Raw genomic sequence first — 57,671 nt, 5'->3', positions numbered from 1 at the left:
GTCGACCTGTTCGCCGGCTGCGGCACCTTTGCCCTGCCGCTGTCGACCCGCGCCCGCGTGCACGCGGTCGAAGGTGATGCGGCAATGGTCCGGGCGCTGGATCAGGCCTGGCGCATGGGCGACGGGCTGCGCCATGTGACCCATGCCGCGCGCGACCTGTATCGCAACCCGCTGTTGCCGGACGAACTGAATCGATTCGACGCTGCTGTGATCGATCCACCCCGCGCCGGGGCCGACTCGCAGATCGCCGCGTTGGCCGACAGCAAGGTGCCGGTGATTGCCTATGTTTCGTGCAACCCGGTCACCTTTGCCCGCGATGCGGCCTGTTTGATCCGAGCGGGCTTTGACATCGGGACGGTTACCGTGGTCGATCAATTCAGGTGGTCCACCCATGTCGAGCTGATTGCAGGGTTCAGCCGATCCTTTTGATCTGTTTTCCTATGCCGATTTCGGGTATGTTCCCGGATTGAGGCAAAACAAAAAAACAGGCTCACAGGTTCATGTGGATCATCAGGTTATCTCTGATGCTGATCCTTTCGCTTGGCGTGGCAGGATGCAGCACAAAGTTCATATCTTACGACGGGCCAGAAGTCACCCGCATCATCGTTCACAAGGGCGAACGGCGGATGTATCTGATGCATCACGACCGGGTGTTGCGCGGGTTTGACATCGGGCTGGGTTTCACCCCCGAAGGCGACAAGAAACATCAGGGCGACGGCAAGACGCCCGAAGGCGAATATTTCATCGACCGGCGCAACCCGAACAGCGAATACCACCTGTCGCTGGGCATTTCCTATCCCAGCCCGCAGGACCGGTACGAAGCGCGGTTGCTGGGCAAGGATCCGGGCGGTGACATCTTTATCCATGGCCGCCCGCCGGAATACCAGACCGGCGGACGCGACTGGACCTGGGGCTGCATCGCCGTCACCGACCGAGAGATCGAGCGCATCTATGCCATGGTGAAGGACGGCACGCCGATCACGATCAACCCGTAACCGGCGTCGACACCTCGATCAGGTTGCCATCTGGATCGCGCAGGTAGACCGACAGGATCGGCCCGGTTGCCCCCGTCCGGGGCACCGGGCCTTGTTCTATCTCGACACCCAACACCGCAAGCCGCGCCAGCCAATCGTCCAGCGCTGTTTCGGTCAGGAAACACAGGTCCGCCGATCCCGGTTTCGGCACCTGTGCCTTGGGGTCGAATTCATGCCCCGCCCGGTGCAGGTTGATCTTTTGCTGCCCGAATATCAGCGCCCAGCGCGTGCTGCCATCAGCCACACGGAACGGTTCAGGCACCATCCCCAGAACGTCGCGATAAAATGCCAGCGTCGCGTCGATGTCGGCAACGGTCAGCACAAGATGATCAAGCGACTGGACGGCAGGGGGCATGCTGGCAATAGTCCTGATAAAGAAAGGCCAAGCCCATGTCTGACGAAAACCCCGCCTGCCGTCAAACCGACCCGATGGATCCCGCCCGTGCCGAAGCGCTGCTGCGCACGCTGGGGCGCGATGGCGATATCCGCGCCGGTGACGCGCTGCCACCATTTTTCCATCAGGTCTATTTCTGGGATGCGCTGACATCGGCGCTCCTGGGGCGCGACGGGCATCCGCGCGTCGGACAGGGACTGATCCCTGATATGGGCCTGCCGCGACGCATGTGGGCCGGTGGTGCGCTTGCGTTCCATGCCCCCCTGCGCGCGGGAATCGCCGCTGAAAAACTGTCATCGGTCCTCAAGGCCGAACGCAAGACGGGGCGCACCGGCCCGCTGGGCTTTGTTACGCTGGAACATCAGATCTGGCAGGAAGACACGTTGTGCGTCACCGACAGGCAGGATCTGGTCTATCGCGAAGACCCGGACCCGACCGCTCCGACACCGGAACCGCCGCTGGCCAATACCGACGAAGACAGCGCGATCGATGTGCAGTTCGACAGCACCACGCTGTTTCGCTATTCCGCGCTGACCTTCAACGGCCATCGCATCCACTATGACCTCGACTATGCCAAACAGGTCGAAGGCTATGGCGGGTTGGTGGTGCACGGCCCCCTTCTGGCGCAATTGCTGATGCTGATGGCCGACACGCCGGCCGCTCCGTTGCGCAGCTTTGCCTTCCGGGCCACCGCGCCGCTGATGCATTTCGAAACCGCCACGCTGTGCCGCAAGGGCGATCAGGGCTGGGTGCGCGCGCCAGACGGGCGGCAATGCATGATCGCGCGGATCAATGGCGGATAAACAATACCCCGCCTCTTTCGAGGCGGGGCACTACCGCTTACCGTACTTAGCACTGGTCACGCCGGGGGGCCGTTAGTGGCCCGTCCCGTTCACAACAACGCCGACGGTACGGAAAATAACTTTCAGATCGGTAACCAGGGACACTTTGCGCAGATAGTCGGTGTCGAAATGCGCGCGCTCCCCAAAGCTCGAGTCATTGCGGACCGAAGTCTGCCAGAACCCGGTGATGCCCGGACGCAGGGCATAGTACGCGGTGCCCGGGTAAATATCCTGCTGCTCGACCATCATCGGACGCGGACCAACCAGCGACATGTCCCCGATCAGCACATTCCAAAGCTGCGGAAGTTCATCCAGCGAGGTCTTGCGGATGATGCGGCCCACCTTGGTGATGCGCGGATCGTTCTTCAGCTTCTGGTCCCGGTCCCATTCCGCCCGCGCCTCGGGGTTCTGGGCCAGATAGTTTTGCAGCATCTTGTCGGCATTCGGGACCATCGAGCGCAGCTTGACCATGCGGAAGATGCGGCCGTTCAGGCCCACGCGCTTCTGGAAGTAGATCGGCGATTTGCCGTCCATTGCAACCATCACCGCCAGGACCGACAGGATCAACAAGACTGGAAGTGCCGCCGCAAGAACGATGGCCACATCGAACACGCGCTTTGCGCCATCGCGGTACCAGGTCGACACCGGGGCGTTGAACAGGCCGGTTTCAACCATCTTGTCGAACTCGGCTGACGGCATCGAGTGGCGCATGTGCATCGTCATAACGGAACCTCTCCTTGAGGCGGGTTGTTTGACGGAAGCGTGGGGTGACCCGACGAACTGCTTGCTGGTTCAAGGCATAAGGAAGCCGTCGCCCGAAGGCGCAATTCGGTTCGAATGTTGTTGAAGCAGCAGACCTTAGTTACAAGATGCGAGCAGACCGCAGTGTTACCTTTTAACTCCCAAGTGACTAGCACCAACCCCCTAGTGCCGTTTGACAGCTTCGGTTATGCGGTTACGCCACATTTTAGTCAACATCTCGAAAGCCGATACACCAAACGCTAGAATTTCGCGTGGGTGTTGCAACCCCGCGATTCTCAGGTGTTTTTTCTCAGTTTCCGCTGTCCGGGCGCCGCGCGTCCCACCATCTGCGACCAGGCGCGCCCCGGAAAACCGACAGTTCATTTCAGAGTCGTTATCGCCGAGTTTGAAACGATTGTTAACCCTAAAGGAACGCCGCATTGCAAAATTGGAAACAACCAAAAGACGTTCGCGCCTGTTTTGAATGTGAGCGAGACAAAGCTTGAAATTTTCGAACTTTGTTCACGGATACGCGGAAACAATCGCGGCCGCAGGCAACCGTCGCGCATCGGATCGATAACGAAATTTCACTCGCTTTTCAGATACTTGACCTTACGTCAGATTCTGCCCTGAATCTGCGCATCTCAGCGACGCGATTGTCATTTTCTGCGCTCTCGAAAAATTTCAAATGTTACAGAAATTCACGCAATCAATCCGGGAATCGTTCTGGAATCATCCCCTGAGAGTCCCGCTCTGACACAGAATCGGTCAGCATTTGATTCTCTTTCGCGCCGCTTGGGGACAGTCACGGTCACCTTGAACCCGGCTTTGGTTTGCGTCTATGTCGAAAGCGTCGGAAATGTGGCGGGGATAAGGCGTGGCAAACCATCTGTACAAAGGCGATCTGCCGGACGATCTGGACCTTGGGCCGGTCGTGGCGATCGATTGCGAAACCATGGGGCTTCAACCCTACCGTGACAGGCTGTGCGTCATCCAGATGTCGGGCGGCGATGGAAACGCGCATCTGATCCAGATCGAAAAGGGCCAGACGCAGGCCCCGAACCTGTGCCGGATGCTTGCCGACCCCACCGTGCTCAAGCTGTTCCATTTCGGCCGGTTCGACATTGCCGCGATGTATCATGCCTTTGGCACCCTGACCGCGCCGGTCTATTGCACCAAGATCGCGTCAAAGCTGGTGCGCACCTACACGGATCGTCACGGGCTCAAGAACCTGCTTCAGGAATTGCTGAATGTCGACATTTCGAAACAGCAGCAAAGCAGCGACTGGGGCGCGGCCGATCTGACCGATGCGCAGATCGCCTATGCCGCGTCCGACGTGCTGTACCTGCATCAGCTGCGCGATGCGCTGAACGTCATGCTGGAACGCGAAGGCCGGATGGACCTGGCGCAACGCTGTTTCGATTTCCTGCCCACGCGGGCGCAGCTCGATCTGGCCGGCTGGCCGGAAATCGACATCTTCTCGCATTGATTCCATGGCGCGGGACTCCATGCACTCCCGCGTCATCGCGTGGCTGAAGATCCTTCTGCCACTGGCCGCGCTATCGTTGCTGTCGACGGTGTTCCTGTTGTCGAAACCCGCCGACCGCGGGACAGACATTCCGTTTTCCGATCCCGGGATCCACACCCGCGCCGAACAGCAGCAGATCACCGCGCCGTCCTTTTCCGGCACCACGGCCAAGGGCGACGTGCTGTCGTTTACCGCCGACACAGCGCGCCCCGACCCGGACACCGACGGCATCGCCTATGCGCGGAACCTGTCGGCCAGGATCAACCTGATCGACGGCACAACCGTGTTCATCACCGCCGATAGCGCGGAAATCAATGAACCGGACAACTCTGCCTTGCTGATCGGCGGTGTCGAACTGCTCAGTTCCAATGGCTACGAGGTGCATACCGAGAAATTGCGCAGTTCGCTGGATGCGGTGCACGCGGAATCGCTTGGTCCGATCAGCGGCTCTGGCCCCGCGGGCACATTTACTGCGGGGAAAATGGTGCTAACTGACCCGGAAGGCGACGGAAACGTTCAAATGCTGTTCACCGACGGCGTAAAACTGGTATACGTCCCGGAAGATTAGGAATGCTGCCCATGTTCTTTCGTTTGTTTCTGGCAAGTGTCGCCCTTGTTGCTATCCCCGGCCTTGCCCTTGCGCAGGGGACGCAGGTCACCTTTGGCGGCACCAAGCAGGACACCAGCCAGCCGGTCGAAGTGTCGGCCGATGCCCTGTCGGTCAACCAAGACGACGGCAGCGCGCTTTACACCGGCAATGTGGTGATCGGGCAGGGCGACATGCGCCTGGCCGCGCCGCGCGTTCTGGTGATCTACAGCGAAGACAACCGCCGCATCGAACGGATGGAGGCAACCGGCGGCGTGACCCTGGTCAATGGCGAAGAGGCGGCAGAGGCGCAACGCGCCGATTACCACGTCAACGACGGCAATATCGTCATGTCGGGCAATGTTCTGATGACCCAGGGTGTCAACGCGCTGGCCGCCGACCGCATGACCGTCAACCTTGACAATGGTACCGCGCAAATGTCAGGCCGGGTGCGCACGATCTTCCAGCCGAAGGAAGAGTGATGGCCCGCCCGCAGCTTTCCGTGACCGAAGGATCCAGCGGCCTGCGCCTGATCCACCTGCGCAAAAGCTACAAGAAGCGCGTCGTGATCCGCGACGTGAGCCTTGAGTTGCACCGCGGAGAGGTGGTGGGCCTTCTGGGCCCGAACGGCTGCGGCAAGACCACGACCTTCTATTCCATCGCCGGGCTGGTGAACCCCGAAGGCGGACAGGTGATGATCGACGGCAAGGATGCGACCGTACTGCCGATGTATCGCCGCGCCCGCCTTGGCGTTGGCTACCTGCCGCAGGAAATGTCGATCTTTCGCGGGCTGAGCGTCGAGGACAATATCCTCGCCATTCTCGAAATCTCGCAACGCGATCGCCACAAGCGCCGCGAACGTCTGGAAGAGCTGCTGAGCGAGTTTTCCATCGAACACCTGCGTCGCGCACCCGCGCTGGCGTTGTCGGGCGGCGAACGCCGCCGCGTGGAAATCGCCCGCTGCCTGGCCGCCGATCCGAAATACCTGTTGCTCGACGAACCCTTTGCCGGGGTCGATCCGATCAGCGTGGGCGACATCCGCCACCTTGTGGCCGATCTGAAGAAACGCGGCATCGGCGTACTGATCACCGATCACAACGTCCGCGAAACGCTGGAAATCGTCGACCGGGCCTACATCCTTCATGACGGCACCGTTCTGATGTCCGGCTCGCCGTCCGAGGTGGTGGAAAACGAAAACGTCCGCCGGGTCTATCTGGGTGACAATTTCAAGATTTCCTGAACCGCCCGGTTCTGGTCCAATCACCTAAAACTGATAAACGAAATATTTTTTTCCCGGTTTGATATCACCACATTGACAGCAGGCACTCTCAACGCCTCAAATGGGGTCATGACGCTGCTGTGGCTTTCTTGTCTGTTCGGCCTGACCCATTTCTTCGGGGCGGCCTTTCGCAAGCCCGGCCTTGCGTCGGTTCCCCTCGGCGCAGAATGGCAACACGGGTGCAGGTCCCGTGCCTGTCTGCGCTGACACGAAAAGAAAAAAGGATAAGCCAATGCGCTACCAGATCACGGGAAAACAAATCGACATCGGCGAGGCACTGCAAACGCATGTGAAAACCGAACTGAACGAAGCGGTGTCGAAATATGCCGGGCGCCCCACCGACGCCACTGTCATTTTCTCGAAAAGCGCGCATGAATATGTGTGCGAAGCGACGGTCCACCTGTCCACCGGTCTGACCGCAACCGCCAAGGCGCATGCGACGGAAATCTATGCCTCTTTCGACGATTGCTGCGCGAAGATGGAAAAGCAGCTGCGCCGCTACAAGCGCCGCCTGAAAGACCACCACAAGGACCGAACGGAACCCGTTGAACTTTTCGGGGCCTCCTCGTATATCCTCGCCGGCGATCACGGGTCCGAAGAAGACGAGCCCGAATCGTTGCAACCGATGATCGTGGCCGAGATGGAAATGCAGATTCCGTCGCTCACCGTGGGTGAGGCTGTGATGCAGATGGAGCTGGCAGGGTCGCCCGTGCTGGTGTTCCGGAACGAGAAGAAAAACGGGATCAACGTCGTCTATCGGCGAGAGGACGGCAATATCGGCTGGATTGATCCGTAAGATCCGGCCCTGATGAAGCAGCGGGTGCACCGCCGCGGACAGAGAGCAGGCTAGGTATGAATTTTGCAGATCTTGTGAAACCAACGGCAATCAAGGTGTTGGCGGGGGTTTCAAGCAAGAAGCGGTTGATGCATGACGTCGCCGACCTGGCCAGCTCTGCTTATGGCATCGATGCCAGTCTTGCGGTCGAAGCGCTGATGGAACGCGAAAGCCTTGGCCCCACCGGTGTGGGCCATGGCGTCGCCCTGCCCCACGCCCGCATTTCCGACATTCCCGAAGTTGCCGGCACGTTCATCCTGCTGGAAAAGCCCGTCGATTTCGAAGCGGTCGATCGTCAGCCGGTTGATCTGATCTTTGGCCTGTTTGCCCCGACCGATGCCGGTGTCGAACATCTCAAGGCGCTGGCGCTGGTGTCGCGCACCCTGCGCGAGGCGCAGGTTTGCAAGAAACTGCGCGCCAATCCCGATCCGGCGACGCTCTATACCATTCTGACCGAACCCCATTCGGTGCAGGCGGCCTAAGCGGCGCGCGCCTCTACCCCCAGTCCTGAAATCCGAACATGACGTAGTCACGCTCATAGGCGTCGCGGACCAGCATCTCCAGTTCGGCGCTATAGACCTCGGCCAGTGAAAACGGCGCACGGATCGGAACCGCCACAGGATCCGGCGGCGCGGGATGACCGGCCTGCATCGCCAGTGGTGGCAGGTAGGTCTGCATTTCATCCTCGCGCACGATCATGTCCGGCAGCGTGAACTCTGCCATGCCCTGAAGGCATTGCGCCTGACTGGCCCAGTTCCCGTCGACCCGCATCGTCGTCTGACCGGACAGGTTGGCCCGAATGAACCGCAAGAAACCCGCAAATGCCGCGTAATGCGCATCGCGGTCATAGCTGGCATCCGGCCAGTCTTCGGGCAACGCCACCCCGTGTGCGCGTTGCAGGTTCCGCCGAATCCGCCCCATCGTTCCTTCGCCCGTTGGCAGGATGCGGGTACAGAACACCGCATGGGCCCGCGCCAGGGGATGCCGGATCACGGTAAAACTGCGATGCGCGGGCCGTTCCGCCATCCAGTCGCGCAAACTGCCCTGCGTGAAGCGGGTCTTCAGCGCGTCGCGCCCGACACCGTCGAGCGCGCACAACCAGTTCGCCACCGCTGCCTCTGGCCCCGACTGGATCGGCAGGTACAAAAGCGGCGTCTTCGCCCCGGCAAGATAGGTCGGCACCACAGGCCCGCGGCGCGGTTCGAAATTCGGTGTACGGGTCAGGTTGAACCGGTCCAGCCGCGCAAGGCTGTCCTGCATCTGGGCAAAGTTGGCGACCTTTGCCGAGAGCGGCTCCGGGTTTTGCCGTTTCAGCGTCTTGCTCAACGCTTCCAGCCGCGCGTCAACGCCCAGCCACCCGGCCAAGCCGTTCATCACGTCAAGATCGTTCAGATCCTCGTACCCGATATAGAACGCCGTCTGCCCGGTGGTCTGCAACGCATGCTGCACCAGGATCTGGAATTCCTGCACCTGCGCCAGGTGTGCCTCGAACTCTGCCGCATCGAATTCGGCCAGGCTGTCCTTGCGCTTGGCCACGTTGGTCAATTTCCACTGCCCGGTATCCTGCGCGATCTTCCAGCTGACATAGCTTTCCGCCGGATTGCGCGTCAGCACGATCTTGGCGCAGCGCGGGTCTTCCAGCAAGTCGGGCAGGATCCGCGGATCGTGGTCGTGGAAAAACCGGAACCCGTTCAGCCCTTCGGCTTCTTTGCGGATTGCGCGCAGCAACCGCCGGGGCCGGTCGTCGCGCTGTTCGCGGGTCACGCCCAGCAGGTCGTCGCGGTTCGGATACCCGATGAAATGCGGGTTGAACGCCTCGCCATGACAGGTGACGCCGTCCAGCGCGTTCAGATTGCTTTCCAGGAAATTCGACCCGGTGCGCATTTCCGCAAAGATCACGAAATAGTCGAAGGAACCACGCATCAGGACCTATTTCTTCACCAGGTAGGGTTTCGGCGCATCTGCGTCGCTGTGGCTGGGCGCCGGATCAACCGGGAAATCGCCGGTCAGATAGGGGTGCATCCCCTGGTTCTTCAGGTTCTGCAGGAACCGGCCGAAACCCTGCAAATCCACCATCCGCGGCGCGGCGGTCATTCGGCGAACGCGGCCTATGTCCTCGACAATCGCCTGCAAGGGTTCCATCGGTGCCTCGACGAATTCCGCCATGGTCCAGATCCGCACCCGCGCCTTGCACTGCGGTGTGCGCAACAGAGTCAGCAGCTTGGTCTCCACCTTCTGCAGCCGCGCCGCCTCGGCCCGGATTTCCGCGAAATTGCCGTTGGCCCGGAACAGTGGCACCGCCCACGCCCCGGAAATCACCGCAACCTCGGCCTGCGGATCGCGGGCGATGCGCGGGGCAATCGCCTGCCGGTCCTTCGGCGACAGCTGGAAACACTGCCGTTCACCGCGCGTGTTCCACACCAGGTTCGCCAAGAACGCCGCCGGGTTGGCATCGCGCAACGTGGCCGCATCGCTGAGCGCGCCTTTCATGAACGGCGCATCCTCGGCGAATTGCACCCGGTCGGGGGCAAACAGGTGGCCATGCACCCGCGCGCCGCTGACCTGTTCCAGCCACGGCCGGAAATCGTGGAACAATTCGTCAAAACCCTGGAACACCGAATAGCGTGCGGCGGTCAGACCGCGATCCGCGATCTTGGGGAACCGGCTTTGCGAATACAGTCCGGGCCGCCCCTGCGTGCGCCGCTCTACCGCCTTGGCAAACAACCGGTCGATCTTGCCGGGGTTGGGTTCGGTCCGCTTCATCGCCCCCGCCGCATCGGTCAGGAACGCCCGGTACAGCCCCTCGGCATGGGGCCAGATCTTGCGCGCTACAAAACAGTCAGACCGCCGCAGCAACTGCATGTGGTCATCATAGAAGATGTGCGGCTTGCCCTGGAAATCGAACTTCGACAGGGTCAGCGACCGGCTTTCGATATGGGTCGACCACTGCCGCGCCAGCGTCTGGAAATAGCTTTCGTCGGGGATCCAGACCTTGCGGAAATACCGGTCGATCCCGACACGATCGGGGTTTTCCAGAATCGCCGTCAGGGTCTGCCGCGTCAGGCACCACCACTGGCTGCCCATGTGCGGCACCAGCCCCTTGGGCACCCGCCGCTTCACCCCCAACCGCCGTTGCAGCCTGACATAGCCGTCAAACAGGGCGCGGTGCTTGCGCCACGAAAACGGGAACCGCAGGGTGAACCGTTCGGCATCCAGTCCGCCAACCGTCCACGGCACATCCGCCGTTGTCGCGCTTTCGATGAAATCGGTGCGCGGGCGCGCGGCAAGATAGTCGATCAGGTCCTGCACCGGGCGCAGCGGCAGGCAAGACCCCGAGGTCAGGTAGACATGCCGCACCTCGGGATAGCGCCGCAGCACCTGTTCCGCCGCGTCCTGCGTTGCCGCCACGATCCCCCAGGTGCCCCATTCGCAGCGATGCCGCCGGGAAAATTCGATATGCGGGGTGTCAGACAGCGACCGGACGAAATTCTGATAGGCGGCGCGCGGCACGTTGCGATCAACGTGGATCACCACCGGGCAACCCGCGCGGGCCCAGTGCCGCGCCACCTGCCCCGCGCGGTTCAGCGCGGTGTGCACCAGCATCACGATCCCCAGCGGCGCGGTCATGCCCAGTTCCCCTTGGACATCAGCCCCAGGATCTCAAGCTGGCGCCAGTTGATGTATTGCTCGGACCACTTGCACCACAGGTCGGGGTTTTCCTTCAGCCCGCCGGCATAGGCGATGTATTCCTTGGACGCGCCATAATGCTGCTTGCGCTCCAGCTCTTCCTCGGCCTTGTCGGAAAAGCTGTGCAGGAACTTGGTATGCAGCAACATGCCAGAGGCCTTTTCTCCCCCGTATTCGTCATAGGTCAGGTTCAACCCACGCGGCAGCAGCGTGTGGGTCGAACTGACATAGGTGTATTTCCGGTCCCACCGCACCAGCGGGATCTTGTTCAGCGCCGGCGCGCGTTCGGGCTGATCGGTGAAAAACGCCCGTTCGCGCGGACCGCCCTGGATCCACAGGTTCCCATACAGCGCGTTGCGGCTGATCCGGTAATTCCCGGCGTCGAACCAGTTCGCCACTTCCAACGGGTTCTGGCCGGGGTCATAGGGCTGCCGGTCGATCCGCCCCTTGGGGTACATGTCCAGCAGCATCGCCGAAAACGACCGCAGCGAAGACGCGTCCAGCCAATCCGTCAGGGCCCGGATCGGGCGGGTATCGCAGAACGGAAACACCAGCAATTCATCCGGGTCGACGGTCAGGCACCAATGATCATGGCCGTATTTCCGCAACAGCCAGTTCATCCAGTCCATGCCGAACCGCGCCCGCTTATAGCTCGCCCGCGTGTGCCAGACCGAAACGTCCTCTTGCCGCTTCAGATACGCCAGCCCGTGATCGGTGCTGTCGTTGTCGACGATCAGGAAATGGTTCACCCCAAGGTCACGATAGTATTTCAGGAACCATGGCAGGCGCATCGCCTCATTCCGCAGGGTGGCGAACAGCAGGATATCGGATTTGCGGATCTGCCCGGTACGGTCGACAGCGGGACGCAATTCGCGCCTTTTGCGAAAGGCCCGGATCCGCCAACGCTTGCGTTGCAACCGCAATCGGTAGGAGTCCCAAACCCCCATCAGCTGCCTCTTTCCCCAAGGGCGAAAACGCCCCACACTCTGGCGGCTATCAGATCAGGTTTAAGACGGTGTTGAAATGATCGCCCCACGAAGGGGGATCAAATCGTGGAACAGCCCTGCCCGTGCCGTCCTGTCTTGCCCGATCTGCTTCCGCCAACTCTTTGATTTTTGTTGCCCAAAGATAGCGGTCCGCCGCGTCTGCGTAAACGACCAATTCCCCCAGAACCTCTTGGTAGATGGGCAAGGTGTTGCACAGCACCGGCACCCCCAGCGCGGCGGCCTCCAGCGGTGGCAGGCCATAGCCTTCGGCAAGGCTGGGAAACAGCAACCCGGCAGCGCCCTGCAGCAGCGCGAAAACCTGATCATCTGGCAACCCGCCCAATTCGTGCACCCCCGGCGGCGCCGTGTCCAGCCGGTCCAGAACCGCCTCGTTGCGCCAGCCGCGATTGCCAAGGATCAGCAGGTCGGGGGCGTCCGGATCACCCGCGAACCCATCCCAGACATCCAGCAAAAGCGCGTGGTTCTTGCGCGGCTCGATCGTGCCCAAAGCCACGAAATAGGATCTGTTCCACGGTCCGTTCGGTGCGGTGCCAACCTCTGGCACCGTCACCCCCAGGTGCGCGACAACGCACTCTGGCTGGCGCTCCTCCTCTGCCAGATGGCGCAGAACATCGTCCCGCGTCTGCACCGAATTGCAGATCACCAGATCGGCGGCCCGCCCGACCCTGCGCAGGAACCCGCCAAAGCGTGCAGGCACCTTGGGGCGCTGGAATTCTGGATAATCCAGCGGGATCGTGTCATGCACCAGCACCGCGATCCGCACCCCCCTGATCCCGCGCAAACCGGCGATCACCCGGTCGGAAAAGTTGCTGTGCCCGACGTTCAGGTAATGCACGCCATCCGGCAGGTGCCGCGCCAGCATCCGGCCCAGCCTGCCCGGGTGGCACCGATCCAGGCACATCCGACGCAAATCCGCCTCGGCCCGAAGGCGGGTCTGGTCCATCCCCGGCTTGAACCGGGCGAACCAGTCGCGCTTGCCCCAATGGCCGCGCTCCAGCCTGTTGCGAAAATCGGCCATCGCCACGCGATCCAGCAGGATGAAGCCAAAGGCACTGCGCACCAGTCCGAACACCGGGTCCGCTCGTGCCAGCAATTCGTCCAAATAGGCGTATTCGACCCGGTCCACACCGGTCAGCACGCGCCCGGCCCTGCGGGTCAGGCGGGTCAAGTCCAGCAAGCGGGTCACGGGGTCGGTCATGGCATCACGCTACCCCCGCCGCACGCTCCGCGCCAGCGCCGAAGCGGTCACACCCCGCTGTCCGCGCCACGCACCGGCGCGACCCGCGCCGCCTCTTGCCGAACGCGGGTTTTCAGCCGAACCGCACGGAACAGCCGCCCGGTCCGTACCGAACGGCCAAACAGCCCGCCCGCCTGTTCCCAGTATCCCGCCGACCGGAACCGGACGTGATGGAACAGCGCCGAGGGCGAAAACCGGTAGACCGACACGATCGCTCCGCTGCCTACAAGGCTGGCGGCCCGCGCTGCCAGCGCCCGACGGTGCCACGCCCAGCCCGACAGGATGAACCGGGGCGCATCGGGCGCGGCCTGAAACGGGCGGAACCCGTGGGCAGCGCGGGGAATGGGCGGCAGGCGGTCAAGCCTGCGCCCCTGCCCTTCGACATACCCCGCGCGCAGCCGCCGCATCAGGCGCACCACGTCATCCGGAGTCAGCGCCCCCGTCTGCATGTGACGCAGGCACCGCAAGCGCTGCTCTTTCTCGAACCGTTTCCACGCAGCCGGTTGCAGCGATTTCGGGCAATGCTTGCGCAGGAACACCGCCTTCGACGCCCCGATCTCGAACAGGTCGCGCGGCGCGCGGTCCGGCAGGCGCAGCGCGCTTGCGGCAAAGCCGTGGTGGACAACCGCCAGCGGCACATGCGCCACTTCGTGTCCCTGCGCCGCGATCCGCATGTTCAGATCGGTTTCATCCAGGAAATAGTGAAACGCCGGGTCGAACCCGCCGATATCGGCCAGCACTTCGCGGCGAAACGCCATGTTGGTGCCTTCGGTCCGGATCGCGCGCCCCTGAACCGGCGACAGCGCCACCGGCGCATCGCTGTCCAGCGACAGCGGGTGGCTTTCTCCGCTGGCGTCCACGCTGGACGACCCCCATTGCAGGCTGATCCCGTTGCGCCCCAAGACCGTGCCACCGGCGGCCACCACGTCAGGCTGCGCAAAGGGCTGCACAAGGTGGCGCAGCCACAGCGGTTCCGGCACCGCGTCATCATCCAGAAACGCCACGATTTCCCCCGCCGCATGAGCAACCCCAAGGTTGCGCGCGGCCGAGATGTTGGCGGTGTCATAGGGAACCACCTTGATCTGCCCGGCGTCCGGCCGTGTTGCCACGGTCCGCTCCGCTTGCGGGCAGCCGACCACGACCACCTCAAGCGGGGCATAGTCAAGCTGCGCCACCCCGGTCAGGCAGCGCAGCAAGGCCTGCGGCCGGTGTCGGCTGACGATGACGACACTGACCGCGGGCAGGCTCATGGCTCAGGCGTCTTTCAGCGCGACACCCGGGGCGTAGGCGATGAAGAACGGGTTGGCGAAACCGTCCTTGCCATAGACCAGCGGCGAATGATCGTCGAACCGCACCACGTCGCCGCCTGCGCCGGTCAACACGGCATGGCCTGCAGCGGTGTCCCACTCCATCGTGCGTCCGACGCGGGGATAGATATCAGCCTCGCCCGTCGCAACCAGGCAGAACTTCAGCGACGACCCGGCGCTGCGCATGTCCTTGACGGCATACTTGCCGATATAGTCGTCGGTGGCCTGATCGCGGTGCGACTTCGACGCGACCACCATCAGCGCGCCGTTGTCGGGGCTCGACACGCGGATCGGCTTGGTCGTGCCAGCGGCGACCTTGCTGAACGGGCCTTCCTCTTCCACCGTGCTGCCATCGGCAAGGGTATAGAACATGCGTTCCTTGGCCGGGGCATAGACCACTCCGCGCGTCGGAACGCCGTCTTCGACCAGCGCGATGTTCACGGTGAAATCGCCGCGGCGCTTGATGAATTCCTTGGTCCCGTCCAGCGGATCGACGATCAGGAACGTCTTTGCTGTGATGTCGTGGCTGGCCGACTGTTCCTCTGTCACCAGCGCAACATCGGGAAACGCTGCCCGCAATCCGGCCGAGATCAGCGCATCTGCCGCTTCGTCTGCTTCGGTCACCGGGCTGCTGTCGGATTTGACCTTCACGTCAAAATCGTCGGCGTTGTAGATCTCCATGATCTTGTCACCCGCCTCCAGTGCCAGCGTGCGGATCACCTCGATCAGTTTTTCGTAATTCAAAATTTCGTTCCTTCGCCTATGAATTGCCAGATTCATTGATTAGCAAGATACCGCACCTTATGCTGTGAACCGATCGGAACGGCAAGAAATCCGGCACCTTTTCGCAGCCTCGTCCGAGCAGTGAGACCATGTTTCAACAAACACAACGCAGATCGCACCTTGGTTCAGCGCTTTATATCTCTGAGCTGATCTATCACAACGCTGTTCGTTCTGTTCGCAAGACCCATGGCAACGCCTTCATGGCGATCCTGATGAACATGTTGCAGACGGCGATTTTCGTGCTCGCCTTCTATTTCATGTTCGCCATCCTTGGTATGCGCGGCAGTGCACTGCGCGGGGATTTCATGGTCTACATCATGACCGGTGTTTTCCTGTACATGACCTATGCCAAGACCATGAGCGCGGTCATCGGGTCCGAAGGGCCGGCCAGCCCGATGATGCAGCACGCGCCGATGAACACGGTGATCGCCATCGCCGCGGCCATGCTTTCGGCACTTTACATCCAGTTGCTGTCGCTGCTGGTGGTGCTGTTCGTCTATGACGTGGGCTTCAACCCCGGCGTGATGAGCGAAATTCACGACCCCGTCGGCTGTTTGCTGATGGTCCTTCTGGCGTGGTTTTCCGGCGCCTCGATCGGCATGATCTTCCTTGCCGCGAAGCCTTGGTTCCCGACCCCGGTGCAGATCGTGTCGACGGTCTATTCCCGGGCCAACATGATTGCCTCGGGCAAGATGTTCGTCGCCAACAAGTTGTCGGGCTTTACGCTGGTGATCTTTGACTGGAACCCGCTGTTCCACATCATCGACCAGTCGCGCGGCTATGCCTTCCTGAACTACGCACCGCGCAATTCGTCGCTGGAATACCCGATCTACGTCAGCATCGCCTTCCTGATGATCGGGCTGATGGGCGAATTTTATACCCGCAAGCACGCCTCGGCGTCGTGGAATGCCCGCCGCTAGGGCAGGTCACCCGGATTTCAGCGCCTTCAGATCGTACAGCGCCTGCAACGCCTCGCGCGGGGTCATCTCGTCGGGGTGCAGGTCGTCCAGCCGTGCCTCGACCTCCGAAGGTTTGGCCCTGGCCGGGCTGGCGACGGGTGGCGGCGCGGCGGCAAACAGCGGCAGATCGTCGATCAGCGCCTTGGGGCTGGTGCGGTCGCGGTCGCCCTTTTCCAGCGCGTCCAGAACCGTGCGCGCCCGTGCGATCACCGCCTGCGGCAGCCCCGCCAGCTGCGCCACCTGCACACCATAGGACCGGTCCGCCGCGCCCGGCCGCACCTCGTGCAGGAAGATCACGTCGCCTTCCCATTCGCGCACCGCGACGGTGGAATTGCCAACCCCCGGCAGCTTGCCCGCCAGCTGCGTCAGCTCGTGGTAATGCGTTGCGAACAGCCCGCGCACCCGGTTCACATCGTGCAGGTGTTCCAGCGTCGCCCAGGCAATCGACAGCCCGTCCCACGTTGCCGTGCCGCGCCCGATCTCATCAAGGATCACCAGCGCATGACTGTCGGCCTGGTTCAGGATGGCGGCGGTTTCCACCATTTCCACCATGAAGGTCGACCGCCCGCGCGCAAGGTCGTCGGACGCGCCGACACGGCTGAAAATCTGGCTGACCACGCCGATATGCGCTGCCTTGGCGGGCACGAAACTGCCCATCTGCGCCAGCACGGCGATCAGCGCGTTCTGCCGCAGGAAGGTCGATTTCCCCGCCATGTTCGGCCCGGTCAGCAACTGGATCGCCGCCGCGTCGCCGTCACCGTTCAACGCACAGTCATTGGCGATGAACGGCACGCCCTGCTTGGCCAGCGCAGCCTCGACCACCGGGTGCCGCCCGCCCTGGATGTCAAAGGCGCGGCTGTCGTCGACCCTGGGCCGGCACCAGTCCTGCCCGCGCGCCAGGTCGGCCAGGGCCAGGGCCAGGTCAAATTCCGCCAGCGCCAGCGCGGTCTGCGACAGCGCCGGGGCAACCGCCAGCACCGCTTGCCGCAGTTCTTCGAAAATCCGCTTCTCGATCTCGATCGCCCGGCCCCCGGCGTTCAGGATCCTGGTTTCCATCTCGGACAGCTCGACCGTGGTGAACCGGACCTGGTTGGCGGTGGTCTGGCGGTGGATGAACACCTCTGACAGCGGCGGCGACATCATCTTTTCGGCGTGGGTCGCGGTGGTTTCGATGAAATAACCCAGCACGTTGTTGTGCTTGATCTTCAGGCTTTGCACCCCGGTCTGCGCAACATAGTCGGCCTGCATCCGGGCAATCACCCCGCGCCCCTCGTCGCGCAGCTGGCGCATCTCGTCCAGTTCCGCGTCAAAGCCCGGGGCGACAAACCCCCCGTCCCGCACCAGCAGCGGCGGCTCTGCCACCAGCGCCTGATCCAGCAAGGCCAGCAGGTTTTCGTGACCGCGCAACGCCTGCCCCGCCTGACCCAACAGGTCGGGCAAGTCCGGCCCCAGCGATCCTGCCAGAACCTCGGCCTGGTCCAGCCCGTTGCGCAGCGCCGTCAGGTCGCGCGGCCCGCCGCGATCCAGCCCCAGCCGCGACAGCGCGCGATCCAGGTCGGGCACCTTGCGCAGCGCTTCGCGCAGAACCGCCGGCGCCTGCAACGCCCAGTCCACCGCGTCGTGCCGCGCCCGGATCAGCCCCAGGTCCCGCGATGGCGACGACAACCGCCGTTCCAGCAGCCGCGCGCCCGCCGCCGTCACCGTCCGGTCGATGACCGACAACAGCGATCCCGCGCGCCCGCCCTGCAAGCTGTGGGTCAGTTCCAGGTTCCGCCGGGTCGCCGCGTCGATCTGCAACAGCCGCGAGGCATGGTCCTGCCGTGGCGGCTGCAACAGCGGCAGCTTGCCCTTTTGCGTGATGTCCAGGTAATCGACCAGCGCGCCCATGGCCGACACCTCGGCCCGTGAAAACTGCGCGAAGGCTTCCAGCGTCTGCACCCCGAACAGCGCGCAAATCCGCCCCTCGGCCGCGGTGCTGTCGAAACTGGCCCGGCCCAGAACCGTCGGCGTCACGCCCATATCCTCGCAGACCGCGCCGACCTGTTCATCGACCGTTTCGGTCACCAGAACCTCGGCCGGGGCCAGCCGCGCCAGCTCCGCGCCGATCCGTGCCTGCGCCAGCGACATCACCTGGAACGCCCCGGTCGAGATATCGGCCCAGGCCAGTGCCCAGGCGTCCCGAACCTGCGCGACGGCGACAAGGTAATTGTGCCGCCGCGCTTCCAGCAGGCTGTCCTCGGTCAGCGTGCCGGGGGTGACCAGCCGCACCACGTCGCGCCGCACCACCGATTTCGACCCGCGTTTCTTCGCCTCGGCCGGGCTTTCCAGCTGTTCGCAAACCGCGACGCGAAACCCCTTGCGGATCAGCGTCAGCAGGTACCCCTCGGCAGCATGAACCGGCACGCCGCACATCGGGATATCGTCGCCCTCGTGCTTGCCCCGCTTGGTCAGCGCAATGTCCAGCGCCTCTGCCGCCGCCGCCGCGTCGTCGAAAAACATCTCATAGAAATCGCCCATCCGATAGAACAGCAGCGCATTGGGATGATGCGCCTTGATTTCCAGGTACTGTTCCATCATCGGCGTCATGGGACATGGGTCCTTGGGGTCAGCCCCCACCAGATGCGGGGGGTATTCAGCAATATTTCCACAAAATATCGCGGTGCCCCCCTGACCGAAAGCGAGTCGGCCAAGTTATCCCCAGCTTTTTACCCGGCCCCACGCGGCACACGTAGCGGCAGAAAACACCGAAAATCGGCAGTCAGGAGAAATTTTATTTCTACTTCGCGAAATAAAATTGCGCGCAGATCGTGCGATTTGGCCTGTTTCTTTCCCGGCGCTTTGAGGTATGCAGCGGCAAAGACGCAAGAAGACGAACGGACGACCGATGGCCAAGCTCAAGTTCACCCGCGAAGAAGCCCTGCAATTCCACCTTGAACCGACCCCGGGCAAGTGGGAGGTACAGGCAACCGTGCCGATGACCACCCAGCGCGACCTGTCGCTGGCCTATTCCCCCGGCGTCGCCGTCCCGTGCGAGGAAATCGCGGCCAACCCCGAGCTGGCCTATGATTACACCAACAAGGGCAACCTTGTGGCGGTGATCTCGAACGGCACCGCCGTTCTGGGCCTTGGCAACCTTGGCGCGCTTGGCGGCAAGCCGGTGATGGAAGGCAAGTCGGTGCTGTTCAAGCGTTTCGCCGACGTGAACTCGATCGACATCGAACTCGATACCGAGGATCCCGACGAATTCATCAAGGCGGTCAAGCTGATGGGCCCGACCTTCGGCGGCATCAACCTCGAAGACATCAAGGCGCCCGAGTGCTTCATCATCGAACAGGCTCTGAAAGAGCAGATGGACATCCCGGTCTTTCACGACGATCAGCACGGCACCGCCGTGATCTGCGCGGCGGGCCTGATCAACGCGCTGCACCTGTCGGGCAAGAAGATCGAGGACTGCAAGATCGTCCTGAACGGCGCGGGCGCCGCCGGGATCGCCTGCCTGGAACTGATCAAGGCCATGGGCGCGCGCCATGACAACTGCATCATGTGCGACACCAAGGGCGTGATCTATCAGGGCCGGACCGAAGGCATGAACCAGTGGAAATCGGCCCACGCGGTGAAAACCGACCTGCGCACGCTGGACGAAGCGATGGAAGGCGCCGACGTGTTCCTGGGCGTGTCGGCCAAGGGCGCCGTCACGCAAGACATGGTGGCCAGCATGGCCGAAAACCCGGTCATCTTCGCCATGGCCAACCCCGACCCGGAAATCACCCCGGAAGAGGCGCACGAGGTACGCCCTGACGCCATCGTCGCCACCGGCCGGTCGGACTATCCCAACCAGGTCAACAACGTGCTGGGTTTCCCCTACCTGTTCCGCGGCGCGCTGGACATCCACGCCCGCGCCATCAACGACCAGATGAAGATCGCCTGCGCCGAAGCGCTTGCCGCCATCGCGCGCGAAGACGTGCCAGATGAGGTCGGCCTTGCCTATGGCAAGCAGCTGTCCTTTGGCCGCGATTACATCATCCCCACGCCATTCGATCCGCGCCTGATCCACCGTATCCCGCCCGCAGTCGCCAAGGCAGGCATGGACACCGGCGCCGCGCGGCGTCCGATCATCGACATGGAAGCGTATGAGGAAACGCTCAGGGGCCGGATGGATTCCACCGCCCCGATGCTGCGGTCGATCAACAACCGCGCGCGTCAGGCGCAGGCCCGGATGATCTTTGCCGAAGGCGACGATCCGCGCGTGTTGCGCGCCGCCGTCATGTACCAGCGCAACGGGCTGGGCAAGGCGCTGGTCGTGGGCCGCGAATCCGACGTGCGTGAAAAACTGACCGCCGCCGGCATGGAAGACGCCGTGCGCGAGTTGGAGGTGGTGAACGCCGCCAACACCCGGCATCTGCAAACCTACAAGGATTTCCTGTACCAGCGCCTGCAACGCAAGGGCCTTGACCGCCAGGACGTGCACCGCCTTGCCGCCCGCGACCGGCATGTCTTTGCCTCGCTCATGCTGGCGCATGGTCATGGCGACGGGCTGGTCACCGGGGCCACCCGCAAATCCGCCCATGTGATGGAACTGATCAACCACGTCTTCGACGCCGATGCCCATCACGGTGCGGCCGGCGTGACCGCGATCCTGCACAAGGGCAAGATCGTCCTGATCGCCGACACGCTGGTACACGAATGGCCCGATGAAAACGACCTGGCCGACATCGCCGAACGCGCCGCCAAGGTGGCCCGTCACCTTGGGCTGGAACCGCGCGTCGCCTTCGTGTCGTTCTCGACCTTCGGCTACCCGGTGTCGGAACGCGCCGAAAAGATGCACATCGCGCCGCTGGTTCTGGACAAGCGCGGCGTCGATTTCGAATACGAAGGCGAAATGACCGTCGACGTGGCGTTGAACGCCAAGGTGCAGGAAACCTATCCGTTCCAGCGCCTGTCCGGCCCGGCCAACATCCTTGTGGTTCCGGCGCGGCATTCGGCCTCGATCTCGGTCAAGCTGATGCAGGAAATGGCGGGCGCCACGGTGATCGGCCCGATCCTGGCCGGGGTCGACAAGTCGATCCAGATCTGTTCGGCGAACATGACGGCGAACGACATCCTGAACATGGCGGTGCTGGCGGCCTGCAAGGTCGGCTAGGCCGCGCGTCGGCCCCTTGCGGTGGACGGGGTTTGGCCCCACCATCCGCCGGCAAGGAGGCCCGCCATGACCATCTACAACCTCGGTTCGATCAACGCCGACCTGTTCTATCGCCTGCCGCATTTCCCGGGGCCGGGCGAAACGCTGGCCGCAACGGACCACTGGCGCGGCCTGGGCGGCAAGGGCACCAACATGTCCGTCGCCGCGGCCCGGGCGGCAGCCCATGTCGTGCATATCGGCGCGGTCGGGTCCGACGGCAAATGGGCGGTTGAGCGGCTGACGGAATACGGCGTCGACACCACCCGGATCGCCACCGTGCCCGACCCCACCGGCCATGCGATCGTCATGCTGGATGCGGCGGGCGAAAACAGCATCGTGCTGGCCCCCGGCGCCAACCACGCCATCCCCGCCGACCTGTTGAGCCAGGCCATGGCCGCCGCGACCGAATCTGACACGTTCCTGTTCCAGAACGAAACCAACGCCCAGCGCGACGGGGCCCGGATCGCCTCGGCCAAGGGGATGCGCGTGGCCTATGCCGCCGCTCCTTTCGACTCTGATGCCGTGTCCGCCGTCCTGCCCCTGCTGGACCTGCTCATCCTGAACGAAGTCGAGGCCGCGCAACTGGCCAAGGCCACCGGGCAAAACGTCGAAACCCTGCCGGTCCGCGATATCGTGGTGACGCTGGGCGCGAAAGGCGCGCGCTGGATCAACACCGACACCGGTCAGGCGCTGGACGTGCCCGCGCTGCCCGTCACGCCGGTCGACACCACCGGCGCGGGCGACACGTTCACCGGCTATCTTGTCGCCGGGCTGGACCGGGGCATGCCGATGGAACAGGCGCTGTCACTGGCCACGACGGCGGCGGCGCTGATGGTCACCCGGCAAGGCACCGCCGACGTGATCCCCGACCTGAAAGAGGTGCACGAAATGCGCGGCGGCTGACACGCCCCCGATCAGTGCGCGAACGCCGCCGCCGATCCCCACAGCTGCCTGACCCGCTGGTCGCGCCCGCAGCCTTCACGATAGCGCTTGTAGGCGTCGTTCTGCCGGATCACGCCGAACCGCGTGATCACCCGGCTGGTGCCCTTGTAGTAATCCTGGTGATAGTCCTCGGCCGGCCAGAACGTCCCGGCCGTCAGAACCGGCGTTACGATCTGGCGCCCCAGCGCCGCCTGCGCGCGGGCCTTGGCCGCCTCTGCCGCCTGCCGTTCCGCATCGCCATCGGCAAAGATCGCGGTGCGGTAACTGTCGCCCCGGTCGCAGAACTGCCCGCCCGCATCCGTCGGATCGACCGAGCGGAAGAACATGTCATACAGCTGGTCGCGCGTCACCACGCCACTGTCATAGATGATCCGCACCGCCTCGTAATGCCCGGTGCCGCCGCGCGACACCTGCTTGTAGGTCGGGTTCTGACCGCGCCCGCCGGTATAGCCCGAGATCACCTCTTTCACCCCGCGCACGGATTCGAAATCGGATTCGACGCACCAGAAACATCCGCCGGCCACAACGATATCACGGGTTTCCCCTGCCTCCGCCTCGTGGCTGCGGGCAAACAGGCCGATCACGATCAGCAGGCTCAGGATCAGGGCGCGTTTCATGGCAAATCTCCTTTTCTTGCCCCACGCTGCGCCCATCGCCCTGCCCAGACAATCACCTGCAACGCAATTTCACCGCTTGGTGAGCGCGCGTGACCCCTTGGCAGTTCCGCGCGACCTGATAGCGTGACGTCCATGGACAAGATCACCACCCATCAGGCCACCGAGGACGCGCGCAACGCAACCGTCCTTATCTGGATCAACGGCACGCTGAAGCCCCGGGCAGAGGCGACGGTCAGCGTTTTCGACTCGGGCTTCATGCTGGGCGACGGCGTGTGGGAAGGGCTGCGGCTTTATCACGGGCGCTGGTCGTTCCTTGATGACCACATGGACCGGTTGTTCGAAGCGCTGAAAGCCATCGACCTCGATCCGCAGATGACCCGCGAACAGGTCATCGCCGCGCTGGAAGAAACCCGGATTGCCAACGGCATGGATCACGACGCCCACGCCCGGCTGATGATCACGCGCGGGGTGAAATCGCGCCCGTTCCAGCACCCGGCGTTGTCACGGCAGGGGCCGACCGTGGCGATCATCATGGAACATTCCAAACCCTCGATCCCGCGCCCGATCCGGCTGGCCACCGTGCCGCATATCCGTGGCCTGCCGATGACGCAGGACCCCAAGCTCAACAGCCATTCGAAACTGAACTGCATCCTGGCCTGCATCGCTGCCGAAAAGGCCGGCGCGGACGAGGCGCTGATGCTGGACCTGCATGGCTTTGTGAACACCACCAACGCCTGCAACTTTTTCATCGTTCGCAAGGGGGCGGTCTGGACCAGCACCGGTGACTACTGCATGAACGGGATCACCCGGCAAAAGGTGATCGACATCTGCCGCGCCAACGGCATTCCGGTCTATGAACGCAACTTCTCGCTGGTCGACACCTACGGCGCGGACGAGGCGTTCCTGACCGGCACCTTCGGCGCACAGACCCCGGTGGGTGAAATCGACGGCCGTCAGATCGGCACAGGCCAGATGGGGCCGCTGACCGAACACATCCGGCAGCTCTACAAGGCGCTGGTCCATGCATAGCGCGTATGCATGCGATGTGCATGGTTTGTGCATAGGATGTGCCCGATGAAAATCGCCATGTGGTCCGGCCCGCGCAACCTTTCGACGGCTCTGATGTATGCCTTTGGAAACCGGCCCGATTTCACCGTGATCGACGAGCCGTTCTATGGCCCCTACCTGCGCCTGACCGGATTGACTCATCCAATGCGGGCAAAGGTCCTGGAAAGCCGTCAGGACGGGCCAGAGGACGTCGCGGCACAGCTTCTTGCCCCCCTGCCCGAAGGCCGCCACGCCTATCACAAGCACATGTGCCAGCACATGATCCCCGGGATTCCGCGCGGGTTCATGGCCGACTGCGTGAACGTCTTCCTGATCCGTCACCCGGCCCGTGTGATCGCCAGTTTTGCAAAAGGTTACAAGGATTTGACCGCCGATGACGTGGGCTTTCGCCTGCAGGCGGAACTCTACGATCACTGCCTGTCGCTGGGGCAATCCCCGGTCGTGATCGACAGTGCCGACATCCGTGACGACCCGGCAAAGATGCTGGGTAAACTCTGTGCTGCCATTGGCCTGCCCTTCGATCCCGCGATGCTGAACTGGCCCGCCGGGGGCCATCCGGCCGACGGTGTCTGGGCCCCGCATTGGTACAGATCTGTCCATGCCAGCACCGGGTTCGCCGGTCCCGAAGGCCCCCTGCCAAAGCTTGACGCTGCCCTTCTGCCCCTGCTGGAAGAAACCCTTCCGTTCTACAACCGGATGAAAGTCGCAAAGCTGGCACCCTGACGGTCAGAACACCCGCGACTTGTTGATATAAAACACTTTTCTCAGCGCCCCCGGATCACCGCAGAAAAGTCCTGCCCCGGTTTCCAGCCCTGCGCGCGCTCTGAAATCCCCGCAATCTTGCGGTCGCGGATCGCGTCGCCATCGTCCATCACCCCGAACTGATTCAGGTATTCCGGCAGACGCCCCGACAGCACCAGTTCCCGGTCCAGCGGCAGGTCGGATTTCAACACCTTCGCCAGCTGGTAAACCACCGTTGTGCAATTGGCCGTCAGCGTGTTGTAAAACGCCGGGTCGCGGTCCAGATCCTGTGCCAGTTCGACGTAAGCCATGAACATCTCGCGCATCTGTTCGGGCGAAAGGCGCACGGGGTAAAGGCTGACATCCTCCTTGCGAAAATTGGTGCGCAGCTTGACGATATCGTCTTCCGTCGCGCCGATCAGGACCAGTTCGAACTGCCGGAAGAACCCGCCGATCTCGTTAAAGCTCTCACCCGCCTCGCGTCGGATTTCGACCGAGAAAACAACCTGTTCGCCATCTTCAAAGCCAAAGCTGACCAACAGGTGCGCGATATCCGGGTTGGCCCAGACCGAGGTCAGCATGTCCAGGCTTTGCAACTTGGTCAGGTCGAAGTCACGGCTGATCCAGCGCGGCTCTGCCTCGGTTTCCGAGCGCCAGTCGAAATCCCGCAGATCGCGCAGCGTCACGCGGTCGCCATCGACCTGCGCCTTGACCCCGCGCGCCACGTCCACCGCCCAGTCGCGGCTCTGGCTGGGTGTGATGGTCTGATACCAGCCGCCTACGGTCAGCACTACAACACCGAACACTGCCCATCCCATCCAGCGCGACCGCCGCCGTGCCAGCGCCGCGCCGACCACGGCGACCGTCAGACCGGCCAGTGCCAGGATGCGCAACATCCCTTCCATGTGCAGCCAGATCGCGGTGGCCGACCACGCGGCCCCGGCCAGAACCAGCAGGCCGAATACGGAATGAAGAAGGAAACTGAAAACGCGGGTCATGGCGGCAATCCTTTCAGGGAACGGTCGCGCGGGCAATCGTCGCCCGCGCGGTTAAGGGGTCGTCAACCCGGATCAGTAGTAGTCGTCCTTGGTCGACACTTCGGCCAGCATCCGTTCGGTCTTGGCGTCTTCCAGCTTGTTGTAAATTCGGTCCGATTCTTCCTTGTCGCGCAGGGCCTTGGTGATCGACGCGGTGGAATAGACCAGCATCAGCGCCGCCATCGCATAGTAGCCTTTGGCCGAAAAGCTGGCTTCAAGCGAATAGATCCCGCCGGCCATCATCAGCGCCGCGATGATGAAATTGGCATAGGTAAAGATGTTCCAGGCGGACGATACTTTGGGGGTATAGGTGTTCATGGTCTTGGTCCTTTGTTCGGGATTGGGTCAGTTTGGCAATACGGGGTCAGGCGACGCGGGCGCGCAGCCGTTCGATCACGTTCGCAGCTTCGCTGCGCAGGGGCGCACCACAACCTGCGGCGGCCAACTTGTCGCTGGTGGCCTGCGCGCTGGAGGTGCTGTTCAGTTCGGTCATCGCTGTTTCGATGCTTTCGGCATGGGCCTGACGCGCTTGCAGCCGGGCCAACGTTTCCTCGGCATCGCGCAAGCTGTTGATGACACCGTCGGGCATGGTGCCGCGCAGTTTCTGGGTGCGCTGCGCCGCATCCGCGATCTGCTTGCCACGTTGCAGCGACCGCAGGCGGTGTTCGGCCAGCGACAACTGTTCGCGCAGACGGCGGGTTTCGGTGTCGTAATGCAGCATCGCCTTTTCGGTGGCCGCCTGTTCTTCCTCCAGGTTAGCAATGGCCGACGCCGCTTCCATTGCAAGATCGTCGCGGTCTTTTTTCAGCGCTTCGACCGCGCGGGATTCAAGGTCAGCCAACTGTGCTGCAATACGTTCCGCCGTGCTGCGTTCGCGGCTGGCATAGGCCATCACCACCGCAACAGAGTGCTTGGCGCGGGTGACGCCATCCGCCGCATCGCGAAGTTGCTGACGCAGGATCGTCAGTGCGTTGGCATCAGTAAACTGGTCCGCCGCATCAGTCGCGCGGCCTCGGATCAATGTGGTCATCAGCTTGAACATCTTGGGCTCCTGGTTTATGAACGTTGTTCATGAACCCTATGTAAGGAATTCGTGAACAGCGTTCAATAGCTTTCTGAACAACGTTCAAGAAACAATCGGAAGGCCGATGAAAAACAATCGAGAAGAAAAGCGTGCCGACCTGCGCAACCGCCTGATCGCGGCGGCAGAACGGCAAATCGCGGAAAAGGGGCTGGCGGGGCTCAAGGCACGCGACATCACGGCAGAGGCCGGGTGTGCCCTTGGCGCGCTATACAACGCGGTAGAAGACCTTGATATGCTGGTGCTACACGTCAATTCGCGCACACTGACCCGGCTGGGAAAGACACTGTTGTCAGCAGCAGAGCCCGCGGACACGGCAGACGACACGATGCAGGCGCTTGCCGCGGCTTATGTCGGCTTTGCCTGCGAAAACCGGCGGCTCTGGATCGCGCTGTTCGAACACCGCCTGCCCGAAGGGCGCGAGATTCCCGATTGGCACAAACGCGACCACGCCGTCCTGATCGAGGTGATCATTCCCCCGCTCCGGCAATTGCGCCCCGATCTGGACAAGACCGCCCTCACGCTTCGGGCACGAACAACCTTTGCCGCTGTGCACGGGGTGGTTCAACTGGCATTGCAGGGGAAATTCGTCGGCGTCCCGCTGGATCACCTGCGGGACGAAGTCGCGGCGCTGGTCCTGTCGATGACCCGCGGCGCGCAGGTGGCGCGGACCTGAGCATCCGCGCCAACCTTGGGATCAAACCGCGATCTGTTCCGCGGTCCACTTGGCAAAGGGCAGCCCCCAGTTGGGCACCCGGCCATGTTTGCGAAAGAACATTTCCTTGTAGGCAACCTTCTGGGCATAGGGCAGGCGGCCCATCCGCAATTCCTGAATTTTGCCACCGAACCAGGAATCGGCGTGAATATAGAACGCCTTGCCACCACCCATGTCACCGATGCACAGCACCTCGGGCGACCAGCCCTTGTCGGCTTCGGCCGGGGCCATACGGCCAACATCCTTGGCGATCTGGCGGCCGACCACGTCGGTTTCCTGGTGACCGATGGCCCCCAGTTTGGGCACCGTCAGCGCCGCCGCGTCACCGCAGGCAAACACATCCGGGTAGTCGGGGTTGCGCATGTCCATACCGGTAACGATGAACCCGACCTCGTCGGAAATCGGCAACCCGCGCAGAAAGCCGTGCGGTTTCCAGTTCGGGAAAACGATGTTCAGTTCTGTTTCCAGCGCCTCGCCGTTGGCGAATTCGATCCCGGTCTTGGTGATGCGGACGATGTCCTTGGTGTTGTTCATGTAGCCAAAGCCCATTTGCCCGGCCGCCTCCAGCAACTGATGCACAACCTTTTCGCCGGCGTCCTCGGCAATCAATTCGGCGGGGGTGAATAAGGTGATGTTCTTGGCCCCACCCTTGTCATTGGTTTCCAGCCAGTGGGCCAGCGACAAGGCAAGTTCCACCGGCGGACCTTCACATGCGGCCAGCGCCGTGGGCAGCCAGTCCGGGCGTCCACGCGCACCCTGTTCAAACCGGGCAGAGCCGATGGCGATATGCCCGCCCTTGTAGTCGTTCTTCAGGTAGTCGATCAGCCGGTTGGCGTGCCAGGCATCGGAAACCGTATGCCCATAGTCGGCAAAGCCCTCGATTTCATCATAGGCCAGCCGGGCACCCAGCGCGATCACCAGCTTGTCATAGGTTTTCTTGTAGCAGGGCGAACCGGGCCGTTCGTTCGGACGCAGTGTCACCGTCCGGGCGCCAACATCCAGCGCCACCACTTCGGCTTGTTCGAAATGCACGTCATCCTTGGCCAGCGCTTCGATCAGCGGCATGTGCATGGTCACCGCTGGGTCGCGGCCTTCGAAGATTTCCAGCGGGATATTCGGGATGTAGTCAAGGTAAGCCTTTCGGTCGATCACCGTGATCTCTACCGCGTCCCCGGCGTAGTCCCGGATCTTCTGTGCCGCGCCCAGACCGGCAAAGTTGCCGCCCAGAATCAACACGTTCGGTTTTGTCGTTCTCTGTGTCATGCCCCCCTCCTTCGGGTTTGGTCTGTGACGACAGAGATAGGGGATGGTTTTGTCGGCGTCCTCACCCCGGGTTTACAAAGCTGTAAGCCGGATCACCCCGCCAGCGCCGACAAGAACGCAGCGGTTGCGGAAACCGCCGCCGCCATGTCTTCGGGGCTGGCGTATTCTTCGGGCCGGTGGCTCAGCCCGCCCCGGCAACGTACGAACAGCATTGCCATCGGGCACAGATCCGCCATGGCCGAGGCGTCATGCGTCGCCCCCGAGGGCAGGCGGGGCACCGTGGGGCAGACCGATTGACAGGCCTGGTCCAGCGCGTCGACCAGCATCGCATCAGCCGGCACGGCAGGCTGCTGGTAGCTGCGGTGCATGGAAAACGCCACGTTGCGCCGGTCGCCGATTTCGGCTCCGGCCTTCACCGCGTCGACGGCAAAGCGTTCCCGATCCATATCCAGAAGCGAGCGGATTTCCAGCACCAACTCAACCCGCGACGGAATCGCGTTGGCAACGCCGGGATGCAAGGTCAACGCGCCGATCGTGGCGCGCAGGCCGTCGATCCGGCAGGCGCTGTCATGCACCGCCGCGATGAAATCGGACGCTGCCACCAGCGCATCGCGCCGCGACTCCATCGGCACGGTCCCGGCATGGCCGGTGTCGCCCTCGAACACCACCGTGTTGCGCTCGATCCCGCAGATGCCGGTGACCACCCCCAGCGCCGCATCTGCCTGTTCCAGCGCGGGGCCCTGCTCGATGTGCACTTCGAGATACCCGACAACGTTGCCCGGATCGCGCGCCAGCGCCGCAATGCCTTGGGCATCGGCTCCGAACCGGTTCAACGCATCGCGCAAGGTTTCGCCGGTACGGTCGGTCATCGACAAAACCGCCGGATCCACCGTTCCCGCCAGCGCCCTTGGGCCCAAAAGCGCGGTGGGAAACGTCACACCCTCTTCGTCAGCGAAGGCAAGCACCTCGACCGCGACGGCAAGGTCCTTGCCTTCGGCTTTCAGTTTCTCGACCGCAAGAGAACCGATCACGATGCCCATGATTCCATCATAGCGCCCGCCATCGCGCACGCTGTCCTGGTGCGATCCGATCAGGAAAACCTTGTCGCCCGTCCCGGCGCGGCCCACCAGCGTTGCCGCCGCATCCAGCCGGGTCGTCATTCCGGCGCGCAACATCCAGCTCTTGATTTCCTCAAGCGCTGCGCGATGCTCGTCTGTGAACGGAAACCGCGTGATCCCTGCCCCCGGCAAGCTGCATCGGGCAATGCGGTTCAGGCGGTCTTCGGCTTCGCGGCCCCAGTCCATATTGACCCTCGATTTATCATGATAAATTTGGATCTACACAGCCGCGGATCCCAAGTCTATAATTTTTGTCATGATAATAACCGAGGCAAGTATGGACGGAACCCTCGACGCAGCGCCCAAACCCCGGCGGTCCCGCCCGGTGCGGGTGGCCGACGAAATCAAGCAATGGGTCGTTGAACGCGACCTGAAGCAAGGCGACAAGCTGCCGAATGAATCCGAAATGATCACGCTGTTCGCAGTGTCCAAGGGGACTGTACGCGAAGCGATGCGGATCCTTGAGGCGCAGGGGCTTATCGTCACCCGCACCGGCCCCGGCGGCGGCAGCTTTGTCGGCAAGGTGTCGGCGGATCGGGCGAAGTCGCTGTTGGCGAATTACTTCTATTTCCAGGACCTGTCGCTGGCCGACATCTATCAGATGCGCCGCGTGCTGGAGCCGGAAATGGCCGCCAGCCTTGCCGGCCACCTGACCCCCGCGCAACTGGATGAATTGCAGGCGCTGGCCGAACGCTACCCGACCCCGGCGCGATCGGCCGACGAAGAAAAGGAACAACACATCGCATCGCTGGAATTCCACGCCCGGCTTTCTGATTTTTCCGGCAACCGTCTGATGGGATTCGTGATTGCCTTCATGGCGCGCATCCTGACCGACTTGACCGTATACCGCCGGCTTTACGATCCGCCCAACCTGCAACTCTGGCAACGCGGGCGCGACCACCAGCTGCGGCTGGTCGATGCCCTGCGACGTGGCGACGCCGACGCCGCCCGCGCGACCATGGCATCGCACATGGAAGGCGCCGAAGCGATGATGGTCGCGCAAGAGGCACAACTGGCCAAGCGATTCATGGGAGAATAGGCGCGTCGGGGTGACCCGCCCAAAGCCGCGATTTTCACAAATAGTTAAGTCACGCGAAACCGGCGGCACAGGTTTGCGTGGTCTACCTTCGCCAATCAGACAACCGCTGGCCGGTGCCAGCGATCACTTGGTGAAAGGAAAAGACCATGCCCGAACTTATCGTCATCGGATACGAAACCGAAGCCCAGGCCAATGCCGCGCGTGACACGCTGTTCGGTCTTGCGGGTGAATACCTTGTCGATGTTGCCGACGCGGTCGTCGCGGTGGCCGACGACCAGGGCAAGATCAAGCTGAACCAGATGGTCAACCTTTGGACGGTCGGCGCATCCGGCGGGGCGTTCTGGGGTCTGCTGATCGGGGTATTGTTCATGAACCCGCTGTTGGGCGTCGCGGTTGGCGCCGGGGCCGGCGCGCTGAGCGGCGCGCTCAGCGATTACGGCATCAACGACCGTTTCATGAAAGACGTCGCAAATGTCCTGCAACCCGGCCAGGCCGCGCTGTTCATGATGATCCGTCAACACGCGTCCGACAAGGTGATCGACCGGCTTGGGATGGCTGGTGGCCATGTCATCCGCACCAATCTGGACACCACGAAAGAGGCCGCCCTGCGTGCCGCCTTCGACAAGGCGCACAAAGACATCGCGCAATCCGACACCCCGCACGCCGCCTGACGCCAACGGCGGGGCGCGGCCGATCTGGCCGCCCCGCCGTCCCCACCAAAACCAGACCGATTGACCGACCCCCGCGCCCCGCCGCGGGTGGTCTGACCCGGTGACGAACACGGTGTTCGCCGCCGGACTTACGAAACGGAGATTGATGTGTCGCGTTTGAAACTGTTGCTGATCGGGTCACTTGTGGTCGCCATCGCAGGCGGGCTTTGGGGCTATTGGAAATACACGTCGGTCTATCCGTCGACGCGCGATGCCTATGTCCAGGCACATATCGTGTCGGTCGCCGCCGAGATCACCGGCAAGGTCGCGGCGGTGCACGTCGGCGACAATGCCCATGTCGCCAAGGGCGACCCGCTGTTCGACATCGACGACACCACATATCAAAGCGCGGTGAAACAGGCGCAGGCGCAGGTCGACAGCGCCCGCGCCGCGATCACCGCCAACCAAAGCGAAATCGACGCGGCACAGGCCGGTGTTGCCAGTGCGCAATCCGCCCGGCAGGCCGCCGAGGCACAACTGGCCCGCATCCAGACCCTGTTCGAACGCGGGAACGCCCCCAAAAGCACGCTGGACGACACCAGAAGCGCAGCCGCCAGCGCCAAAGCTGCCGTGAATTCCGAACTGGCCGCGCTGACCAGAGCGCGGGCGGCGCTGACCAGCAGCCGCGACGCACTTGCCGTGGCCGAGGCCACGCTTGCCATCGCCCAGACCAACCTGGCGCGCACCCATGTCACCGCTCCTGCCGACGGCTGGGTTACCAACCTTGACCTGCGGATCGGCAGCCCGGTCACGGCCTATCGCCCGTTGTTCGCCGTTGTCGACGACAGCGACTGGTGGATCGAAGCGAATTTCAAGGAAACCGACCTGCCCCGCATCCGCGAAGGTCAACCGGTCAAGGTGGCGGTCGATCTGCTGCCGGGACAGACCCTGACAGGGACCGTGGCGTCGCTGGCCCGCGGTTCGGGGTCAACCTTTGCCCTGCTGCCCGCCGAAAACGCCAGCGGCAACTGGGTCAAGGTCACCCAGCGGTTCGCGGTGCGCATCGCGCTTGACCCCAGCGATGCGGATTTGCGCGTCGGGGCCAGCGCAACCGCGACAATCGACACCACGGGGTCAGCACAATGACCGCCGTCAGCACAGATGCTTCGCCAGACCGCGTGCCCGTTGCCATTGTGGTGGCCGTGGTGCTCAGCGCGATCCTGGAAGTGCTGGACAGCACGGTTGTCAACGTCGCGTTGCCGCATATCAAATCCAGCTTCGGTGCCACAACAGACCAGACGACCTGGATCCTGACCAGCTATATCGTGTCGGCGGTTGTGGTCATGCCCTTGACCGGCTTCATGGCCCGGCGCATCGGGCGCAAGCGGCTGATCCTGTCGGCGATCACAGGATTCGCCCTTTTTTCCATGCTCTGCGGACTGGCGTGGAGCCTGGGTTCGATTGTGGCCTTTCGAATGGGCCAGGGAATGTTTGGCGCATTCCTGATCCCGCTGTCGCAATCCATCCTGTTCGATTCCTTCCCAAAGGAAAAACGCGGGCAGGCGATGGCGATGTTCGGGCTGGGGGTTGTGGTTGCGCCGGTCATGGGCCCGACCATCGGCGCGATCCTGACCGATGCCTATTCGTGGCGTATGGTGTTTTTCGTCAACCTGCCGATCGCGGCGCTGGCGCTGGCGATGCTGACCGGCGAACTGGCCGACAGCCCCACTGTCAAGACCAGGATCGACTGGGCCGGGCTTGGTTTGATGGCGCTGGCCATCGGCGCGCTGCAATACGTCCTGGACCAGGGGCAGGGCAAGGATTGGTTCGCATCGCACGTGATCCAGGCGGCGGCGCTGATTTCGGCCGTTGCCGGGGCGCTGTTCTTGTGGCGCGCGGTGACCCGGCAGGACAATATCGTCAACCTGCGCATGTTCGGCGATGCGAATTTCGCCGCCGGCAATGCCATCATCGCGGGTTTTGCCGTGGCCATGTTCGGCGCCATTGCCATCCTGCCGCTGTTCGTACAGGGGCTTTTGGGCTATCCCGTAATCGAGGCAGGATACCTGTTTATCCCGCGCGGAATCGCGGCGGGCTTTTCGATGGTCATCACCGGATCTGTGCTGGTGACACGCTACGATCCGCGCCTTTTGGCGGTGTTCGGGCTGGGCCTGACCGCCGCCAGCAATTTCATGATGGGCGGGCTGAACCTGAACGCCACTTTCTGGCAACTGGCGTGGCCCGGCGTGGTCGGAGGCCTGGGCATGGGACTGGTGTTCGTTCCGCAATCGACACTGGCCTTTGCCGGGATCGACTCTTCTCAGCAGGACGAAGCTTCGGGGCTTTATGGCGTGACACGGCAGCTTGGCTCGTCGATCGGGATTGCCGTCGTGGGCGCAATGATCGTGCGCGGCATCGCGACCGACACCGCCACGCTGACCGGCCATGTCACCGCCTTTTCCGACACCGCCTATGCCATGCTGAACCCGCTGGGTCTGACGCCTGACACGCCTGAAGGCGCGGCCGTTCTGGCCGGTCAGATCGCGAAACAGGCGGCAATGATGTCCTATGCCCGAACGTTCAACGTGCTGGGCTGGGTTGCCATCGCGCTTCTGCCGATCCTGTTGTTCATGCGCAAGCCGGCGACCTCAGGCGGGGCACCGATCGCACATTGACCGGGCGGGGTGCGGTCAGAGGATGTCGTCAATGGTGGTGACGGTAAAGACCACGTCCTGGTAATCGCGGTCGCCGCCACCGATCAGGTCTTCGAAGCCGACGATGATCGCCTGCCCGCCCTGTACCACGCCGGACAGCGCATGCTGCAACCCGGTCGGGTTCAGGGCGCTTTCAATGCTGTGGAACACGGTCTGACCCGCGTCGATCCCGTTTACCGTCAGTGTCGCACCGGTGCCCGACAGGATATTCGCCGTGCCGCCGGTGACCGCATCGACAAAATCGAAGGTGTCGCCCGCTGCCAGTCTGCTGGCCCAGCCAAAGCCATTCTGAACGATGAACAAACCAAGCTGGTGGCCGTTTTCGACCCCGGTCACGTCGAACTGCGGGCCGCCGGGCAGGATCTGTGTGCTGGCCGACAACACCCGCACATCGACGATGTCGCCGGCACTGTTGACCTCGTACACGCCAAGGCTGTTGTCGAACCGGGCGCGGCCCAGCATCGGCAATACCTCGACCCGGAAACCGGTCATGCCGTCACCGGTCAGGTAATCCTGGTTGGTGATCCCGTTGACCTGCGACAGATCGACGGGAGTGCTTTCATTCAGCTTCGGCAGGTAGGGTTCAAAGGTGATCCGGGTCTGGCCATCGCGCGTCACCGCCATGAAATCCCCGCCCGAGAAATCGCCGGTCAGGGTGATCGTCTGGTCGGGTGTGCCGTCGCCATTGCTGTCGATCGAAAGGGTACCCGCTGCCCGGTCGAACGTGATCGCATCGCGGGCGACCATGGCATCGGTAAACACGAACGTATCTTCAGTGTCGAATCCGTTGAATGTGTCGCCGTTGAAATCCTGCACCCGTCCGCGCAGCTCTGTCTGGCCGGTGCCCAGCGTTATGACCTCGGTTCCGCCGCCGACCGGGACCACGGTCACGCCGCCATCGTCCGGGCCCGGCCCGCCGTCATCGACATCGGTCACCGCAATGGTCAGCGCCTTGTCAAACGACAGCCCACCCACGTCGGTCGCACGTACTGTCACGGTATGGGTCGCGCTGGTTTCGAAATCGACCTGCGCGCCCGGCGCCACAACCAGATTTGCACCGTCGATCGCGAACAAGCCGGACGGGTCGCTGACAAGGCTGAAATCGTGCCGGTCGCCATCCACGTCGACCGCCGCCAGCCCACCGACAACCGTGCCTGCCGCAGCGTTTTCCTGAACCGTTCCGCCGGTCAGGATGACATCGTGCGGCGCATCGTTGACCGGCACGGCACCGATCTGCACCTGGCCCAACGCAACCTGACCCAACGCGGATTGGTCATCGGCCAGCAGCGTCAGCGTCGCCACCAAGGTTCCAAACGTGTTCAGCGGCGTGACATAGCGGATGTTGGTCGCGGTATCGAGATAGGCATTGATCGCTTCGGTGCGGCCGGTCAAGGAGATCAGCGTCGTACTGATTTGCGTGGCCGTCACACCGAGCGCCGTGCCATCCGCCGGCGCGGCAAAGCTGCCGGTATTCAGGCTCAAACGCAGCTCCAGCACGGCGCTGTCGGGATCGGTCAGATCGGTCGCGGACAGGTCGATCGGGCTCGCCACGTCTTCCTGCACCGTCAGAACGGCAGGCAGGTTCGACAGCGTCGGCGCATCGCCGGTGCCGAGGATCGTCATGGTCACCCGCTGCGCCACACCGCCGGACGAAACATAGGTGATCGCGTCGGTGACCGTATCCCCCGCCGCCAATTGCTGCACTGCCGTCTGGTCCAGCGTATAGGTCCAGACGCCCGAGGACAGAACGAAACTGCCAAAGCCGCTTTCGCCCGGAGTGGCGGCAAGATCGGCATAGGTCATCGCCGGGGACAGCACTCCGCTGGCCCGCGCGACATCGCCAAGATCGCCTTCGGTGATCGTGCCTGTCGTGATCGCCGTCGCGGGGGGCATGACCGTGATCCGCATCAGTTGACCCACGCCGTCGGTGCCGTCGCTGGCCGTCACCTGCACCTCGTAGACATTGTCGCCATTCGCATCGCGCGGCGCCTGGAAATCCGGGATCGCGGCAAAGCTCAGCTGACCGGCGACAAGCGTGAACAGCGCCGCGTCCGCCCCGCCGGAAATCGCGAACGTGATCCCGTCCCCTTCAAGATCCGTTGCGGTGATCGTACCGACCAGCGTCGCATCCCCCACGACCGAGACGGCATCGGCAGAGGTGATCACCGGCGCATCGTTCACCGGGTCCACGATCAGGGCGAAATCGCTGGTCGCCTGTGCCTGCCCGTCGCTCGCCGTCAGGCGGAGCGGGACCGTGCCGTTGAAATCGGCGGGCGGCGTGCCGGTCAGGGCCAGCGTCACGGCGTCGAACGCCATCCACGCGGGCAGCGCGCCGCCATCGGCCAGCGACAGCGCAAAGGCCAAGGCATCGCCATCCGCATCGGTGAACGGATCCGACGGCAGGGTCAGGGCAAAGGCAGCGTCCTCTGTCGCGTGCTGGTCGGCGACGGGGGCTGCGAGGACCGGCGCAGAGTTGCCATCGGCGGCCGGGATGCGCAGGGTCAGGGCCTGGATCACCTCTGCCTGCCCGTCGCTGACAAACAGCTCTAGCGCCACATCGCCCGAGAACCCGTCTGGCGGCTGGCCGGTCAGGGTCTGCGTCGCGGGTTCGAAGGCCAGCCAGTCGGGCAGCGCCGCACCCCCCGGGCTGCGCAGTTCAACGACCAGCGCATCGCCATCGGGATCGACAACCGTGCCGGCGGGCAGGGTAATGGCAACCGCCGCGCCCTTGTCAGCCAGAAGCAGACCGGGATCGGTGATGACCGGCGCATCGTTCTGCGCCTCGACCCGGACGCTGACCCGCGCGGTATCGGTCAGTCCGTCGCTGTCGGCGATTTCATACTCGAACCAGGCATCGCCGTGGAACCCGTCCGGCGGGGTGATCAGAACCTGCCCGTCCGCTGTCAGTTCGACGGTCACGCCCTCGGCGTCCAGCAGGCGGGTCAGGGCAAATCCCTGCCGATCCGGATCGCTGTCATTGGCCAGCAACTCGGTCACGAAAATCGCGGTCTGCAGATCTTCGAGGATGGTCAGCTGGTCGTCCCCGGCCCCGGGCGCATCGGCGGTGCCGATCACGTCGATGGTGACGGTTGTCGGCACCTCGAACCCGGTTTCGTTCGTCAGCGCGTACCGCAGCACCAGTTCGCCAAAGAAATCGGGCGCGGTGGTCACCCGCCACAGCCCATTGTCCAGCTCTGCCACGGTGGCATTTCCGACGTGACCAAAGCCGGCGCTGAGCCCGAGGAAGATCACCTCGGACCCCAGCGGGATGTCATCGTTGGCCATCAAGTCGGCCGGGTCGAGATCGAGATAGCTGTCTTCCAGCATCTCATATCCATCGTCGGACACCGCGACTGGCACGTCGAACAGCGGCAGCACCAGAACCTGCGCATAGCCGATACTGGTCGCGCCATGCACATCCGTCACGCGATAGCTGAACCCGCCATCGCCGAAATATCCAGGACGCCCCTGGAACACTGCGGTTTCACCGTCGCGGTAAACCGTGCCGTTGTCGCCGTCGAACACCTCGACAATGGAAAACGCGTCGCCCTCGACATCGCGGTCATTGATCAGCAGGTCGGCGAAATCGACAACGATGGGCGCGTCCTGGTCGCCCAGGAAGAACCCGTCGGGGTTTGCAATCGGCGCGTCGTTGACCGGGGCAATGTCGAAGCTGATCGTGCCGGTATCGCGCAGCCGACCATCGGTGACGATATAGCTGAAGCTGACTTGCCCGGTGACGTTTTCATCCGGCACGAACTGGTACCGCCCGTCCGGCAATTCCAGGATCCGACCGTCGCGCCCCTCGCCGGACAGTTTGACAAAGGTCAGCGTATCTCCGTCAGGATCGGTGTCGTTGGCCAACAGGTCGGTGATCGTGAATTCGTAAGGCGTATCCTCGGTTGCGGCGAAGATGTCGGTGACGGCCTCGGGGGCCTGGTTGGTCGAGATCACCGAAACCTCGACCGTGCCGATACTTTCGCCGTGGCGGTCGTCGGTCACGCGATAGGTGAAACTTGCCTGCCCGGCAAAATCCGGATCGGGGGTAAAGGTGATCTGGTCACCGTCCAGCATGACGGTGCCGTTTACGCCACCGTCAACGCCCAGGAACCGGATCGGGTCGCCGTCGACGTCGCTGTCATTGGCCAACAACATGTCCGGCGTCAGCACCAGCGTGCCATCCTCGTAGGCATCAAACCGGTCGGTCGCCGCAATCGGCGGATCGAGCAGCGACGCGACGTCAAGAAGGACCGTCCCCGTCACCGGCCCCTCGGCATCGTCGGTCAGGGTGTACGTCAGGCTTTCTTCGCCCGCAAAGGCGGGATCGGGCGTATAGCTGACCACCGCTCCGGCGTTGCCGTCGAAGAATGCGGTGACGGTGTCCGACCGGGTGACCGTGCCATCGGTGTTCGCAAAGACCACGTCATAGCTGCCGGTCAAATCCAACGGAATCACCGCGGTTAGCGCACCCGTCGCAGCATCCACGCTCATCCAGTCGGGCAGCGCGTCCCTCCCGGCCAGCGCAGCGGACCATGTGCCACCGGGCAGCGGTGCCAAACCGGCCGGCGCCGCGATGGTCACCATGCCGGGGGTCACGACGACCGTGCCGTTGGCCGCCGTCCCGAAGCCGGTGATCCGCAGCGGATCGCCGTCGTCGTCACGGTCGTTCAGCAGCAGGTCCGCGACGTTGAACGTGACACTGCCGCCTTCGAACAGGTCGACCCGATCTTCGCCCGCCACCGCCAGTTCGCGTGTTGGCGTGACGTTGAACACGATGCTGGCGGGTGCGTCGGACTGCCCGCCCTTTTCGTCCTCTGCGGTATAGGTCAGGGCAATCGCGCCGGTGAAATCCCCGGGCGCGGTCAGGTCGATCCGTTCCGGCAGGTCCCTGACCGCGAAGGGCGTGTCGTTGCCCGGCGTGATGACGGCAAAGGTTTCGTCGACCACCGCCTCGGTGATCAGCGACATGGCGGGCAGGGCTCCGTCGCCCGCCACGTCGATCCGCACCGGCACCGCACCCACATAGCGCGACGGCGGCAGGCCTGAGAAGCTGAGCGTGCCGGCATCGAACGACAACCAGTCATCCAGCGGCGCGCCGCTTTCGCGCGCAACCGTCAGCGTCGGGGCAGAGCTCAGGTCCAGCCCGAACAGCCCCGCGCCTTCCAGCGACGGATCACCGGCCAGAACCGCGTTGAACGCATCCAGTTGCGGATCGGTCGGGTCGATGACGAATTCGAGCGTAAAGCCACGGTCCGTCGCGTAATAGACATCGTCCGGCAGATCGGGCCGGGCGCCGGGGGTAAAGACGATCTGCACGCGCGCGGGGCTGTCGGTATCCTCGACCCCGAAATCCGACATCGACAGGCTGCGGGTCGCGTCGTCAAACACCAGCCAGGACGGCAGGGCCCGCCCACCGTTGACCTGCGCGCTGAACACCCCGTCGGAAATATCGAAGCTGGCGATACCGGCACCGGTGTCATCCAGGCTCCAGTCGAACGCCTCGCGGATCCGGAAACCGTCCAGAACCTGTGCCTCGACGCTGACACCCGTCGACAGGTCGGCCTTGTGGCTGGGGCTGGACCAACTGAACCGCGCCACATGAACGCCACCGTTCGACGGATCGGTCAGGAACACCGCCACCTCGACCGGGCCTTCGTGATCGGCAGGCACGTCGCCGGTAAAGGTCATCGTCGCGGCGTCGAAGCTCAGCCAGTCGGGCAGGTCGGCATTGTTCGGCGCGGTGGCGCGCACGGTGTAGTTTGGCGACAGGTATTGCTGTGTCAGTTCGCCCAGCAATGCCGCGCTTTCAAAGAACAGCACATCGCCGTCAAGGTCCAGGTCGTTGCCGAACGCCTCGGCCGGGATCACGTAGAGCGGGCCATCCTCCAGCCCGGTCACAACGTCGCCCCGCAGCTCCGGTCCGGTGTTGACCGGCAGAATGGTCAGGTGCACGACCGCGCTGTCGAACCCGCCCCGGCCATCGCTGATCGTGTATTCGAAACTTGCCGCGCCGTTGTAGTCGGACCGCGCCGCGAATTCGATCATGCCATCGGCATTGACCCGCACCTTGCCGTTCTCGGCAAAGCGGTAAACGCTATCGAAGACCAACACATCGTCGTCGGGATCGGTGTCATTGGCCAGCAGGTCCGCCGGGTCGATGGTGATCACACCGTCCTGCAACAGACGGAACCCGCGATCGTCTTTTGCCGACGGCGGCAGGTTCTGCGGCCGGACCTGGATATTGAAGTCCAGCGTCGCCTCGGCCCCGAGATCATCGATCACGTCAAACGAAATATGCGCGTCGCCCAATGCGTCCGGGGTGAAATGCACCAGGCCCTGGGCGGCGTCGAACACCTCTGTCCCGTTGAAGGACGCATTGCCATCGGCACCGATGTGCAAACCGACAAAGGTGAACCCGTCGTCCTCGACATCATAGACCTTGCGCATCATCTGATCGACGGTGAAGGTCGTTGTCTCGCCCAACTTGGCCCATTCCGCACCGTCTCGGATGCGCGGTGCGTCGTTGACCGGGGCAAGGTAGACCTCGACATCCGCCGTCGACTGTGCGCCGTCGCCGTCTTCCAGAACATAGCGGAACCCGGCAAAGCCAAAGTGGTCGGGCCGCGACAGCAGTTCGATGTATTTGCCGTCGATCTTCCACGTCATATCGGTGGCAGGGCCGTCGTAATTGTCCTTGTCCTCATAAGGACGCAGAGCCTCGCCATCGGCGTTGGTCAGCGGTTGCAGCGACACGATGCGCAGCTTTTCCGATTCCGCGTCGCCGTCGACATCATAATCATTTGCCAGCAGGTTCTCGATCCGGATGCGCAACGGCACATCTTCGATCCCGTATTGCAACGGGTCGTCCACCGCGACGGGGGCGTCGTTCACAGGCGACAGGTTGACCTCGACCCGGGCGGTGGAGTCCCGGCCCATTGGGTCACGCACGGTATAGGCAAAGAACGCATCGCCATTGAAATCCTGAGCGCCAAGGAATTCGATCATGCCATCGGAATTGATCGACACGCTGCCATCCTGTGCCGCCTGAACCGACACCAGCACAAGATCCCCGACCCCGGTTTCGGCATCGTTCAGCACCAGGTCGGCCGGGTCGATGATCGCAACCTCGTCTTCCACCCCAAGGCGGAAGATGTCGTCCATCGCGTTGAACCGGCCGTCGCGCAGGCGTGCGTCCATCGCGGCGCGGTCCCAGATCGTGCCGTCCTCGAACACGATCTGTTCGATGCCCGTCGCGGTCCCAAGGAAGTGCCCGGTCACGGTTACCGTGTCGATCAGATAGCCATCGTCGCGTTCCAGTTCGACGAACAGATCATCGCCCACGCGCAGCAGCGACACGTCTTTCTCGGCGATGCCCGCGCCCAGCCGCAGCTGGTCGGTATCGCTGGCATCGCCTGTGTCGATGATCGTGTCGGCGCCGCTGTCGAACCCGAACAGGTAGCGATCCGAGCCACCGGCCCCGATCAGCAGGTCGGCCCCGAACCGCCCGTCGAACACATCAACACCCGCGCTGCCGGTGAACGTGTCGTTGTGGATCGACCCCAGCAGCCTTTCGATACTGGTCAGCCGGTCGCCCGCGGCCTCGCCCGCGGTGCCTTGCCCGGTGGCCAGGTTGACGGCCACCGCTTCGGTGGCGCGGGTGTAATCGGCGGTATCGACCCCGTCGCGCCCGTCGATGTCATCCGCGCCACGGCTGCCCCGGAAGGTGTTGTCAGCCGCGTCACCCGCCAGCACGTCGTCGTGATAGCTGGCCTCGATGATCTCGATCCCCGACAGGGTATCGCCCGCCGCATCGCCCCCGATCGCGGTACCTGCGGCAAGGTCGATCCGGATGCCTTCGGTCGACAGGCTGTAATCGGCGGTATCAATGCCGTCGCCCCCGCGCAGGTCATCGGCGCCGCGCCCGCCCGACAATGTGTCATTGCCGCCAAGCCCGATCAGCGTGTCATCGCCGCGCCCGCCCGACAGGGCGTTGTCACTGCCGTCGCCTTCCAGCTGGTCCGCCGCATCGCCGCCCAGCAGGTTTTCGATCCCGGTCAGCGTGTCGCCCTGCGCGTCACCCCCCGTGGCCGTGCCACCGGCCAGAGAGACTTGTACGGCTTCGGTGCCAAATTCGTACGACGCCCAGTCGCGGCCCGCCCCGCCCGAAAGGCTGTCGCCCCCGGCGCCACCCGACAGCGTATCGTCACCGTCTCCACCTGTCTGCGTATCGGCGCCGCCACGGCCTTCGATCAGGTCATCGCCGTCCATGCCGGACAGGTCGTTGGCCGCGTCGTCCCCGCCCAGCGTGTCCTGGTACGCGGTGCCGATGAACCCTTCGATATCGACATACTGGTCCCCGGCAGCAAACCCGCCCTGCCCGATCAGCGTGTTCAGATCCGCGCGCACCCCGGTGTTCGACCCGAAGAACGTGACGATATCGAACCCCGCACCGCCGCGGATATCGTCGTTGCCGTCGCCCGCGTCGATCAGGTCATCGCCGTCACCGGCCTGGATGAAGTCCGCGCCCAGCCCGGTCTGGATCGTATCGTTGCCGCCCAGCGCAACGATCCAGTCGTCACGGTTGTAGCCGTGGATCACCTCGTCCAGCGCGTTGCCTTCGATGTAGTCCACCTGCGGCGTCCCGCTCAGTTCGCGTCCATAGTAGTCGGCAACGGTGGCATAGGCGAACCCGGTGTCTTCCAGTCCCTCTTCATCGGCGATGCGGTATTCGATGGTCACATCACCGCTGAAACCGGATGCAAAGCGGGCGACAAGGAACTCTTCTCCCCGGAACTCGACAATCTCGAACGCGCCCAGAGGCACGCGGTTGCCCTGCGCCAGTTCAACCGGATCCCACAGCGCATCGACCCCGACGAAGGTCGGGCGCGCGCGGTCCGGGTCGTCAAGATCGTGGTCGATCGTGCCATCGCCGTCGGTGTCGGCCTGTTCGATGTCGTAGTCGTTGAACAGCAGGTCCGACACCCGGATAACCAGCGGCACGTCCAGCGGTGTGACAAAGCCCGGATCCTCGACCACGGTCGGATCGTCGTTCGACGGCACGATCACGATATCAAGGAAGCCTTCGACAACCCCGTCGTTGTTGTCCGTCACCGAGTAAACGATGCCTGACGACCGGGTCGCGTCGATGAAGGGCGTGAACAGGAAGTCACCGTTGGCATCTTCCTCGATCGTGCCGTTCAGGAACCCGACCGCCGCCGGGCCGAACTTGAAGAAATCCGCCAGCGGGTCGATGTAGCGCCAGCCGATGATTTCCAGCGGTTCGCCATCAACGTCGCTGTCATTGGCCAGCAGCGTGTCCAGCTTGATCGTGACGGGGATGTCTTCGGGCACCAGCACCTGGTCGGACACGGCAACCGGCGGCGCGTCAGAGGTCGGGTCAAAATAGATCGTGACCTGCGCCCCGTCGACCGCGCCATCGGGATCGGTGATCGAATAGCCAAAGGTGGTTTCCCCCCAGAATCCGGCATCGGGGGTAAAGATGACACTGTCGTCGGTCTGCTGGATCGACCCGTGGACCGGGCCGGTGGCGTTTTCAAAGGTGATGCCGAACCCTTCGACGTCATAGTCGTTCTGCAACAGGTCAAGCAGGGCGATTTCCAGCGCCTGATCCTGCGTACCCCGCAGGAAATGCGTGCTGTCAGGATCGCGGAAACTGTCGTCGCGGGCGACGGGCCTGTCATTCACCGCGCCGAAACTCAGTACCGCGGTCGCGGTGGACCGCCCGCCCCTGGCATCGTCGATGGTATAGCTGAACTGCCCGTCCCCGTTAAAGTTCTGGTCCGGCGTGAACAGCACGGTCTGGTTGTCCAGAAGGACTGCCCGACCATTCTGCGCACCCGAAACGGCGGCAAGGGTCACGTCGCCTGAGACGTTGTCGTTGAGCAACAACCGGTCCAGCCCGATGACGACCGGGTTGTCTTCCAGCAAGGGATCGCCGTTGCTGTCGGTGTCGAACCGGTCGTCGCGGGCTTCGGTCCCCGTGGTGGCGGCGATCACATCTACCGTTGCGGTGGCGATTGCCGACAGCCCGCCCGCGTCCTCGACGCGATACTCGAACGTTGCAGGTCCAAAGAACCCCGGCGCGGGGGTGGCGACAACATTGCCGTCGGCATCAATCGCCACGGACAGGTCGGGGGTCGAGAACACCTCGGCCAATGTCAGGGCATCGCCATCGATATCGCCGTCATTGCTCAGCAGGGTAGAGGCGGCAACGATCAGTGGCGTGCCCTGCCGTGCGGTGAACCCGCCATCGTCCCCCGCCACCGGCGCATCGTTCACCGGGATCACGTCGATAAAGACCGTTGCCTCTCCGCGCCCGCCTTCGAGCGTGTTGGCGGCATAGGTGAACTGGGCAGGGCCGTTGAAATCGGGCGTGGCAGTAAAGCTGATATCGCCGTTGGACGACAACGAAACACTACCGCCCACGGCATCGAACACCTGCCCGACGACCATCCGGTCGCCATCGGCATCGTTCGACAACAGCCGCTCGACCCGGATCGTCAGCGTGCCGTCCTCGTCCATCGTGAACCCGTCGTCGTCGCGCACCTGCGCGGGCGGGCGGACGGTGACGTTGATCACCGCGTCGCCAAAGGCGTTGCGGTCGTCGGTGATCGAATAGGCGATGGTCGTGGCCCCAAGGAACCCGTCGACCGGGGTAAAGCGCAACGTGCCGTCGCCGGGCAGTGTGGCACTGCCGTCGGGGCTGCCATCAACCGTCACAAGGCGCAGCGTATCGCCGTCTGCGTCGAAATCGTTGCTGAGGATGTCGGCAAGATCGATCACCAGGTCTTCACCCGCAGTAACGGCAAAGAACCCGTCGTCCGTGGCCACCGGCGCATTGTTGTCCAGAAGCTCAAGCAGGGTTTGTGGCGTCCAGATCGTGCCGTCGTCGAACACGATCTGATCAACCGAGGTGGCGTTGCCGGCCAGCACATCCATCACCGTCAGCCCGTCAACGGGATGACCGGCAAATTCGAAGCGGACCGACGTGCTGCCCTGGAACAGGCGCGACACCGACACATCGGCCACCTGCACACCGCTCAGGTACAGAACGTCAAGATCGGCCAGCGCCGCGCCGCCATCCTTGATCCAGACCTCGCCCAGCCCCGGCGTCCAGCGGTAGGTGTCAGACCCGGCCTTGCCTTCGACGGTGTCATCGCCGCCGGTCAGGGTAAAGGCATCGGCCCCGTCGAAGCCTTCGATGACATCGGCCCCGGCAGTGCGCACACCGTCAAGCGCCGCGGCCCGCATATCCCCCCGGGCCCATTGCGTGCCATCGGCGAAGCGCAGGGTCAGCGACCCGTAAAGCCCGTTCAGGGACCCCAGTGCATCAACCAGCGTCAGCTGTTCACCGCCGGTAAAGGACAGGACCAGATCGGCACTGCCCGGGCCGGCACGGGCGACAGAGGCAAGATCGGCCACGTTCAGTCCCGACAGGATCACAAGGTTCTGGCCACTGCCGAAGGCGTCGATCCGGTCAGACCCACCCCCGGCACCAAAGCGGAACGTGTCGTCGCCGCGCAGCCCGATCAGCAGGTCGTCACCCGCACCGCCATCCAGATCGTCGGCCCCGTCGGTGCCAAAGATCACATCGTCATCGTCGCTGACCTGCCCGTCGGCCAGCAGCGACAGGATGTCGGGGATCGTCAGTTCGGTGCCGTCGTCCTCGAATACCAGCCGTTCGATGCCCGCCCCGTTTGTCGCCAGCCCGTCGGCAATGATGATCTGGTCATCTTGGCTGCCGGCAAAGGTGATCCGCAGATCGGGGCTTGTCGTGCCCAGCCGGGTGAACCGCAGGTCCGACGCGGCATAGCCCGAAACAATCAGCGTATCGGCGGCAGAGGTGCTCAGGTCGCGCAGGATGTCGCGCCCGTCGCCTGCCGCGAAACGATAGGTGTCGTTGCCCGCACCGCCGCTGACACGATCGTCACCCAGACCGCCGGCCAGCGGATTGTCGGCCTCGTCGCCATAGATGAAATCGTCCAGCGCGGTCGGCACACGCGCGATCAGATCGGCCATGTGCCATGCGCTGCCATCGTCGAAGCGCACGGTTTCGATCCGTCCGTCGCCCAGGGCGCTGTCGATGCGCACCCGGTCGCCGTCGCTGCCAATCGCCAGGATCATCGCCGATCCGTCGCTGGATTGTGCGACACGGATATCGTCCGGCGTGATGCCGGGGCCAAGGATAAATACATCCGCGCCACCCGCATCGACGATCCGGTCCTGATCGTCGCCCAGGTCAAAGCGATAGGTGTCGTCGCCCAATCCGCCTTCCAGCAGGTCAACACCGGCTCCGCCGCGCAGATCATCGGCGCCGCCCGCGGTCATCAAGCGGTCGTCACCGGCCTGCCCGTCCACGGTTTCGCTGCTGTCAGAGCCCTGAACCACGTCATCGCCCGCCGTGGTCGCCAGTGCCATGGCCAGCAGGTCCGACGCCTGCCAGACCGTTGTCACATCGGTGAACTGCACCTGCAGCGGCATCTCCGGATCGGGGGTCAGCCCCGTATCGATACGATCCCCGGTGCCAAGGATTTGCAGAACGATCGTCGGCAAGCCGGGAACAACGGCCACATCACCGGGCAGGATCCCCGCGCCAAGCACCAGCGTGCTCAGCCCGCCCGCGTCGTCGATCAGATCCTGGCCGCCCCCAAGACTGAAGACATAGGTATCGTCGCCCAGGCCACCGCGTGTCGTGTCGTCGCCTGCGCCGCCGGTCAGCGTATCCGCCGCGTCGGTCCCGGTCAGGTCATCGTTGCCCGCCAACCCGCCCAGACTGTCCCCGGTCAGGATGCGCAGCACGTCATCGCCCGCGGTGGCCGTCATCGCGCGGGTCAGCAGGTCGGTCCGATCCCACGTCGTGCCATCGGCAAAAACCACGCTGTCGATATCGGTGCCAACCGGATCCGCCACCGCGCCGGTCAGGCGAATGCGCGTGTCGCCGGTGGTGACGCGCAGCTCCAGATCGTCCCCCAGCAAAACGACCGCGACGTGGTCGGGCAGGATCCCGGCCTCGAACTCTATGACATCCACGCCGCCCGTGTCGGTGATCGTGTCCTGCCCGTCGTTGGCGCCGTAAAGGTACAGGTCATCTTCGGATCCGCCGATCAGCAGATCGTTGCCGGTCCCGCCGTGGAACAGGTCATCACCGGGGAATTGCGCCGCGTCATCGCTGCCGCGCAGGGTGTCATCGCCCGGCCCCCCCGACAGCGTGTCATTGCCCGCGCCGCCGGACAGGTCATCGTTCCCCGCTTCGCCGGCCAGCGCATCATTGCCATAGCCGCCCGCAATCACGTCGCCATCGGCGCCGCCGGCCAGGCTGTCATCGCCCGCCAGGCCGGTGATCGTGTCGGCCCCGCCGTTGCCGAACACCTTTTCGGACAGCGGCCCGCCGGTCAGCGTATTGGGATCGTCGTCGCCATGCACCTCTGTGCTGACGGCAGTGACCGCGACGCCGCCGAAATTCGCGGCGGTCAGCTGGGTCGCGTCGACACCCAGCAGCCGCAGGATCGGCCGCGACGTGCCATCGTCTGCGTTCAGGATGATCTGCGTATCTGCGCCGTCCTGCTGGATCTGCAGGCGGCCGTTGGCAAACGGGTTGGGCGTGGCGCTGGCCAGCCGCAGGATATCGCCCGCATCGCCCGGGGTGAAATCGGTGATCACGTCAACGGCGATACCGGTGCCAACCGCCGCCGTCGGAACATAGCGATAGGTGTCGCGCCCGGCCCCGCCGGTCAGGCTGTCCTGCGCGTCATCGGTCAGCAGGTCGCCAAAGACATCGTCGCCGTCACCGCCGGTGATCGTATCGGCCCCGCCGCCACCTTCGAAATAGTCGGCCTGCGCCGTGCCGGTCAGGCTCTGTGCCGTGGCATCGCCATAGATCACCGCGCCGTCGACCCCCCGGTCGGGGCGGACGCGGGCGGTGATGTCCTCGAAGCTGAGCGCGGCACCGCTGTCGCTCAGCCGAAGGCGCTCGATCTTGCCCGCATCGCCCGCAAAGGCCCCGGCCACGGTGATCCGGTCGGCGCTGCCGGCAAAGCGGATCGTCAGGTCGGCCCCGTCGGCCCCGGTCTGCGAGAAACGCAGCGCATCAAGCCCGTAACCCGCGATCGACAGAACGTCGTCATCCGCCGCATCGCCCTGATCGTCGATCCGCAACAGCCCGTCACCCGCGGTGAACAGGTAGGTGTCGCCGCCCGGACCCCCGCTGCTGGTATCATCGCCCGGCCCACCATCCAGACTGTCGGCCCCGTCGCCGCCATCCAGGCTGTCGTCCCCTGCGCCGCCACGCAGATCGTCGGCCCCGCCCAAACCCGACAGGCTGTCGTTGCCACCCAGACCGATCAACAGGTCTTCGTCGGCGGTGCCCTGGTAACTGTCGTCCCCCGCCGTGCCCGCCGTCGCCAGCGCGCGCAGACCCTGCGCGTCAAGTTCGGACCCGTCGTCGAACAACACGCGGGTCACGGTGCCACCGGCCAGCGCATCGGCGATGGTCAGCCGATCCTGGGTCCCGAACAGGCGCAGGATCAGGTCGTCACCGCTGCGGCTGACGCGAATGTCGGACAGGGTGATCCCGGCACCCAGCGCGACACGGTCCATGCCCTGGGTATCGGTGATCGTGTCCTGACCAAAGCCATGGCCGAACCGATACAGATCATCGCCGGCGCCACCGGCCAGCGCGTCGGACCCGGTGCCGCCGTCCAGCGTATCGTTGCCGTCGCCGCCCGACAGATCGTCGGACCCGGCCCCGCCGAAAATATCATCCGCGCCCCCCTGACCACCGATGGTGTCATCGCCGGCCTGACCGGCCAGCGTCTCATCGGCATCCGTCCCAAGGAACGCCTGATCCGCATCGCTGCCCTTCTGGCTGGCGGCCAGCATCTGCGCCCAGGTCCATTCCCGGCCATCGGCAAAGCGCAGCACCTCGATCGCACGGTTGGCATCGCCCAGCGCGCTGTCGATGACAATCCGATCCTCCGTGCCAGATATGCGCAGCAGCAGGCTGCCATCCGGCATTTGCGACACCGCCACGTCCTCGGGCGCGATGCCGGTGCCCAGCGCGATGGCGTCGGTGCCCGACAGGTCGGCGATCCGCACCTCTCCGTCGCCAAGGCCAAAACGGTACTGATCGTCACCCGACGCATCGTTCAGAAGATCGCGGCCCGGTCCGCCGCTGACGGTATCGTTGCCCGCGCCGCCTTCGACGGTGTCATCACCGCTGCCGGCCTCGATCAGGTCAGCCCCGTCCATGGCGTCGATCCGGTCGTTCGCGGCGCTGCCGGCAAGCGTGTCATCGCTGTCGGTGCCGGACACGTCGCCAGAACCGGCCTGCGCCATGGCCAACAGTTCCGCGGGACCCCAAAGGGTGCCGCCATCAAACCGAACAACGTCGACCACGGTGCCGATCATGGCGTCACGCAGGATCACGCGATCCTCTGTCGCGCCAAGCCGCAGGTGGATGTCGTCGCCCAGCGCGCTGACCACAACATCGCCCGGCAGGATCCCGGCAGAGAGGTCCAGCACGTTGGCACCGTCGCCATCGGTGATGATCACGTTGCCGTCGCCGGTGCCAAAGCGATAGGTGTCGTCCCCCGGCCCACCGTCCAGCAGATCGCGCCCGGCCCCGCCCGACAGGGTATCGTTGCCCTCTCCGCCGCTCAGCTGGTCCGACCCGGTGCCGCCCAGAAGGCTGTCGTTGCCGCCGGCGCCGTCAAGGGTGTCATCGCCGCCCTGTCCGGCAATGGTTTCGCCAAAGCCGGTGCCGGTGACCGCGTCGTTGCCGTCCCCGGTGGCCAGCGCCATGGCCCGCAGCGTGGCGTGGGTCCAGATCGTGCCATCGGCGAAGGTGACGCTTTCGATCGCCTGTCCGGCCTCCATCCCGCCGCGGATCACGATGCGGTCGGCACCGACCCTCAGCAGCAGGTCGTCCGCGCCCAGTCGGTCGACCGACACATCCCCCGGCGCAATCCCGGCACCCAGTTGCAGAACGTCGGTGCCGGCCAGATCGGTAATCGTGTCGGCCCCGTCGCCAGCGGCAAAGACATAGGTATCATCGCCGCCGTCATCGCGCAGATCGTCGTCGCCCGTGCCGCCGGTCAGCGTGTCGTGGCCGGAGCCCGCAATCAGCGTGTCATCGTCGCCCAGCCCGCTGATCCGGTCATCGCCCTGCATGCCGTCCAACAGATCGGGCAGGGCGGTACCGGTCAGGGTTTCCGCGCGATCCACACTGTCGATCACCACGCCTGAGCGGGCCGCAGCGCGCGCCAGAACGTCATCGCGGGTCCAGACCGTGCCATCGGCGAACTGCACCTCGGCAAAGACCTGACGGCTGGCACCGCGTTCGATCAGGATGCGGTCGCCACTGCCGTCGATGCGCAACGACAGGTCATTGTCCCAAAGCTCGGCCTGCACCGATGCCGGCAGGATCGTGCCATCGAACCGGATCACGTCCTGATCGAAGGCGAAGGCCTCATAGGTGATCACGTCCTGCCCGAAGCCCGCCGAGAACAGGAAAAGGTCATCGCCATTGCCATTGCGCAACAAGTCGTCGCCCGGACCGCCGTCCAGCGTGTCGTCGCCTGTCTGATCGTCCAGGGTGTCGTTGCCGGCCCCGCCTTGCAGCAGGTTGCGCCGCGCGCTTCCGGTCAGCAGATCGTCGCCCGGTCCGCCGGGTGGCAGGATCGCCGGATCGCCCTCCAACTCGACGCTGTCGGGAACGACCGCCATCCGGCGCAGATCATCTTGCGAAAAGGTGGTGCCATCGGCAAAGCGCACCTCTGTCACGCCATAGGCTTCCGACGTTCCGACCCAGGCTTCGATCTGGACCCGGTCTTCTGTCCCGGCAAAGCGCAGGATCAGCGGGCCGTCCGGATAGGGCGTTTCGACATAAAGATCAGAGGACAAGAGCGGTGCATCGAACACGACATTGACCGGCGCGCCGTCCAGAAGCGCGTCAACCGTGTCCTGGCCGAACCCTGCGGCAAAACGGAAGGTCGCGCCGCCGGCGTAGTCGGTCAGATAGTCGTCGCCCCGGCCGCCGGCAATCTCGTCCGCGCCGTCGCCACCATCGACATAGTCGTCGCCCGCGCCCGCATCGATCGTGTCATTGCCGAAACCGGCCTCGATATCGTCGCCGCCCGCGCTGCCTGTCAATATGTCGTCGACGGCGGTGCCGCGCTGCACGGCAACGGTCGTGGACACCAGCGCCCGAAGGTCATCCCATGTCCAGGTGGTGCCATCGTCGAAGCGGACCTCGGAAATCGGTGTTCGCACCGCGACACCGGACAGACGCAGGCTGTCGCCCCCTGTGGTCGTCAGCAACAAGTCCCCGCCGATCAGTTCCGTGACACTGATATCGCCCGGCGCGATGCCTGCGCCAAAAGCGATCACATCCTGGTCGGTGTCATAGAAACTCAGCCGGACAACATCGTGACCAAAGCCCGCACCGAACTGCATCAGGTCGTTGCCGCGCCCGCCGTCAATGCTGTCATGACCAGCACCGCCCGTGATCGTGTCATCCCCCAATCCGCCATGGATCGAATCCGATCCGGCAAGGCCCAGGATACTTTCGGCGCCGGAATAGCCGTAAAGATAATCATCAAAGCCCGAGCCAGAGATCAGCCCGGCATTGTCCCCGCCCGATACCGAAACGCCGCGCTGGGTCGCGGCATCGGCCAGCGCAACAAAGTCATCCCAGCTCCAGACCGTGCTGTTGGAGAACCGGATTTCGCTGACCGCAAGTGAGCTGAGCAGAATACGCCCTTCACCGCCGACACGGGCAAGCTGCGCGGTAGACAGGGAATCGTACTCGGCGATCACATCGGTGGGCAACAAGTCAGGCAGGTCAAGGATGTCGACCTCGCCCGCGGTGACACCGTAGTCAGAGAAAACCCGCACCTGGTCGAACGCACCGGCAACGCGGAAAGTGTCAGAGCCGTCGCCGCCGTCCAGCGTGCTGCGCCCCGCGCCAGCGATCAACAGATCGTCGCCCGGCCCGCCTTGCAGATCGGCGTGCGGCCCCTGCGCAGTGAGCGTGTCGTTGCCGCCCAGCCCGTGCAGCACCGGACCCCGCCCTGTACCGGTCAACGCGTCATCGGCAATATCGCCCCAGACCGTTTGCCCTGCGGGAACCGCTGTCGCCCGGGCTTGCAGATCGGCCTGCGACAGGGTCGATCCATCGGCTTCGAACCGTGCCACGAAGGCGATGGGGTTGGCACCTTCGCCGCCGGTCCCCAGACCCGCAAGTTCGATCCAGTCATCGGTTCCGGCAAAATTCAGATGAAGCCTGCCGTTGGGGTCGACGAAGACCAGCAGGTCCGCGGGTGCAAGCGATGGATCGAACACCAGAACGCTGGGCCCAAGGCCGGCGTCGTCATATTCACCAGACAGGAAGTCGCGTCCGAACCCGGCGGCAAATCGATAGGTATCGACCCCGGCGCCACCGCTAAGCGTATCGTTGCCACTGCCGCCGTCCAGCACGTCGTTGCCATCACCGCCCTGCAGATAATCGTTCCCGGCCCCGCCGCGCAGGGTATCATCGCCCAACAGGCCGCTCAGGTAATCGTCGCCGACGTCGCCCGTCAGCGTGTCGTCAACCGGATCGGTCGGGGCAAGGATTTGCTGGCCTTGCGGGTTTGGTGCACCGGCCATCGCCTGCAGTTGCGCCAGCGTCCAGACAGTGCCGTCATCGAACAGCACGTCATCAATGCCGCCGGTCGCAGGCGCCGCAAGGTTGCCGCCAACAACGGTCAGGCGGTCGCCGCTGGCGAATTTCAACAACAGGTCCGCTTCGTCCGGACCGGCGCGTTCGATCGTGACATCGGAAACGGCAATGGATGCGTCGAACACAACGCGATCAACGTTGACACCGGTTGCGTTGCTGCCGCCGTCGTCGATCGTGTCCTGACCAAAGCCCGCGCCAAAGCGATAGGTGTCGTTGCCGTCGCGCCCTTGCAAAAGATCGTTGCCATTGCCGCCGTCCAGCGTTTCGCCACCCTGTCCACCGGTCAGGGTGTCGTTGCCGCCCGCGCCCTGCATCAGGCTGGCGGTCTGGCGCAGGCCCAGTAGCTGGTCGTCACCTGCGCCACCGGCCAAAACGTTGGTCGCCGGATCGCCCTGCTGCACCAGCCCCTCGGCCCCGGGCCAGGGCTGTGCGGCCGCCATCATCGCATCATGCGTCCAGCTTGTGCCATCGGCGACGAACGTCACGGATTCGACCCGCTTTTCGCCCCCGGCCACGGTGCCAAGAATGCGCAGCCGATCCCCACCTGCAACGGTCAGGACAAGATCGTCACCGTCCAGGTAAACCGTGACATCGGCGACTGTGATCGTCGCGTCAAAGACAACCGCATCCGTGCCCGACAAGAACGACGACCCGACCTTTTCGTCGATCACGTCATGCCCGAACCCAAGGCCAAAGCGATAGGTATCGTCGCGCGCGCCACCCGTCAGCCAGTCATTGCCCGCGCCCCCCTCAAGCGTGTCGGAATGATCGCCCCCGTCCAGCGTATCGTTGCCGTCACCGCCCATCAGGCTGTCGTCGTTGCTGCCACCTTCGATACGGTCGAAACCGGCGCCGCCCGACAGCGTATCATTGCCCGTATCCCCCAGGATCGTGTCGTCGCCCGCATCGCCGCCAAGGTCGTCGGCCTGTGCCCCACCGGCAATTGAATCCGCGCCCGCCCCCCCGGTGATCGTATCGTCGCCGCCATTGCCCTGAACGGTATCGTTGCCCGCCAGCGCATCGATGGCATTCGCCGCATCATCGCCCGCCAGGCTGTCATCACCCGCTGTCCCCGTCGCAAGCCTTGTCAGAAGATCGGCCCGCGACAGGGTGCGGCCATCGTCAAAACGCAACGTTTCAATGAAATACCGGTCACTCAACAGGCCATTGGCGATCAGCAAGCGGTCTTCACCGGCGCCAAACCGCAGCTCGATCCCGTCACTCACGGCACGCGCTTGCAGATCGTCCAGCGACAGGCCCGCGCCAAAGACAATCTCGTCGGCGCCAGACGCATAACTGGGCGCGTTGTCAGACAACGTATCGTGCCCGAAACCGGCCTCGAACAGATAGCTGTCGTCGTTCCAGCCGCCTTCCAGGAAATCGTTCCCCAACCCGCCAGACAGCGTATCGTTGCCACCCTGTCCGCGCAGCGTGTCATTTCCGGCACCGCCGGACAGCGATTCTGCATCGAAAGACCCGGACAGGTCATCGTCGCCATCCCCGGCGACAAGCGCCAATGTGACCAGTTCGGCATGGCTCAGCTCGGTGCCATCGTCGAAAGCAACGGTTTCAATCCGGTAGCGGTCGTTGCCAAGCGTCGATTGCAGCCGCAGGCTGTCCGACCTTCCGGAAAAACCAAGGATCAGGTCGTTGCCGTCGGCCACCACCCACAAGTCGCCACGTTCAAGCCCGGGACCGAACACGACCCGGTCCGCGGGAGAGGCATAGTTCGGGCCATCATCGGCAATCGTATCTTGGCCGAAACCCGCGTCGAAGACATACGTGTCATTCCCGAACTGCCCTGCCAGGAAATCGTTCCCGGATCCGCCGGTCAGGGTGTCATCGCCCCCCCTGGCGTAAACGGTGTCATTGCCGCCTCCGGTGGCAAGTGCCTCGGCGTCGTAGCTGCCGTCCATGCGCTGATCGGTCGGCAGCGGTTGCCACGCCATTGCTGCAAGCTCGGCGTGGCGCAGTTCGGTCCCGTCGTCGAAACGCAGGGTCTCGACCCGGTAGCGGTCGTTGGTCAGGGTGTTCTGGATGCGGATGCGGTCCTCGGTCCCCGCGAACCGAAGCACAAGATCGGCGCCGTCGGCCACCACGCGCAGATCGCCGGGCACATACCCGGCACCCAGAACAATCACATCCGCGGCAGAGTTGTAGTTCGGCCCGTCTTCGAAAATCGTGTCGTCGCCAAAACCCGGTGCGAACAGATAGGTGTCGTTCTGGCTTTGGCCGCGCAGCAGATCGTTGCCCGTGCCACCGGTCAACGTATCGTCGCCACCCCGCCCGGTCAGCGTGTCATTTCCCCCTGCGCCGCTGATCGATTCCGCGTTGTAGCTGCCTTGCAAGTCCTGGTCGCCCTCGCCGGGCGCCAGCGCGAGCGCGACCAATTCCGCATGGCTCAGAATCGTGCCATCGGCGAATTCGACAGTTTCAACGCGGTAGCGGTCGTTCGTCATCGTGCTGGCGATGCGCAACCGATCGCCTGTGTTGGCGAATGTCAAGATCAGGTCGCCCCCCTCGGCGGTGACCTGAAGATCGGCCAGCGTCAGCCCTGCGGCAAACACCACCTTGTCGGCGGGCGAGGTGTAATTCGGCCCGTCTTCGGAAATCGTATCGTCGCCAAAACCTGGGCCAAGAATATAGCTGTCGTTCCCCGCCTGCCCCGACAGCAGATCGTTGCCCTGTGCCCCGGTGACCGTGTCGTCGCCACTCTCTGCGCGGACGGTGTCATCGCCCCAACCGCCGGTCAGACCTTCGGCCGTGGCATCGCCGGTCAGGGTTTGCGGCGCCGTGGTGGCAAAGGGCGCACCGTTGAAATTCCCGCCGCTCAGATCGGTCAGCGCGACGCCTTCCAACCGGAACAGCCGCCGCGCAGCGTCAAGATCGGTCTGGCCTGCGTCGACGAAATAGACATAGATGTCAGCGCCTTCCTGGCGGGCGACAATTTCGCCTGCAAGACCGGTCGCCAGGCGGATATCCAGCACGTCCCCCAGATCGCCCGGTTCGAACCCGGCAATCGTGATCAGCCCGGCGCCATCATCGACCAACGGCACGAAGGTACCGAACGTGTCGACCACGCCCGGTTGCGCCACGAACCGGCGCGGCTGCGCCGCCGCGCCGGTTTCGGTGTCGCCACCGCCGCCGGTGGGGGCATCGCCATGGGCGCGGGCAAAGACCGGGTCAGTGAACGGGTCGGTGTCCGCCACGCTGGGATACATCAGGCGCTGTGCCGCGGCCTCGTCGATCAGCAGCGCAGTGATCTCTTCCGCCGACAGCGACGTTTCCGATTCAAAGGCGAAGACTTCGACCGGGGGGGACGTGAACCCGTATTGATCGCGCACCAGCAAGCGGTCGGATGATCCGACAAAGCGGATCAACAGATCGTCGCCCTGCCGCACCGCCACCATGTCGGCCTTGGACAGACCGGCGCCAAACCGAACGGTGTCGGTGGTCGAAATCCAGTTGCCTTCCTCGACCACGTCCTGCCCGTCGCCTGGATTGAGGACATAGGTGGTGTCGCCGCGCCCGCCGTCCAGCGTGTCATTGCCCGCACCGCCCCGTACCACGGTTGTAAAGCCACGCTCATCGCCAAGGTCGATCAGGTCGTCGCCGTCGGTGCCGGTGGCCGCCAGCGCAAGGATCTGGTCCAGCGTCAGCGTGGTGCCATCGGCGAATTCGAACCGTTCGATCCGCCCGTCGCGGCCGACATTGGCGAACATGTCACGAATCGTGATCCGGTCCGATGTGCCCGCGATCGCGATCACCAGATCCAGCGGCCCGGTTGAAAGCACCTCGATTTCACCCGGCGCAATCCCCGCGCCGAAGCGCAGCACGTCGATGGCAGCGGCGTCACGCTGTTCGACATCGGCGATGGTGTCCTGTCCGTCGCCGCGCTCAAACGTATAGGTGTCGCCGCCGGAATGGCCCTGCAACAGATCGTTGCCGATCCCGCCATCCAGAACATCTGCACCGCGCCCGCTTTCCAGCCAGTCGTTGCCCGCCAGTCCGAACAGGTTCGCCCCCGGCTCTGGTCCGCTTTGCACCAGCGGACCAGACGCGACGATGACATGATCGTCGCTGTCGGTGGCGGGGATCGCGGCAGCCATCGCGGCGATCGACCGTTCCCGGCCATCGGCAAACCGCAGCGTACCGACAATTGCATCGGGGTCAGCTTGTGGGTCGATCAACGTCAACCGGTCCTCTGACCCGGCGATCAGCAGAATGATGTTGCCATCGGCGTCGCGCTTCGCGGTTACGCCTTCCAGCGCGATGCCCGGGCCAAAGGCAATCACACCAAACCCGTCCGCCGCACCGGATGTGGTGATCCGGTCCTGTCCATCGCCCAGTTCGAACGTAAAGACGTCCTGCCCGCGGCCATCAATGATCAGATCGTTGCCCAGACCGGCGCGGTAATCCTCGTCCCCCGGTGTGCCGCGCAGCAGGTCGTCGGTTTCCGAACCGACCGCATTCACTAGTGGATTGATCGCGACAAACGAGTCCGAATTGGGATTCCCATTTGGTGCTGGCCGTGCGAGTCATGCTGATG

35 protein-coding genes (1 of these 35 running past the window's edge) are annotated in these 57,671 nt (G+C 63.9%); 19 read left to right on the top strand and 16 right to left on the bottom strand.

Going from position 1 to position 57,671, the window contains the following annotated elements; genetic code table 11:
- Both VK792_RS05230 and VK792_RS05225 read left to right on the top strand, forming a co-directional pair.
- On the top strand, positions 1–429 hold the 3' portion of the coding sequence (locus VK792_RS05230; RefSeq protein WP_326296303.1) for a class I SAM-dependent RNA methyltransferase. Its footprint begins 792 nt before the window's first position; 429 of the gene's 1,221 nt are visible here — the last part of the coding sequence; its start codon lies off the left edge, out of view; it ends in the stop codon at positions 427–429.
- 71 nt (positions 430–500) lie between these two features.
- Positions 501–995, top strand: a complete 495-nt coding sequence (locus tag VK792_RS05225) for a L,D-transpeptidase family protein (RefSeq protein WP_326296302.1) — start codon at positions 501–503, stop codon at positions 993–995.
- Here VK792_RS05225 and VK792_RS05220 read toward each other — a convergent pair.
- Entirely contained in the window at positions 985–1,389 is a 405-nt protein-coding gene (locus VK792_RS05220) for a VOC family protein (protein ID WP_326296301.1), read from the bottom strand. The genes VK792_RS05225 and VK792_RS05220 overlap by 11 nt on opposite strands.
- Positions 1,390–1,424: 35 nt before the next feature.
- On the opposite strand from VK792_RS05220, the gene VK792_RS05215 reads away from it, so the two are divergent.
- Positions 1,425–2,231, top strand: coding sequence for an HTD2 family dehydratase (locus tag VK792_RS05215; RefSeq protein WP_326296300.1), 807 nt, complete (start codon positions 1,425–1,427; stop codon positions 2,229–2,231).
- A 72-nt stretch (positions 2,232–2,303) separates the two neighbouring features.
- Here VK792_RS05215 and VK792_RS05210 read toward each other — a convergent pair whose 3' ends face one another.
- Complete coding sequence (locus VK792_RS05210; RefSeq protein WP_326296299.1) at positions 2,304–2,993, bottom strand: sugar transferase; 690 nt, start codon at positions 2,991–2,993, stop codon at positions 2,304–2,306.
- A gap of 895 nt (positions 2,994–3,888) precedes the next feature.
- On the opposite strand from VK792_RS05210, the gene VK792_RS05205 reads away from it, so the two are divergent.
- From VK792_RS05205 to VK792_RS05180, 6 genes are all read left to right on the top strand, one after another.
- Positions 3,889–4,500 carry a ribonuclease D gene (locus tag VK792_RS05205; protein ID WP_326296298.1) on the top strand — a complete coding sequence of 204 codons (612 nt, stop codon included), beginning with the start codon at positions 3,889–3,891 and terminating at the stop codon, positions 4,498–4,500.
- A gap of 4 nt (positions 4,501–4,504) precedes the next feature.
- Complete coding sequence (locus VK792_RS05200) at positions 4,505–5,107, top strand: hypothetical protein (RefSeq protein ID WP_326296297.1); 603 nt, start codon at positions 4,505–4,507, stop codon at positions 5,105–5,107.
- An 11-nt stretch (positions 5,108–5,118) separates the two neighbouring features.
- Positions 5,119–5,607 (top strand): lipopolysaccharide transport periplasmic protein LptA, encoded by a 489-nt coding sequence (lptA, locus tag VK792_RS05195; RefSeq protein ID WP_326296296.1) that lies wholly within the window; start codon positions 5,119–5,121, stop codon positions 5,605–5,607.
- A complete protein-coding gene (lptB, locus tag VK792_RS05190; RefSeq protein ID WP_326296295.1) occupies positions 5,607–6,365 on the top strand; it encodes an LPS export ABC transporter ATP-binding protein in 759 nt (252 codons plus the stop codon). Before lptA ends, lptB begins: the two co-directional genes overlap by 1 nt.
- Before the next feature lie 271 nt (positions 6,366–6,636).
- Positions 6,637–7,200, top strand: a complete 564-nt coding sequence (gene hpf, locus VK792_RS05185; RefSeq protein ID WP_326296294.1) for a ribosome hibernation-promoting factor, HPF/YfiA family — start codon at positions 6,637–6,639, stop codon at positions 7,198–7,200.
- A 56-nt stretch (positions 7,201–7,256) separates the two neighbouring features.
- Positions 7,257–7,721, top strand: a complete 465-nt coding sequence (locus VK792_RS05180) for a PTS sugar transporter subunit IIA (protein WP_326296293.1) — start codon at positions 7,257–7,259, stop codon at positions 7,719–7,721.
- 13 nt (positions 7,722–7,734) lie between these two features.
- Here VK792_RS05180 and VK792_RS05175 read toward each other — a convergent pair whose 3' ends face one another.
- From VK792_RS05175 to cysQ, 6 genes are read right to left on the bottom strand one after another with little or no spacing between them, the layout of a single operon-like run.
- Positions 7,735–9,162, bottom strand: a complete 1,428-nt coding sequence (locus tag VK792_RS05175; RefSeq protein ID WP_326296292.1) for a nodulation protein NodH — start codon at positions 9,160–9,162, stop codon at positions 7,735–7,737.
- Positions 9,163–9,168: 6 nt separating this feature from the next.
- Positions 9,169–10,866, bottom strand: a complete 1,698-nt coding sequence (locus VK792_RS05170) for a DUF5927 domain-containing protein (RefSeq protein WP_326296291.1) — start codon at positions 10,864–10,866, stop codon at positions 9,169–9,171.
- Positions 10,863–11,873 (bottom strand): glycosyltransferase family 2 protein, encoded by a 1,011-nt coding sequence (locus VK792_RS05165; protein ID WP_326296290.1) that lies wholly within the window; start codon positions 11,871–11,873, stop codon positions 10,863–10,865. Before VK792_RS05165 ends, VK792_RS05170 begins: the two co-directional genes overlap by 4 nt.
- A gap of 49 nt (positions 11,874–11,922) precedes the next feature.
- Positions 11,923–13,131, bottom strand: a complete 1,209-nt coding sequence (locus tag VK792_RS05160) for a glycosyltransferase family 4 protein (RefSeq protein WP_326296289.1) — start codon at positions 13,129–13,131, stop codon at positions 11,923–11,925.
- 47 nt (positions 13,132–13,178) lie between these two features.
- Positions 13,179–14,420, bottom strand: a complete 1,242-nt coding sequence (locus VK792_RS05155) for a glycosyltransferase family 2 protein (protein ID WP_326296288.1) — start codon at positions 14,418–14,420, stop codon at positions 13,179–13,181.
- Between the two features lie 3 nt (positions 14,421–14,423).
- Positions 14,424–15,221, bottom strand: a complete 798-nt coding sequence (cysQ, locus tag VK792_RS05150; protein WP_326296287.1) for a 3'(2'),5'-bisphosphate nucleotidase CysQ — start codon at positions 15,219–15,221, stop codon at positions 14,424–14,426.
- Positions 15,222–15,349: 128 nt separating this feature from the next.
- On the opposite strand from cysQ, the gene VK792_RS05145 reads away from it, so the two are divergent.
- A complete protein-coding gene (locus VK792_RS05145) occupies positions 15,350–16,180 on the top strand; it encodes an ABC transporter permease (RefSeq protein ID WP_326296286.1) in 831 nt (276 codons plus the stop codon).
- Positions 16,181–16,186: 6 nt separating this feature from the next.
- Here the strand turns inward: VK792_RS05145 and mutS are convergent, their stop codons facing one another.
- The gene (gene mutS / locus VK792_RS05140) at positions 16,187–18,805 is read right to left on the bottom strand and encodes a DNA mismatch repair protein MutS (RefSeq protein ID WP_435404829.1); all 2,619 of its coding nucleotides are present in this window, start codon (positions 18,803–18,805) and stop codon (positions 16,187–16,189) included.
- Between the two features lie 298 nt (positions 18,806–19,103).
- Here mutS and VK792_RS05135 point away from each other — a divergent pair, with 298 nt between their 5' ends.
- Both VK792_RS05135 and VK792_RS05130 read left to right on the top strand, forming a co-directional pair.
- Entirely contained in the window at positions 19,104–21,359 is a 2,256-nt protein-coding gene (locus tag VK792_RS05135; RefSeq protein ID WP_326296285.1) for an NADP-dependent malic enzyme, read from the top strand.
- A gap of 66 nt (positions 21,360–21,425) precedes the next feature.
- A complete protein-coding gene (locus VK792_RS05130; protein ID WP_326296284.1) occupies positions 21,426–22,301 on the top strand; it encodes a PfkB family carbohydrate kinase in 876 nt (291 codons plus the stop codon).
- A gap of 11 nt (positions 22,302–22,312) precedes the next feature.
- Here VK792_RS05130 and msrA read toward each other — a convergent pair whose 3' ends face one another.
- Complete coding sequence (gene msrA / locus VK792_RS05125) at positions 22,313–22,957, bottom strand: peptide-methionine (S)-S-oxide reductase MsrA (RefSeq protein ID WP_326296283.1); 645 nt, start codon at positions 22,955–22,957, stop codon at positions 22,313–22,315.
- Positions 22,958–23,089: 132 nt separating this feature from the next.
- On the opposite strand from msrA, the gene VK792_RS05120 reads away from it, so the two are divergent.
- Both VK792_RS05120 and VK792_RS05115 read left to right on the top strand, forming a co-directional pair.
- Entirely contained in the window at positions 23,090–23,986 is an 897-nt protein-coding gene (locus VK792_RS05120; RefSeq protein WP_326296282.1) for a D-amino acid aminotransferase, read from the top strand.
- A gap of 45 nt (positions 23,987–24,031) precedes the next feature.
- On the top strand, positions 24,032–24,748 hold the full coding sequence (locus tag VK792_RS05115) for a sulfotransferase-like domain-containing protein (RefSeq protein ID WP_326296281.1): 717 nt from the start codon (positions 24,032–24,034) through the stop codon (positions 24,746–24,748).
- Between the two features lie 41 nt (positions 24,749–24,789).
- Here VK792_RS05115 and VK792_RS05110 read toward each other — a convergent pair whose 3' ends face one another.
- The 3 genes from VK792_RS05110 to VK792_RS05100 all read right to left on the bottom strand — a co-directional run bounded on the left by VK792_RS05110 (position 24,790) and on the right by VK792_RS05100 (position 26,845).
- Positions 24,790–25,764 carry an Lnb N-terminal periplasmic domain-containing protein gene (locus VK792_RS05110; protein ID WP_326296280.1) on the bottom strand — a complete coding sequence of 325 codons (975 nt, stop codon included), beginning with the start codon at positions 25,762–25,764 and terminating at the stop codon, positions 24,790–24,792.
- A 72-nt stretch (positions 25,765–25,836) separates the two neighbouring features.
- Complete coding sequence (locus VK792_RS05105; RefSeq protein WP_326296279.1) at positions 25,837–26,121, bottom strand: YiaA/YiaB family inner membrane protein; 285 nt, start codon at positions 26,119–26,121, stop codon at positions 25,837–25,839.
- Between the two features lie 46 nt (positions 26,122–26,167).
- A complete protein-coding gene (locus VK792_RS05100) occupies positions 26,168–26,845 on the bottom strand; it encodes a PspA/IM30 family protein (RefSeq protein WP_326296278.1) in 678 nt (225 codons plus the stop codon).
- 106 nt (positions 26,846–26,951) lie between these two features.
- On the opposite strand from VK792_RS05100, the gene VK792_RS05095 reads away from it, so the two are divergent.
- Complete coding sequence (locus VK792_RS05095; RefSeq protein WP_326296277.1) at positions 26,952–27,560, top strand: TetR/AcrR family transcriptional regulator; 609 nt, start codon at positions 26,952–26,954, stop codon at positions 27,558–27,560.
- Between the two features lie 21 nt (positions 27,561–27,581).
- On the opposite strand, the gene VK792_RS05090 is transcribed toward VK792_RS05095, so the two are convergent.
- Both VK792_RS05090 and VK792_RS05085 read right to left on the bottom strand, forming a co-directional pair.
- A complete protein-coding gene (locus VK792_RS05090; protein ID WP_326296276.1) occupies positions 27,582–28,862 on the bottom strand; it encodes an NAD(P)/FAD-dependent oxidoreductase in 1,281 nt (426 codons plus the stop codon).
- A 92-nt stretch (positions 28,863–28,954) separates the two neighbouring features.
- Entirely contained in the window at positions 28,955–30,166 is a 1,212-nt protein-coding gene (locus VK792_RS05085) for a M20 family metallo-hydrolase (protein ID WP_326296275.1), read from the bottom strand.
- A 91-nt stretch (positions 30,167–30,257) separates the two neighbouring features.
- On the opposite strand from VK792_RS05085, the gene VK792_RS05080 reads away from it, so the two are divergent.
- From VK792_RS05080 to VK792_RS05065, 4 genes are all read left to right on the top strand, one after another.
- Positions 30,258–31,019: a FadR/GntR family transcriptional regulator gene (locus VK792_RS05080; RefSeq protein ID WP_326296274.1), complete on the top strand. Its 762-nt coding sequence runs from the start codon at positions 30,258–30,260 to the stop codon at positions 31,017–31,019.
- Positions 31,020–31,165: 146 nt separating this feature from the next.
- Complete coding sequence (locus VK792_RS05075) at positions 31,166–31,690, top strand: DUF1269 domain-containing protein (protein WP_326296273.1); 525 nt, start codon at positions 31,166–31,168, stop codon at positions 31,688–31,690.
- Between the two features lie 147 nt (positions 31,691–31,837).
- Complete coding sequence (locus tag VK792_RS05070; protein WP_326296272.1) at positions 31,838–32,815, top strand: HlyD family secretion protein; 978 nt, start codon at positions 31,838–31,840, stop codon at positions 32,813–32,815.
- Positions 32,812–34,344 carry a DHA2 family efflux MFS transporter permease subunit gene (locus VK792_RS05065; RefSeq protein ID WP_326296271.1) on the top strand — a complete coding sequence of 511 codons (1,533 nt, stop codon included), beginning with the start codon at positions 32,812–32,814 and terminating at the stop codon, positions 34,342–34,344. The genes VK792_RS05070 and VK792_RS05065 overlap by 4 nt, the downstream gene beginning before the upstream one ends.
- A 15-nt stretch (positions 34,345–34,359) precedes the next feature.
- Here the strand turns inward: VK792_RS05065 and VK792_RS05060 are convergent, their stop codons facing one another.
- Positions 34,360–57,597 carry a tandem-95 repeat protein gene (locus VK792_RS05060; RefSeq protein ID WP_326296270.1) on the bottom strand — a complete coding sequence of 7,746 codons (23,238 nt, stop codon included), beginning with the start codon at positions 57,595–57,597 and terminating at the stop codon, positions 34,360–34,362.
- Between the last annotated feature and the right edge of the window lie 74 nt (positions 57,598–57,671).

The organism is Mesobacterium hydrothermale (assembly GCF_035818635.1).
GTDB classification, from domain to species: Bacteria; Pseudomonadota; Alphaproteobacteria; order Rhodobacterales; family Rhodobacteraceae; genus Mesobacterium_A; species Mesobacterium_A hydrothermale.
This window is presented reverse-complemented; position numbering and strand designations above follow the sequence as displayed.

Bases quoted from the DNA above. Each gene is read 5' to 3' on its own strand.
- VK792_RS05100 (WP_326296278.1), bottom strand. From the start codon at position 26,845: ATGTTCAAGCTGATGACCACATTGATCCGAGGCCGCGCGACTGATGCG.
- lptA (WP_326296296.1), top strand. From the start codon at position 5,119: ATGTTCTTTCGTTTGTTTCTGGCAAGTGTCGCCCTTGTTGCTATCCCC.
- hpf (WP_326296294.1), top strand. From the start codon at position 6,637: ATGCGCTACCAGATCACGGGAAAACAAATCGACATCGGCGAGGCACTG.
- VK792_RS05175 (WP_326296292.1), bottom strand. From the start codon at position 9,162: ATGCGTGGTTCCTTCGACTATTTCGTGATCTTTGCGGAAATGCGCACC.
- VK792_RS05075 (WP_326296273.1), top strand. From the start codon at position 31,166: ATGCCCGAACTTATCGTCATCGGATACGAAACCGAAGCCCAGGCCAAT.
- VK792_RS05120 (WP_326296282.1), top strand. From the start codon at position 23,090: ATGGACAAGATCACCACCCATCAGGCCACCGAGGACGCGCGCAACGCA.
- VK792_RS05170 (WP_326296291.1), bottom strand. From the start codon at position 10,866: ATGACCGCGCCGCTGGGGATCGTGATGCTGGTGCACACCGCGCTGAAC.
- VK792_RS05145 (WP_326296286.1), top strand. From the start codon at position 15,350: ATGTTTCAACAAACACAACGCAGATCGCACCTTGGTTCAGCGCTTTAT.
- VK792_RS05085 (WP_326296275.1), bottom strand. From the start codon at position 30,166: ATGGACTGGGGCCGCGAAGCCGAAGACCGCCTGAACCGCATTGCCCGA.
- VK792_RS05200 (WP_326296297.1), top strand. From the start codon at position 4,505: ATGGCGCGGGACTCCATGCACTCCCGCGTCATCGCGTGGCTGAAGATC.
- VK792_RS05080 (WP_326296274.1), top strand. From the start codon at position 30,258: ATGGACGGAACCCTCGACGCAGCGCCCAAACCCCGGCGGTCCCGCCCG.
- VK792_RS05065 (WP_326296271.1), top strand. From the start codon at position 32,812: ATGACCGCCGTCAGCACAGATGCTTCGCCAGACCGCGTGCCCGTTGCC.
- VK792_RS05215 (WP_326296300.1), top strand. From the start codon at position 1,425: ATGTCTGACGAAAACCCCGCCTGCCGTCAAACCGACCCGATGGATCCC.
- msrA (WP_326296283.1), bottom strand. From the start codon at position 22,957: ATGAAACGCGCCCTGATCCTGAGCCTGCTGATCGTGATCGGCCTGTTT.
- VK792_RS05220 (WP_326296301.1), bottom strand. From the start codon at position 1,389: ATGCCCCCTGCCGTCCAGTCGCTTGATCATCTTGTGCTGACCGTTGCC.
- VK792_RS05225 (WP_326296302.1), top strand. From the start codon at position 501: ATGTGGATCATCAGGTTATCTCTGATGCTGATCCTTTCGCTTGGCGTG.
- VK792_RS05095 (WP_326296277.1), top strand. From the start codon at position 26,952: ATGAAAAACAATCGAGAAGAAAAGCGTGCCGACCTGCGCAACCGCCTG.
- lptB (WP_326296295.1), top strand. From the start codon at position 5,607: ATGGCCCGCCCGCAGCTTTCCGTGACCGAAGGATCCAGCGGCCTGCGC.
- VK792_RS05135 (WP_326296285.1), top strand. From the start codon at position 19,104: ATGGCCAAGCTCAAGTTCACCCGCGAAGAAGCCCTGCAATTCCACCTT.
- mutS (WP_435404829.1), bottom strand. From the start codon at position 18,805: ATGACGCCGATGATGGAACAGTACCTGGAAATCAAGGCGCATCATCCC.
- VK792_RS05105 (WP_326296279.1), bottom strand. From the start codon at position 26,121: ATGAACACCTATACCCCCAAAGTATCGTCCGCCTGGAACATCTTTACC.
- VK792_RS05180 (WP_326296293.1), top strand. From the start codon at position 7,257: ATGAATTTTGCAGATCTTGTGAAACCAACGGCAATCAAGGTGTTGGCG.
- VK792_RS05115 (WP_326296281.1), top strand. From the start codon at position 24,032: ATGAAAATCGCCATGTGGTCCGGCCCGCGCAACCTTTCGACGGCTCTG.
- VK792_RS05130 (WP_326296284.1), top strand. From the start codon at position 21,426: ATGACCATCTACAACCTCGGTTCGATCAACGCCGACCTGTTCTATCGC.
- VK792_RS05090 (WP_326296276.1), bottom strand. From the start codon at position 28,862: ATGACACAGAGAACGACAAAACCGAACGTGTTGATTCTGGGCGGCAAC.
- VK792_RS05160 (WP_326296289.1), bottom strand. From the start codon at position 13,131: ATGACCGACCCCGTGACCCGCTTGCTGGACTTGACCCGCCTGACCCGC.
- VK792_RS05110 (WP_326296280.1), bottom strand. From the start codon at position 25,764: ATGACCCGCGTTTTCAGTTTCCTTCTTCATTCCGTATTCGGCCTGCTG.
- VK792_RS05165 (WP_326296290.1), bottom strand. From the start codon at position 11,873: ATGGGGGTTTGGGACTCCTACCGATTGCGGTTGCAACGCAAGCGTTGG.
- VK792_RS05210 (WP_326296299.1), bottom strand. From the start codon at position 2,993: ATGACGATGCACATGCGCCACTCGATGCCGTCAGCCGAGTTCGACAAG.
- VK792_RS05155 (WP_326296288.1), bottom strand. From the start codon at position 14,420: ATGAGCCTGCCCGCGGTCAGTGTCGTCATCGTCAGCCGACACCGGCCG.